The organism is Umezawaea sp., from assembly GCF_057122925.1.
Map to the genome: position 1 here is coordinate 57672 of NZ_DBNGPQ010000179.1, position 46641 is coordinate 104312.

Annotated in this window: 46 protein-coding genes, 1 pseudogene and 1 riboswitch; of the genes and pseudogenes, 30 read left to right on the forward strand and 17 right to left on the reverse strand. The window is 72.7% G+C overall.

The annotated features are described in order from the left end of the window. Positions 1-328 precede the first annotated feature (328 nt). Positions 329-1387, forward strand: coding sequence for a S1 family peptidase (locus tag AC156L_RS40145; RefSeq protein ID WP_330878234.1), 1059 nt, complete (start codon positions 329-331; stop codon positions 1385-1387). Positions 1388-1501: 114 nt separating this feature from the next. On the opposite strand, the gene thiE is transcribed toward AC156L_RS40145, so the two are convergent. After that, entirely contained in the window at positions 1502-2155 is a 654-nt protein-coding gene (gene thiE, locus AC156L_RS40150; protein ID WP_330878233.1) for a thiamine phosphate synthase, read from the reverse strand. 44 nt (positions 2156-2199) lie between these two features. Further along, a riboswitch (TPP riboswitch) is annotated at positions 2200-2311 on the forward strand. Positions 2312-2317: 6 nt separating this feature from the next. Between thiE and thiO the strand changes: the two genes are divergently transcribed. From thiO to AC156L_RS40170, 4 genes are all read left to right on the forward strand, one after another. Next, positions 2318-3319, forward strand: a complete 1002-nt coding sequence (thiO, locus tag AC156L_RS40155) for a glycine oxidase ThiO (protein WP_330878232.1) — start codon at positions 2318-2320, stop codon at positions 3317-3319. Then, on the forward strand, positions 3316-3516 hold the full coding sequence (gene thiS / locus AC156L_RS40160; protein WP_330878231.1) for a sulfur carrier protein ThiS: 201 nt from the start codon (positions 3316-3318) through the stop codon (positions 3514-3516). Before thiO ends, thiS begins: the two co-directional genes overlap by 4 nt. Position 3517: 1 nt before the next feature. Beyond that, positions 3518-4279, forward strand: coding sequence for a thiazole synthase (gene thiG / locus AC156L_RS40165; RefSeq protein WP_330878230.1), 762 nt, complete (start codon positions 3518-3520; stop codon positions 4277-4279). 80 nt (positions 4280-4359) lie between these two features. Continuing rightward, positions 4360-4803 (forward strand): MarR family winged helix-turn-helix transcriptional regulator, encoded by a 444-nt coding sequence (locus AC156L_RS40170; protein ID WP_330878229.1) that lies wholly within the window; start codon positions 4360-4362, stop codon positions 4801-4803. Here the strand turns inward: AC156L_RS40170 and AC156L_RS40175 are convergent. From AC156L_RS40175 to thiC, 3 genes are all read right to left on the reverse strand, one after another. Then, a complete protein-coding gene (locus AC156L_RS40175; protein WP_330878228.1) occupies positions 4800-5351 on the reverse strand; it encodes a VanZ family protein in 552 nt (183 codons plus the stop codon). The two genes, AC156L_RS40170 and AC156L_RS40175, sit on opposite strands and share 4 nt — an antisense overlap. A 99-nt stretch (positions 5352-5450) precedes the next feature. Then, the gene (thiD, locus tag AC156L_RS40180; protein ID WP_330878227.1) at positions 5451-6275 is read right to left on the reverse strand and encodes a bifunctional hydroxymethylpyrimidine kinase/phosphomethylpyrimidine kinase; all 825 of its coding nucleotides are present in this window, start codon (positions 6273-6275) and stop codon (positions 5451-5453) included. A gap of 1 nt (position 6276) precedes the next feature. Then, a complete protein-coding gene (gene thiC / locus AC156L_RS40185; protein WP_330878226.1) occupies positions 6277-7932 on the reverse strand; it encodes a phosphomethylpyrimidine synthase ThiC in 1656 nt (551 codons plus the stop codon). 215 nt (positions 7933-8147) lie between these two features. Here thiC and AC156L_RS40190 point away from each other — a divergent pair, with 215 nt between their 5' ends. Further along, entirely contained in the window at positions 8148-8879 is a 732-nt protein-coding gene (locus tag AC156L_RS40190; protein WP_330878225.1) for a hypothetical protein, read from the forward strand. On the opposite strand, the gene AC156L_RS40195 is transcribed toward AC156L_RS40190, so the two are convergent. Beyond that, complete coding sequence (locus AC156L_RS40195; protein ID WP_330878224.1) at positions 8863-9471, reverse strand: LysE family translocator; 609 nt, start codon at positions 9469-9471, stop codon at positions 8863-8865. The genes AC156L_RS40190 and AC156L_RS40195 overlap by 17 nt on opposite strands. A gap of 20 nt (positions 9472-9491) precedes the next feature. Here AC156L_RS40195 and AC156L_RS40200 point away from each other — a divergent pair, with 20 nt between their 5' ends. Then, a complete protein-coding gene (locus AC156L_RS40200) occupies positions 9492-9725 on the forward strand; it encodes a hypothetical protein (RefSeq protein ID WP_330878223.1) in 234 nt (77 codons plus the stop codon). Between the two features lie 418 nt (positions 9726-10143). On the opposite strand, the gene AC156L_RS40205 is transcribed toward AC156L_RS40200, so the two are convergent. Beyond that, on the reverse strand, positions 10144-10725 hold the full coding sequence (locus tag AC156L_RS40205; protein ID WP_330878222.1) for a peptide deformylase: 582 nt from the start codon (positions 10723-10725) through the stop codon (positions 10144-10146). Between the two features lie 149 nt (positions 10726-10874). Here AC156L_RS40205 and AC156L_RS40210 point away from each other — a divergent pair, with 149 nt between their 5' ends. Together AC156L_RS40210 and AC156L_RS40215 are read left to right on the forward strand one after the other, a co-directional pair. Then, positions 10875-11186 (forward strand): DUF3263 domain-containing protein, encoded by a 312-nt coding sequence (locus AC156L_RS40210; RefSeq protein WP_330878221.1) that lies wholly within the window; start codon positions 10875-10877, stop codon positions 11184-11186. Then, positions 11183-11818, forward strand: a complete 636-nt coding sequence (locus tag AC156L_RS40215) for a LytR C-terminal domain-containing protein (RefSeq protein ID WP_330878220.1) — start codon at positions 11183-11185, stop codon at positions 11816-11818. Before AC156L_RS40210 ends, AC156L_RS40215 begins: the two co-directional genes overlap by 4 nt. Before the next feature lie 4 nt (positions 11819-11822). On the opposite strand, the gene AC156L_RS40220 is transcribed toward AC156L_RS40215, so the two are convergent. From AC156L_RS40220 to moeA, 4 genes are all read right to left on the reverse strand, one after another. Then, a complete protein-coding gene (locus tag AC156L_RS40220) occupies positions 11823-14057 on the reverse strand; it encodes an AAA family ATPase (RefSeq protein ID WP_330878219.1) in 2235 nt (744 codons plus the stop codon). A 423-nt stretch (positions 14058-14480) separates the two neighbouring features. Continuing rightward, entirely contained in the window at positions 14481-15458 is a 978-nt protein-coding gene (gene pssA / locus AC156L_RS40225; protein ID WP_330878218.1) for a CDP-diacylglycerol--serine O-phosphatidyltransferase, read from the reverse strand. Between the two features lie 3 nt (positions 15459-15461). Further along, positions 15462-16172 carry a phosphatidylserine decarboxylase gene (locus AC156L_RS40230; protein WP_330878217.1) on the reverse strand — a complete coding sequence of 237 codons (711 nt, stop codon included), beginning with the start codon at positions 16170-16172 and terminating at the stop codon, positions 15462-15464. Positions 16173-16438: 266 nt separating this feature from the next. After that, positions 16439-17647 carry a molybdopterin molybdotransferase MoeA gene (moeA, locus tag AC156L_RS40235; protein WP_330878216.1) on the reverse strand — a complete coding sequence of 403 codons (1209 nt, stop codon included), beginning with the start codon at positions 17645-17647 and terminating at the stop codon, positions 16439-16441. A gap of 59 nt (positions 17648-17706) precedes the next feature. Here moeA and AC156L_RS40240 point away from each other — a divergent pair, with 59 nt between their 5' ends. From AC156L_RS40240 to groL, 4 genes are all read left to right on the forward strand, one after another. Further along, the gene (locus AC156L_RS40240) at positions 17707-18366 is read left to right on the forward strand and encodes an AIM24 family protein (RefSeq protein WP_330878215.1); all 660 of its coding nucleotides are present in this window, start codon (positions 17707-17709) and stop codon (positions 18364-18366) included. 81 nt (positions 18367-18447) lie between these two features. Beyond that, on the forward strand, positions 18448-18654 hold the full coding sequence (locus tag AC156L_RS40245; RefSeq protein ID WP_106185402.1) for a cold-shock protein: 207 nt from the start codon (positions 18448-18450) through the stop codon (positions 18652-18654). A gap of 30 nt (positions 18655-18684) precedes the next feature. Next, complete coding sequence (locus AC156L_RS40250; protein WP_330878214.1) at positions 18685-20016, forward strand: serine/threonine protein kinase; 1332 nt, start codon at positions 18685-18687, stop codon at positions 20014-20016. 217 nt (positions 20017-20233) lie between these two features. Beyond that, positions 20234-21853, forward strand: a complete 1620-nt coding sequence (gene groL, locus AC156L_RS40255; protein WP_259624382.1) for a chaperonin GroEL — start codon at positions 20234-20236, stop codon at positions 21851-21853. 79 nt (positions 21854-21932) lie between these two features. Here groL and AC156L_RS40260 read toward each other — a convergent pair whose 3' ends face one another. The 4 genes from AC156L_RS40260 to AC156L_RS40275 form a co-directional block, all read right to left on the reverse strand. Continuing rightward, entirely contained in the window at positions 21933-24485 is a 2553-nt protein-coding gene (locus tag AC156L_RS40260) for a CHAT domain-containing protein (protein ID WP_330878213.1), read from the reverse strand. Between the two features lie 114 nt (positions 24486-24599). Next, the gene (locus AC156L_RS40265; protein WP_414719990.1) at positions 24600-25022 is read right to left on the reverse strand and encodes a carboxypeptidase regulatory-like domain-containing protein; all 423 of its coding nucleotides are present in this window, start codon (positions 25020-25022) and stop codon (positions 24600-24602) included. A 59-nt stretch (positions 25023-25081) separates the two neighbouring features. Beyond that, on the reverse strand, positions 25082-25687 hold the full coding sequence (locus AC156L_RS40270) for an RNA polymerase sigma factor (RefSeq protein WP_330878211.1): 606 nt from the start codon (positions 25685-25687) through the stop codon (positions 25082-25084). A 160-nt stretch (positions 25688-25847) separates the two neighbouring features. Then, complete coding sequence (locus AC156L_RS40275; RefSeq protein WP_330878210.1) at positions 25848-25973, reverse strand: hypothetical protein; 126 nt, start codon at positions 25971-25973, stop codon at positions 25848-25850. 220 nt (positions 25974-26193) lie between these two features. Between AC156L_RS40275 and AC156L_RS40280 the strand changes: the two genes are divergently transcribed. The 5 genes from AC156L_RS40280 to AC156L_RS40300 all read left to right on the forward strand — a co-directional run bounded on the left by AC156L_RS40280 (position 26194) and on the right by AC156L_RS40300 (position 31357). After that, positions 26194-26853 (forward strand): copper homeostasis protein CutC, encoded by a 660-nt coding sequence (locus AC156L_RS40280; RefSeq protein ID WP_330878209.1) that lies wholly within the window; start codon positions 26194-26196, stop codon positions 26851-26853. Positions 26854-26959: 106 nt separating this feature from the next. After that, a complete protein-coding gene (locus AC156L_RS40285; RefSeq protein WP_330878208.1) occupies positions 26960-28243 on the forward strand; it encodes an extracellular solute-binding protein in 1284 nt (427 codons plus the stop codon). An 8-nt stretch (positions 28244-28251) separates the two neighbouring features. Next, on the forward strand, positions 28252-29133 hold the full coding sequence (locus AC156L_RS40290) for a carbohydrate ABC transporter permease (protein ID WP_330878251.1): 882 nt from the start codon (positions 28252-28254) through the stop codon (positions 29131-29133). Further along, positions 29130-29972 (forward strand): carbohydrate ABC transporter permease, encoded by an 843-nt coding sequence (locus AC156L_RS40295; RefSeq protein ID WP_330878207.1) that lies wholly within the window; start codon positions 29130-29132, stop codon positions 29970-29972. The genes AC156L_RS40290 and AC156L_RS40295 overlap by 4 nt, the downstream gene beginning before the upstream one ends. Continuing rightward, positions 29969-31357, forward strand: coding sequence for a beta-N-acetylhexosaminidase (locus AC156L_RS40300; RefSeq protein WP_330878206.1), 1389 nt, complete (start codon positions 29969-29971; stop codon positions 31355-31357). The genes AC156L_RS40295 and AC156L_RS40300 overlap by 4 nt, the downstream gene beginning before the upstream one ends. Here AC156L_RS40300 and AC156L_RS40305 read toward each other — a convergent pair whose 3' ends face one another. Further along, a complete protein-coding gene (locus AC156L_RS40305) occupies positions 31358-31624 on the reverse strand; it encodes a PspC domain-containing protein (protein WP_330878205.1) in 267 nt (88 codons plus the stop codon). 91 nt (positions 31625-31715) lie between these two features. On the opposite strand from AC156L_RS40305, the gene AC156L_RS40310 reads away from it, so the two are divergent. The 11 genes from AC156L_RS40310 (at position 31716) to AC156L_RS40360 (ending at position 43212) form a co-directional block, all read left to right on the forward strand. Further along, positions 31716-32573, forward strand: coding sequence for an AAA family ATPase (locus AC156L_RS40310; RefSeq protein WP_330878204.1), 858 nt, complete (start codon positions 31716-31718; stop codon positions 32571-32573). Between the two features lie 48 nt (positions 32574-32621). Then, positions 32622-32876 (forward strand): type II toxin-antitoxin system TacA family antitoxin, encoded by a 255-nt coding sequence (locus tag AC156L_RS40315; protein ID WP_330878203.1) that lies wholly within the window; start codon positions 32622-32624, stop codon positions 32874-32876. Positions 32877-33101: 225 nt separating this feature from the next. Continuing rightward, complete coding sequence (locus AC156L_RS40320) at positions 33102-34178, forward strand: vWA domain-containing protein (RefSeq protein WP_330878202.1); 1077 nt, start codon at positions 33102-33104, stop codon at positions 34176-34178. Beyond that, complete coding sequence (locus AC156L_RS40325) at positions 34171-35283, forward strand: XdhC family protein (protein ID WP_330878201.1); 1113 nt, start codon at positions 34171-34173, stop codon at positions 35281-35283. The genes AC156L_RS40320 and AC156L_RS40325 overlap by 8 nt, the downstream gene beginning before the upstream one ends. A 52-nt stretch (positions 35284-35335) precedes the next feature. After that, positions 35336-35869 (forward strand): (2Fe-2S)-binding protein, encoded by a 534-nt coding sequence (locus tag AC156L_RS40330; RefSeq protein ID WP_330878200.1) that lies wholly within the window; start codon positions 35336-35338, stop codon positions 35867-35869. Further along, the gene (locus tag AC156L_RS40335) at positions 35866-38301 is read left to right on the forward strand and encodes a xanthine dehydrogenase family protein molybdopterin-binding subunit (protein ID WP_330878199.1); all 2436 of its coding nucleotides are present in this window, start codon (positions 35866-35868) and stop codon (positions 38299-38301) included. Before AC156L_RS40330 ends, AC156L_RS40335 begins: the two co-directional genes overlap by 4 nt. Further along, positions 38298-39152, forward strand: coding sequence for an FAD binding domain-containing protein (locus AC156L_RS40340; protein ID WP_330878198.1), 855 nt, complete (start codon positions 38298-38300; stop codon positions 39150-39152). The genes AC156L_RS40335 and AC156L_RS40340 overlap by 4 nt, the downstream gene beginning before the upstream one ends. Continuing rightward, on the forward strand, positions 39149-39808 hold the full coding sequence (locus AC156L_RS40345; protein ID WP_484407791.1) for an SRPBCC family protein: 660 nt from the start codon (positions 39149-39151) through the stop codon (positions 39806-39808). Before AC156L_RS40340 ends, AC156L_RS40345 begins: the two co-directional genes overlap by 4 nt. A gap of 29 nt (positions 39809-39837) precedes the next feature. After that, positions 39838-40941, forward strand: a complete 1104-nt coding sequence (locus AC156L_RS40350) for a CapA family protein (RefSeq protein ID WP_330878196.1) — start codon at positions 39838-39840, stop codon at positions 40939-40941. 113 nt (positions 40942-41054) lie between these two features. Continuing rightward, complete coding sequence (locus AC156L_RS40355; protein ID WP_484407793.1) at positions 41055-42701, forward strand: hypothetical protein; 1647 nt, start codon at positions 41055-41057, stop codon at positions 42699-42701. Between the two features lie 25 nt (positions 42702-42726). Continuing rightward, the gene (locus tag AC156L_RS40360; RefSeq protein WP_330878194.1) at positions 42727-43212 is read left to right on the forward strand and encodes a GNAT family N-acetyltransferase; all 486 of its coding nucleotides are present in this window, start codon (positions 42727-42729) and stop codon (positions 43210-43212) included. Here AC156L_RS40360 and AC156L_RS40365 read toward each other — a convergent pair. Together AC156L_RS40365 and AC156L_RS40370 are read right to left on the reverse strand one after the other, a co-directional pair. Continuing rightward, a complete protein-coding gene (locus AC156L_RS40365; RefSeq protein ID WP_330878250.1) occupies positions 43196-44131 on the reverse strand; it encodes an o-succinylbenzoate synthase in 936 nt (311 codons plus the stop codon). The genes AC156L_RS40360 and AC156L_RS40365 overlap by 17 nt on opposite strands. 73 nt (positions 44132-44204) lie before the next feature. Further along, entirely contained in the window at positions 44205-45866 is a 1662-nt protein-coding gene (locus tag AC156L_RS40370; RefSeq protein ID WP_330878193.1) for a DNA repair helicase XPB, read from the reverse strand. A gap of 197 nt (positions 45867-46063) precedes the next feature. Between AC156L_RS40370 and AC156L_RS40375 the strand changes: the two are divergent. Beyond that, positions 46064-46641, forward strand: a pseudogene (locus tag AC156L_RS40375) (hypothetical protein); the annotation flags it as partial.

Consider the following 46641-nt stretch of genomic DNA (forward strand, 5'->3'; position numbering starts at 1 on the left):
AACCGTGGAGACCCCGCGCGAACGCGTCACTCCGAGGCTTTCCGAGGTCTGTTCTCGACCCTCATCCGATCGGGCTTGGCACCGAGGACGGGATGGAAGAAGTAGGAGGAGGGTGGGGCGACCCCTGCCGCCGCCCCACCACCCGTCCCCCTAAAGGCCCCCGTGAGCGGTCCCTGCAACCAGCTCACGGGTTCCCTGCACCCGAAGATGAGGGAGACGTCTAATGATCCGCACGAGTGCGGCCCGCCTGACCGGAGTTGCCCTGCTGGCAGCCGGCGCGGCGATTGCCCTCAGCGTACCGGCCATCGCCGGTCCCGCTGCGGTGAACGTGGCAAGTCCCGCCGACACGGAGAGCTACTCGCCCGAGTTGCTCCAAGCGGTCCAGCGGGACCTCGGCCTGAACGCCGACCAGGCACGCACCCGACTGGCCAACGACGCCAATTCGGGACAGCTCGAAACCAAGGTGAAGGACGCCCTGGGCGACCAGTTCGCGGGCGCCTGGATCGACTCGGTGTCGGGCAAGCTCACCGTCGGCACGACCGACTCCGCCAAGTCCGACACCGCCCGCGCCCTCGGCGCGGACGTCCGCGTGGTCCGGTTCTCGCAGCAGCAGCTCGCGGGCACCAAGGCCGCGCTCGACACGCTGTCGGCACCGGCCTCGATCACGAGCTGGCGCGTCGACGACGCGTCGAACACGGTGGTCGTCGAGGTCAACCGCGACAAGCGGGACGCGGCGGCCGAGGCCTTCCTGGCCACGGCCCGCGGCATCAGCCCCGCGGTCACCGTCGCGGAGACCACGGACACGCCCACGCCGCTCTACGACACGCGCGGCGGTGACGCGTACTACATCGGCGGCGGTCGCTGCTCGGTCGGCTTCGCGGTGTCCGGCGGCTTCGTGACCGCGGGCCACTGCGGTCGCGTTGGCAACGCCACCACCGGCTTCAACCGGGTCGCCCAGGGCACGTTCCGCGGCTCGTCGTTCCCCGGCAACGACTACGCCTGGGTCGCGACGAACAGCAACTGGACCTCCCGCCCGTGGGTCAACCGCTACAACGGCTCGAACGTCACCGTGACGGGCTCCACGTCCGCCGCCGTCGGCGCGTCGATCTGCCGCTCGGGTTCCACGACCGGCTGGCGCTGCGGCACGGTGCAGCAGAAGAACGCGACCGTGAACTACCCGCAGGGCACGGTGTCGGGCCTGACCAGGACCAACGCCTGCGCGGAGCCCGGTGACTCCGGCGGCTCGTGGGTCGCGGGCACCAACTTCAGCCAGGCCCAGGGCGTGACCTCCGGCGGTTCGGGCAACTGCTCCTCCGGCGGCACGACCTACTTCCAGCCGGTCGGCGAGATCCTGTCGGCCTACGGGTTGAGCCTCACCAGGGGCTGACCGCTCCCGACGTCGAACCGACTCCCTGCCCCCTCGACGTCGACCCCGCTGAAACGCCCCCCGCTCCGGCTCCCTGCGCCGGGACGGGGGGCGTTTCCACGTCGGCGCCCGCCCTCAGCCGAGCCGGGACCGCAGCGCTCGGGCCGCCGCCTCCGGGTCGTCGGCCGCCGTGATCGCCCGGACGACGACGATCCGCGTCGCGCCCGCGTCGAGCACCTCGCCCACGTTGGCCGGGTCGATCCCGCCGATCGCGAACCACGGGCGCTCCGGCAGGTCCGCGGCGGTCGCCCGCACGAGGTCCAGTCCCGGCGCCGGGCGGCCGGGCTTGGTCGGCGTCGGCCAGCACGGACCGGTGCAGAAGTAGTCGACGCCGGGTTCGACGGCCGCCGCCCGCACCTGCTCCGCGTCGTGCGTCGACCTCCCGATCGCCACGCCGTCGCCGAGCAGCCTCCGCGCCGCGCGGACCGGCAGGTCGTCCTGCCCGAGGTGCAGCACGTCCGCGTCGACCGCCGCCGCCACGTCCGCCCGGTCGTTGACCGACAGCAGGGCGCCGTGCCGCGCGCACGCCTCGGCGAGCACCTCCAGCGCGGCGATCTCCTGCTTGGCCTCCAGGCCCTTGTCGCGCAGCTGGACGACGTCCACGCCGCCCGCGAGCGCGGCGTCGGCGAAGGCGGCGAGGTCGCCCCGGTCGGTCCGCGCGTCGGTGCAGAGGTAGAGCTTCGCGGCGGCGAGCCGCTGCCTGATCTGGGGTCCGTCGAGTCCTGGCACGGTCAGGACGTTAACCGCGGCAACGATTCGTGCGCTACGGTGGAGGCGGTCCGCACGGGAGCCTGGGATGTACCGGGCTGAGAGGGAGCGTGGTGCGCTCCGACCGTCGAACCTGATCCGGGTCATGCCGGCGCAGGGAGCGTGAGTGCCTTGGTTCCACGGGTGTCCGTCCTCGGTGGCGGTGTCATCGGCCTGTCCGTCGCCTGGCGGGTGGCCGCGAGCGGTTGTGCCGTCACGGTCTTCGACGACGGGTGCCGCGCCGCGGGCTCGTGGGTCGCGGGCGGGATGCTGGCGCCGGTCACGGAGTCGTGGCCCGGCGAGGAGGACCTGCTGGAACTGGGCTCCCGGTCGTTGGCGCTGTGGCCGGAGTTCGCGCGCGAGCTGGGCGACGTGGGGCTGCGCACGGAGGGAACGCTCGCCGTGGCACTGGATTCCGCGGACGTGGGCGTGCTGGACGTGCTCGGCGAGCACCTCCGCGGCCTCGGTCGGGAGGCCGACCGGCTGACCGGCCGCGAGCTGCGCGCGCTGGAACCCGGTCTGGGGCCGAGGGTGCGCGGCGGGCTGTCCGTGCCGGGGGACCTCGCGCTGGACAACCGGGCGCTGCTGGCCGCGCTGCGCGGGGCGTGCGCCGCCGAAGGGGTCGAGGTCGAGCCGCGCCGAGCCTCGCTGTCCACTGTGGATGGCGATGTGGTGGTGATCGCGGCCGGCGCGTGGAGCGGCGACCTGCACCCCGCGCTGGCACCGGTGATCCGCCCGGTGAAGGGCGAGATCCTGCGGCTCGCCGCCCGGCGCGGAGCGCTGCCGCCACCGACGAGGACCGTGCGCGCGCACGTCGAGGGCCGCCCGGTCTACCTGGTGCCGAAGGAGAACGGCCTCGTCGTGGGCGCGACCCAGTACGAGGCGGGGTTCGACCCGGCCGTCACCGTCGGCGGGGTGCGCGACCTGCTGCGCGACGCGGAGGTCGTGCTGCCCGGCATCGCCGAGTACGAGCTGGTCGAGTCCGCCGCGGGGTTCCGCGCGGGCAGCCCGGACAACATGCCGGTGATCGGGTGGCTGGAACCCGGTGTGCTGGCCGCGACCGGCCACCACCGCAACGGGCTGCTGCTCGCCCCGGTGACCGCCGAGAAGGTGCTGGACCTGCTGCGCGAAGGAGGAACCCGGTGAAGGCTCGGGTCAACGGCGAACTGCGCGACCTGCCGGACGGGGCGACCGTCGGGGCTGTGCTGGAGCTGCTCGGCGCCCCCGAGAAGGGGGTCGCGGTCGCCGTGGACGGCGAGGTCGTGCCGCGGGCGGAGTGGCGGCGGACGGTCGTGCCCGAGGGCGGCACGGTCGAGGTGCTCACCGCTGTCCAGGGAGGATGACGTGGACGACCCGCTGATCATCGCAGGCCGGGAGTTCGGGTCCCGGCTCGTCATGGGGACCGGGGGCGCGGCGAACCTGTCCGTGCTGGAGCGCGCGCTCGTCGCGTCGGGCACCGAGCTGACCACCGTCGCGATGCGCCGGATGGACGCCGGTGGCGGCACCGGTGTGCTGGAGCTGCTGCGGCGGCTGGGGATCGCGACACTGCCCAACACCGCGGGCTGCCGGGGCGCGGCGGAGGCCGTGCTGACGGCCAGGCTCGCGCGGGAGGCGCTGGAGACGAACTGGGTGAAGCTGGAGGTCGTGGCGGACGAGAAGACCCTGCTGCCGGACCCGTTCGAGCTGCTGGCCGCCGCCGAGGCGTTGGTGGACGACGGTTTCGTGGTCCTGCCCTACACCAACGACGACCCCGTGCTGGCCCAGCGCCTCCAGGACGTCGGCTGCGCCACCGTCATGCCGCTCGGCTCGCCGATCGGGACGGGGCTGGGCATCCGCAACCCGCACAACATCGAGCTGATCGTGTCCCGCGCGACGGTGCCGGTCGTCCTGGACGCGGGTGTGGGCACCGCGTCGGACGCGGCCCTGGCGATGGAACTGGGGTGCTCGGCTGTGCTCTTGGCCACGGCCGTGACCAGGGCCCGCGACCCGGAGCGGATGGCGGCGGCCATGCGCGCGGGTGTGGAAGGCGGCAGGCTGGCCCGGTTGGCGGGTCGGATCCCGCAGCGGTTCTGGGCGCAGGCGTCCAGCCCGGCGGTCGACGGCTGATCACCCGCCGGGGTTGGTGGGCGGAAGCGGCATGATGGATGCTGAACGCTTCCACCACGCCGCACCGAGGAGGACATGCCGTGACGGCCCCGAAGGCCGATGAGGTCGAAGACGCCACCGCGCGCCTCTTCCTCACCATCGGCAGGTTGTCCAGACTGCTGCGCCGCACGGGCTCGCCCGGCCTGGGCCCCGGTGCGGTGTCCGCGCTCGCCACGCTGGCCCGCTGCGGTCCGATGCGGCTGGGCGACCTGGCTCAGAAGGAGGGCGTCGCCCCGCCCACGCTGTCGCGGATCGTCGCGGCGCTCGTGGAGGCCGGGTACGTGCGGCGCGAGCCCGACCCGCAGGACGGGCGGGCCTGGCTGGCCACCCCCACGCCCGAGGGCGAGGAGATGGTGTCCGGGGTCCGGTCGGCCAGGATGACGGAGCTGCGCCGCCGGATGGAGATGCTGTCGCCGGAGCACCAGGCCGCGCTGATCGCCGCGCTGGGTGCGCTGGAGGAGATCGTGGCGGAGGAGAACCGCTAGCCCGCCGAGGACCCGTGCCCGGCGACGGGAGCGGGGCCCCGGCCGCCGACCAGCCGGTTCACCAGCCAGGCCAGCGCCACGGCGCACGCCGCGCCGACCACGTTGTTGTAGAAGTCCTGCGCCTCGCACGAGCCCACGCTGGTGACGGTCTGGAACAGCTCCGCGAAGCCGCTGACCGCGGCGCTCGCCACCAGCACCGGCACCGGCCGCCGGGTCGCGAGGGTGCCGAAGAACGCGAACGGCGCGAGCATCAGGAAGTTCAGCCTGGCCATCGAGTCGGCCAGCGAGAAGTCGTTCAGCACGCAGGGGAAGTGGATCGGGTCGAACAGGGAGTACAGCGCCAGCTCCGGCCGCGCGAGCGTGACCGCGAGCGCCACGGCCAGGCCGCAGCCCGCCAGCACGGCGGGCACCCTCCGCCAGCCGCGCCACCCCGCCAGGACCAGGGCCGCCGCGCCCGCCGTGGCGCACCCGAGCACCAGCGCCAGGACGACCAGGGGCTGCTTGAGGATGATCTCGGCGAAGTGGGCGTCCTGCGAGTACCGGTGCACATCTGCTGAGACGCGCGGGGCCCGCTCCGGTTGGGCCGGACCCGTCCGCCGGAGCGGGCCCGGTCGCCGCGGCCGGGACGGGTCCCGGCCGCGGCGCCGTCAGGGCCGCTCCAGCCTCCACAGCGGTGACACGGGCCCGACCCCGGCACCCAGCGCGTACGACGCGGCCACCGAGCGGACCACGAAGTCCTTGCCGAACCGCACGGCCGTCGGCACGTCCTCGCCGCGCGCGAGCCGGGAGCTGATCGACGACGCGAGCGTGTCGCCGCTGCCGTGCGTGTGCTTGGTGTCGTAGCGGGGACCGGGCAGTTCGAGGAAGTCCTCGCCGTCGAACAGCAGGTCGAGGCACTCCGGGTCGGACCACATGTGCCCGCCCTTCACCAGCACCCACTGCGGCCCCAGGTCGAACAGGGCCTTCGCGGCGTCGCGCTGCTGGGCCCTGTTCTCCACGGCGATGCCGGTGATCAGCCGCACCTCGTCCAGGTTCGGCGTCACCAGCGTCGCCCTCGGGAACAGCAGCGTCCGCACCGCCTCCAGCGCCTGGTCGGTCAGCAGCTGGTCGCCGTGCATCGACGCGGCCACCGGGTCCACGACGAACGGGACGTCGCCCGAGCGTCCGATGTGGACCTGGTCGCACGCCTGCGCGACGGCCTCGATGATCCCGGCGCCTGCGAGCATCCCGGTCTTCGCCGCGCCCACCCCGATGTCGGTGACCACCGCGACGATCTGCGCGGCCACCACCTCCGGCGGGATCTCGACGAAGCCCGTGACGCCGAGCGAGTTCTGCACGGTGATCGCGGTGACCGCGGTCGTGCCGTGCACGCCGCAGGCGAACAGCGTCCGGAGGTCGGCCTGAAGCCCCGCACCACCGCCGGAGTCGGACCCGGCGATGGTGAGGACCCTCGGTGGAGTCTCGTTGTTCACGTCAGGAAGTCTCCACGACCGGCAGGTACACCTTGTTCCCGTGGTCGCCGAACTCGGCGGACTTCTCCTCCATGCCCGCCTCGATCGCCTCCACGGTGGACAGGCCGTGCTCCTCGGCGTACTTCCGCACGTCCTGGGTGATCTTCATGGAGCAGAACTTCGGCCCGCACATCGAGCAGAAGTGCGCCGTCTTCGCCGGGGCCGCTGGCAGCGTCTCGTCGTGGAACGAGCGGGCCGTGTCCGGGTCGAGCGACAGGTTGAACTGGTCCTCCCAGCGGAACTCGAACCGCGCCTTGGACAGGGCGTCGTCCCAGTCCTGCACGCCGGGGTGGCCCTTGGCCAGGTCGGCCGAGTGCGCCGCGATCTTGTACGTGATCACGCCCGTCTTGACGTCGTCCCGGTTCGGCAGGCCCAGGTGCTCCTTCGGCGTGACGTAGCAGAGCATCGCCGTGCCCAGCCAGCCGATCTGCGCCGCGCCGATGGCGGAGGTGATGTGGTCGTACGCGGGCGCGATGTCCGTGGCCAGCGGTCCGAGGGTGTAGAACGGCGCCTCGCCGCACCACTCCTCCTCCAGCCGCACGTTCTCCGCGATCTTGTGCATCGGCACGTGGCCGGGGCCCTCGATCATCACCTGCACGTCGTGCGCGCGGGCGACGTGCGTCAGCTCGCCGAGCGTGCGCAGCTCGGCGAACTGGGCCTCGTCGTTGGCGTCGGCGATCGAGCCCGGCCGCAGGCCGTCACCCAGGGAGAACGTGATGTCGTAGGCGCGCAGGATCTCGCACAGCTCCTCGAAGTGCGTGTAGAGGAAGCTCTCCCGGTGGTGCGCGAGGCACCAGGCGGCCATGATCGACCCGCCGCGCGACACGATGCCCGTCACGCGCTTCGCCGTCATCGGCACGTACCGCAGCAGCACGCCCGCGTGCACCGTCATGTAGTCGACGCCCTGCTCCGCCTGCTCGATCACGGTGTCGCGGTACAGCTCCCACGTGAGCTTCGCCGGATCGCTGTCGACCTTCTCCAGCGCCTGGTAGATGGGCACGGTGCCGACCGGCACCGGCGAGTTCCGCATGATCCACTCGCGGGTCTCGTGGATCCGCTTGCCGGTCGACAGGTCCATGATCGTGTCGGCGCCCCAGCGGGTGGCCCACACCATCTTGTCGACCTCGTCCTCGATCGACGACGACACGGCGGAGTTGCCGATGTTCGCGTTGATCTTGACCAGGAACTTCTTGCCGATGATCATCGGCTCGGCCTCGGGGTGCTTGCGGTTGAGCGGGATGACCGCCCTCCCGAGCGCCACCTCGGACCGGACGAACTCGGGGTCCAGGTTCTCGCGGACCGCGATGTACTCCACCTCGGGGGTCGTGATCCCGGCCTTGGCGTACGCCAGCTGGGTCACCGCCCCGTTCACCGGCTCGCGGGCGGCGATCCAGTCCGCCCTGAGCTTCGGAAGTCCACTGTGGACGTCGATGGTCGCGTTGGAGTCGGTATACGGACCAGAAGTGTCGTACAGGTCGACGTGCTCGCCGTTGGTCAGTTCCACCCTGCGGAAGGGGACCCGCACGCCGTCGCCCGCGTCGCGGTAGACCTTGCGGGAGCCCGAGATCGGGCCGGTGGTGACTGATGGTCGGACCGAGCGGTCGTCAAGTGCCGTCACGACATTTCCTCCCTACGCCGGCATTACCCGGTCAGGTTCGAGCGGTCGGTGGCACCGTGCCCCTCGGCACAACCACCCTCTCAGCCCGCTTCCGGCGCGAGCTCCCGCGTGTGTTGAGTTGTCCGACCGACCATAGCCAGGGTTTCGGTGCGCCGGCTACAACTGATCGGCATCAGCCGGCGCGCCGGCGCTCTTTTGCGCGTACCTTTCTCCGCGTGGCTGATCACCAGCCGTTCCCACCCGGCGCGCGGCGCGGTGAACGACCCGCGGCCGTTTCGGCGTGCCCGTCGTGCGGCGACCTGGCTGGGCGCGGGTACCCCGAGTGCCGGTTCTGCGTGGAACTGGTCGACCAGGTCTGGCTGCCGGACTGGCAGGCGCTGCTGGCGGCCGAGCAGCTCAGCGAGGGGGGTGCGGGCGAACGCGAACTGGCCGAACTGGTCCTGGAGGACGAGGTCGGGCGGTACTCGTGGACGTGCACCGACTGGGCGATGACCCTGGTCAGGTGCTCCGCCTGCGACGCCGAGCCCGCCACCGGGCCGGTGGACTGCCTCCGGTGCTCGATGGCCGAGGCCGCCCGGTGGTCGTGGGACCACTCGTCGTCGGGCCGCATCACGCCGTCCGAGCACGCGCTCCGGGTCGCCCGCGCCGTCCTGCGCGCCCCGCACCGCAGCCGCGACGTGGTCGCGGCCACCTGGCGGCTGCTGATCCCGTTCCTGCTGGTGGGGGAGCTGGCGACCGCCGGGCAGGTGCAGCGGCTGCGGGCGCAGGTCCTCGCGGGCCAGTACGAGGACCTGGCCGCGTGCGCCACCCACGAGCGGCTGGTGGGGCTGCCGGAGATCTACTGGCGGCGCGACGAGGACGCCAGGGGCGACCACCAGGTCCGGCTCGACCACCCGCGCGGACCCCGTGCGCCGTCACCGGTGGAGCAGGTCACCAGCGAGGCGTGAGGACCAGCCTGGCGCCGAGGACCACCAGGACGCCACCCGAGGCGGTCTCCAGGGTGCGGCGCACCCGCGGCCGGGACAGCCACGTGCGGAGGCGGTGCAGGACGCTGACCACCACCAGGTACCAGAGCGTGTCGACCAGCACCCAGACCAGGGCGAACAGCAGCAGCACGCCCTTGCCCGCCCCGTCGGCCGGGACGAACTGGGGCAGGAACGAGATCGCGAAGACGCCGAGCTTGGGGTTCGCCAGGTTGACGATCAGGCCCGAGCGGAACGCCCTGGTCGTCGGCTCCTCGGTGGTGGGCGGGGTGCGCCCGCCGGCCGACAGCAGGGCCTTCACGCCCAGGTGGACCAGGAAGACCGCGCCGATGATCCTGAGCGTGTGGAAGGCCACCTCGGAGGCCGTCAGCAGGACCGACACGCCGAGGGCCGCCGCCACGGCCCAGCAGGCCACGGCCACCTCCATGCCCGCGACCGTGGCCAGCGCGCCGCGGCGTCCGCGGACCGACTGCCGCAGCACCAGCGCCGTGCCGGGGCCGGGGGACAGCGCGATCAGGAACGACGCCGCGACGAGGGCGGCCAGGTTGTCCAGCACGTCCTCCATGGTGGCCGGGGGTGGCAAGTCGTTTTTCGAGCGCTGACCGCGTCGAGCGGGGTTCCGCGGGCTCCTGCTCGAAGTGCGTGCTCCGTGAGCACTTCGAGCGGTTCCAGCACTTCGAGCGGTTCGACGGGGGCGAGGCGCTGATCGCCGCCGGGCGGATGCGGGTGCCGGGGTGCGCGGCCATCTACGCCGCGAAGGCCGGCGGGTGGTGGGGCGGGGTCGGGTCGGGGTCGGGTTCAGGGGCGTAGGTGGTTGTGGGTGGCTGGTGCGCCCCCGCTGCGCGATTGTTTCGATGCCCGACCCCCGTTTGTCAAGGCGGGAAAGATGCCTTGACAAACGGGGGTCGGGCACGAAGGCGCTGGGGATCGGGGGCAGGGAGGGGAAGTGCCCTCCGCCGGTCGGGTCGTCCGCGTTGTCGGCGCTTTCGCTGCCGCTGGCTCGGGTTTCGTTGTGCCAACGTCAACGCCGCCGTTGCCGCCGCTGCCTCCGCGACGCCCCGGCTTGCGCCGTTTCCGCGTCGTGCCGCCGCTGCCGCGGCGCCCCGGCTTGTCGGCTGCCGCTGCCGCTGCCGTGACGCCCCGGCTTGCGCCGCTACCGCGTCGTGCCGCCGCCGCGACGCCCGGCTCGCGCTACCGCGTCGTGCCACCGCGCCGTGTGGTGGAAGGGCTAGTCCTCGTCGTCCGCGAACGGGTCTTCCGAAGTCGCCGGGTCCCACGAGAGGCCTGGGACGCCCCACCTGTTGGCGCGCAGCATGCGCTTCGACTCGCGCTTGTACCTGCCCACCAGGCGGTCCAGGTACAGGTAGCCGTCGAGGTGGTCGGTCTCGTGCTGGAGGCACCTGGCGAAGAAGCCCGTGCCCTCCGCCTCCACCGGGTTGCCGTGGCCGTCCTGGCCGGTGACCTTCGCCCAGTCCGCGCGGCCCGTCGGGTACGACTCGCCCGGCGCGGACAGGCAGCCCTCGAAGTCGTCGTCCGGGTCGGGCATGCCCTCCGGGACCGCACTCGTCTCCAGCACCGGGTTCACCACGACACCGCGGTGGCGGACGCCCTGGTCGTCCGGGCAGTCGTAGACGAACAGGCGCAGGTCCACGCCGATCTGGTTGGCCGCCAGGCCCACGCCGTGCGCCGCCGCCATGGTCTCGAACATGTCGTCGATGAGCGTGCGCAGCTCGTCGTCGAAGACCTCAACCGGCTTCGTCGGGTTGTGCAGAACCGGGTCACCGGCGATCCGGATGTGGTGTACAGCCATGTCGACGAGCTTAATCGGCGTGTCAGTTCGGACGCGCCGACTGCGGAAGCGACCCCGATCACGATCACGTGATGTAATTGACCCTTGGGAATCACACGGGACGGATGCCCGCATCCGCAGGTACCCCGGCCCGTGAGGCGAGGAGCCTGATGGACGCCGCAGGGGCACCGCCGCCGGCAGAGGGTCCTGCCGACGGCTTGAACGGCAGGGAGCGCGAGATCCTTGCCTTCGAACGCCAGTGGTGGAAGTACGCGGGCGCCAAGGAACAGGCCGTGAAAGAGCTGTTCGACATGTCCGCGACCCGGTACTACCAGTTGCTCAACGGCCTGATCGACAAGGAGGAGGCCTTCGCGGCCGATCCGATGCTCGTGAAACGTCTTCGCAAACTTCGCACGGTCCGGCTGCGCGCCCGTTCGGCGCGCCGCTTCGGTTTCGAGCCGAATGGTGTCGAGCACCGATGAGTTCTCCCGATTCCCCCAGCACGTCGCACCCGGCCCGCGCCGCGGGGTTCGCGCTGATCGGCGTTGCTCTGGTGGCGCTCGTGATCGGTGTCTTCACGCTGTTCAGCGGCGGAGGAGACGGCGACCGGACCGCGACGGGTCCGTCCAGCCAGCCGCCCACGAGCGGGACCGCGTCCGAGTCGCCCTCCGCGACACCGCCCGCCTCGACGGAGCAGCCCCCCGCGAGCACACCCGCGCCGACCACGACGACGGACACCCCGCCGCCCGCGACCAGCGCGCCCGCGCAGAGCGGCGCCGCGACGCCGCCGCCGGACGGCCAGCCGACCGTCGCGAAGCCGCCGGTGCGGGTCTACAACAACAGCACCATCTCCGGCCTCGCGGCGCAGGCGGCCGACGACGTCGAGCGGTCCGGATGGGACGTCGCCGACACCGGCAACTACTCCCAGGGCCAGATCCCGACGACGACCGTCTACTACCGCCCCGGCACGGACGAGGAGGAGTCGGCGAAAGCCCTCGCCACCGTCATGCAGGCGCGGGTGGAAGCCCGGTTCGACGGGATCCAGGGCGCGCACGACGGGATCATCGTGATCGTCACGAACGACTACAAGGGTTTGCAGTCCACGAAGAAGTAGGGCCTCACCGCTCGCGGGACTCGGCGTAGGCGGCCAGCGCGGCCAACTGCGCCGGGTCCAGCGACGGTCGCACGGCCTTGCGCGCGGTGGCCAGGTGCTCCGCCGTCACGACGGCCGCCTCCAGCGACTCGCGCATCGCGGTCAGCGCGGCCTCGCGGATCAGCGCCGCGCAGTCCGCCGCCGAGTAGCCGTCCAGCGACTCGGCCAGCTCGTCCAGGTCGACGTCGTCGGCCAGCGGGGTGTTGCGCGAGGTCGCGCGCAGGATCGCGCCGCGCGCCTCGCCGTCCGGCGGCGGCACGTAGACCATGCGCTCCAACCGGCCCGGCCGCAGCAGCGCGGGGTCCACCAGCTCCGGGCGGTTCGTCGCACCCAGCACGATGACGTCGCGCAACGGCTCCACGCCGTCGAGTTCGGTCAGCAGCGCGGCCACCACCCGGTCCGCCACCCCGGAGTCCGACGACTGGCCCCGCCGGGGCGCCAGCGCGTCCACCTCGTCCAGGAACACCATCGCGGGCGCCGCCTCGGCCGCGCGCCGGAACAGCTCCCGCACGGCCCGCTCGGACTCGCCGACGAACTTGTCCATCAGCTCGGCGCCCTTGACCGACAGCACGTTGAGCTTGCCGCTGCCCGCGAGCGCCCGGATCAGGAACGTCTTGCCGCAGCCGGGAGGCCCGTACAGCAGCAGGCCGCGCGGCGGCTCGACACCCAGGCGGGCGAAGGAATCGGGGTACTGCAACGGCCACAGCGCCGCCTCGGTCAGCGCCTGCTTGACCTCGGTCATGTCGCCGACGTCGTCCAGCGTCAGCCCGCCGGTTTGCAGCGTGTCCGAAGTGGACATCGAGACCGGGCGCACGGTGTCGAGCGCGCCGATCAGGTCCTGTTGCGCCACACGGGGTTCGTCGTGGTCGCGCTGCCGCAGCGCGGACCGCACGGCGGCGTCGCGGCGCAGCGCGACGAGGTCCGCGACGACGAAACCCGGTGTGCGGTCGGCGATGACGCCGAGGTCCACGTCGGACTCCATCGGCACGTCCCGCATCAGCATCCGCAGCAGCTCGGTGCGGCAGCGGCCGTCCGGCAGCGCCAGCGTCAGCTCGCGGTCCACCAGCTCCGGCACGCGCAGCCGAGGGTCGACGGCCTCGGGGTGCGCGGTCGTGACGACCAGCGCCAACCCCTTGGTGCGCACGGCGGAGCGGAGCACGTCCAGCACCACCGTGGCGACCGGCGGCGGGGACGAGGCGGGCAGCAGCGCGTCCACGTCGGTCAGCAGCAGCACGACCGGGCGGTCCTTCGCCGACGCGGCGGCCACGGCGTCGGTCAGCCGCTGCGCGGTCGCGTTCGACTCCAGCACCGCGATGCTCGGCGCGGCCAGCTCGACGACCTCGGCGTCCACGCTGTGCGCCACGGACCGCACCAGCGTGGCCTTCCCGACGCCCTCCGGACCGCTGACCAGCGCGGCCAGCCTCGGTGACGCACCGAGCCTCGCCAGCAGGTCCGGCCGCAGGAACGCCAGGTCCAGCCACTCGGCGAGCCGCTTCGCCGCGTCCCGCTGGCCGACCAGGTCGGTGACCGGCGGCACGAACGAGACCTCCGCGGGCGGCACGTAGGTCGACGTCGACGCGACCGCGCGACCCGTCACCGCGACCTGCACCAGCGCGTTCTCGGCGACGACCGGCCGCGCGTCGCCGGTCCGCGCGCCGTCCCGCCAACCGACCACGCTGGACGGCTGCACGGCCACCGGGCCCGACGGGTCGGTCGCGGTGATCGTGAGCAGCTCGTTGGTCCACGTCATGCCGATCGCGTTCGACAGCTTGCTGCGGGTCGAGCCGACGTCCGTGCCGGGCGGCGGCGCGAGGTCCTGCGGCAGCAGCGACACGGCGTCGCCGACCGTCAGCACCTTGCCGGTCAGCGCCATCCGCAGCGTCTCGGGCGTGAGCGACGTCGTGGCCAGCCGCGAGCCGGACACGGTCACCGACCGAGCCGCCGCCACGTCCACCGGCGCCACGACGATCTCGGAGCCCTCGACGACCCCCAGGTTCGACAGCGCCACGTCGTCCACGAGCACCACTCCTGGCGGCCCGTCGCCCGCGGCGGCGAGCGCCGCGCTCACCCGCGCACCGGTCAGCTTCACCGCGTCCCACGCGCGCAGGCCGAGGGCGTCGAGCACCTCGGGGTGCAGCCGGACGACACCGCGTCGTGTGTCCAGTGCGGACGGGGTCAGCCGAGCGGTCAGCGTGATCACGCCACGAGCCTAGTGCCGGTCGCCGCGCGGCGCGGGTCCTTCGGCGGGCGGAGGTCGTGAGGCGGCCCGGTGGTGTGCCCGTGGTCACGCGCCGAGAACGTCGACGCCCTGCCGGCGGGAACCGGTGGGCGAAGCGACCTGGCGCCCGCGGCGCCCCGTCGGATCGGGTCCAGCCGGTGCTCCCGCCGGTCCGACGACGGCACGCGCCGTGGCTGCCGGGCAGGCAGGGACCGGGTCAGCCGACCGGCGAGCCTCCTCGACGAGTTCGCGCGCCGTGCGGCAACCCCGCCCGCTCCGCCGCGGGCACCCACGACCGGTGCGCCGACCCCCGGCCGGGCCGACCCGAGGCCCCGAGTTCCTGACCGGTGTGAGGCGGAAGCGCGGGCCCCTCCGGGGAGGGACCCGCGCTTCCGGGTGTTCGCACTAGTCCTGGCCGGGGTCCTTCGGCGGCTGGTTGCGCCGCAGGCCCAGCTTGCGCCAGTTCCGGCGCCGGGGACCGGTGTCCACCGCGTACCTCGTCGGGTCGACGCCGTTGCGCCGGGGCAGCCGGGCCACCCGCAGCGCCGCACCGGCCACCCGGCCGCGCAGCGGCTGGTGCAGCCCGAGGCGGCGGTTGGCGACGCCGTGCGCCCGCCGGATCGCCCTGCGGTCCGCGGCGGGCACCTCCCACGCCTCGGGGTGCTTGGCCAGCCACAGGTAGCGCCGCACGGAGTACGGCAGGTGGCCCAGGTAGAAGACCATCGCCGCGATCAGCGCCGCCAGCGGGTAGGTGATGATCGCGGCCCCCAGCAGGGCCACCATCACCAGCAGCGGCGCCACCGCGCGCGGCGGCACCTTGATCGACTTCACCGACAGCGTGGGGATGCGGCTGACGAGCAGCAGCGCCACGGCGACCGTCCACACGACCACGACGGGCACCGAGGACCACCAGCCGGGGCGGCCGATCTGCTCCTCCAGGATCAGCGGCAGCAGCAGCAGCAGTCCGCCCGCGGGCGCGGGCACGCCGACGAAGAACTCCTTGGCGTACGGCGGCTGGTCGACGTCCAGCAGCGTGTTGAAGCGCGCCAGCCGGAGCACCATGCACACCGCGAAGACCAGCGCGACGACCCAGCCGCCCCGGTCGCCCTCGAACTGCCAGATGTAGATGACGAGCGCGGGCGCGACGCCGAACGAGATGGCGTCGGCCAGCGAGTCCAGTTCGGCGCCCATCTTGCTGGTGGCGTCCAGCATCCGCGCGATCCGGCCGTCGAGGCCGTCGAGCAGGGCCGCGGCGGCGATCGCGCCGACCGCCGCCCCCCACATGCCGACGATCGCGAACTGCACCGCCGACAGGCCCGCGCTCATCGCGAGCACGGTGATGGCGTTGGGGAGCAGCCGGATGCCCGGCGTGCTGGGTGCCAAGGATCAGTCCTCCGGGAGCTCGGCGAGCACGGTCTCGCCGCCGATGGTGCGCATGCCCGCCTCGACCAGCGGACGGCTGCCGCGCGGGACGTACAGGTCGACGCGCGAGCCGAACCTGATCAGGCCGTAGGTCTGACCGGCCTCGACCTTCTCGCCCTCGGCGACGTGGCACACGATGCGGCGGGCCACCAGGCCCGCGATCTGCACGACGACCAGGTCGTGGCCGCCGAGCGTGCGCAGCACCACGGTGTTGCGCTCGTTGACCTCGCTGGCCTTGTCCAGGTCCGCGGAGAGGAACTTGCCCGCGTGGTAGGACACCCGGCGCACCTCGCCCGCCGCGGGGATCCGCTGGACGTGCACGTCGAAGACGGACAGGAACACGCTGATCCGGATCATCGGCTCGGTGCCGAGACCCAGCTCGGCGGGCGGGGCCACCTCGACGACGTGCGAGACGGTGCCGTCGGCGGGCGCGACCGCGATGTTCGGCCGGGTCGGCAGGACCCGCTTGGGCTCACGGAAGAACCAGGCGACCCAGGCCGTGACGAGGAAACCGAGCACGCCTGCGCGCTTGGAGAACCGCCGGAGCAGGAAACTGGCGACCGCGGCGCCCGCGACGAACGGGCGGCCTGCGGGGTGCATGGGGGGCACGATGCCCCGAGCGAGTTCGATGAAGTGGGAAACGCCACCACTGTGCTGATCGCGGTCGGAGTTCATTTCGTGGGGAATCCGTTGCTCTTCCGTGGTCGGGCTGTGCTTGGGCCGGCCACACGCTACGCCAAGCGCCCAAAACGGTCGTCCGGCCCGCCCGCGCGTCCCCCGACTGAACGCGCGGACCGGCCGGACGGCCTGCTGGAGGGTGACCGCTGCGGTTGGGCGTGCCACTGGGGCCGCACGTCACGTTCCCGCACTGTAATGCGGGTCACACGCCGTGATCAACGGCGGCGGGTGAGCGTTCGGTCACAGCGGGCGCGGGCCGGGGGTCAGTCCAGGTAGCGGATCGTCACGAGGTCGCCCGCGGCCAGCTCGGTCACGTCCTGCGGCACCTCGATCAGGCAGTTCGCGACGGCCAGCGCCGACAGCAGGTGCGAGCCCGGCCCGCCGACCGGCGTCACGACCTCGCCGGAGTCCGCGTCGTACGCGCCCCGCCGGAACTGCGTGCGGCCGGGCGGCGAGGTGATCGCGGTGCTGATCCGGGCGCGGGCCGAGCGCCGCTCGACCACCGGGAAACCCATGGACGCCAGCAGCGCGGGCCGCACGAACACCTCGAACGACACCTGCGCGCTCACCGGGTTGCCGGGCAGCGTCGCGACCGCCACACCCCGGTAGCGGCCCGCGCCCTGCGGTCCGCCCGGCTGCATCGCGACCCTCAGGAACTCCACGCCCCGACCGGTGAAGGCGTCCTTGACCACCTCGTACGCGCCCGCGCTCACCCCGCCGGACGTCAGCACCAGGTCCACGTCCGCCAGGTGCGGCTCGATGGCCGCGTGGAACGCCGCCACGTCGTCCGGCACGAACCTCAGCAGCTCGGCCTCGCCGCCCGCCTCGCGCACCCCGGCCGCCAGCATCAGGCCGTTCGACTCGTGGATCTGACCCGGCAGCAGCGGTTGTCCCGGCCCGACCAGCTCGGAACCGGTCGACAGCACCAGCACCCTCGGCCGCCTGCGCACCGGCAGCTCGCCGAAGCCCAGCGCGCCCGCCAGCGCGAGCTGCGCCGGACCGAGCACGCGGCCCGCGCGCAGCACGGTGGCGCCGAGGGCCACGTCGTCGGCGGCCCGGCGGATGTTCGTGCCCTCCGCGACCGACGAGCGCAGCTCCACCCGGTCCGTGCCGCCGTCGGTGTGCTCGACCTGGACCACCGCGTCGGCCCCCGCGGGCACGGGCGCGCCGGTCATGATCCGGTGCGCCGTGCCCGCCTCCAGCGGTGCGACGTCGGTCTTCCCGGCCGGGATGTCCTGCGCGACGGGCAGCACCACGGGCACCGCCGCGACGTCCGCCGCGCGCACCGCGTACCCGTCCATGGCGGAGTTGTCGAAGGGGGGCAGCGGGATCGGCGCGACCAGGTCCTCCGCCAGCACCAGCCCGAGGCAGTCGGCGATGGGCGTCGCGCGGACCGGCATCAGCCCCACCAGCCCGGACACGGTGGCCTGGTGCTCGGCGACGCTCGTGAGTGGTTTCGGCACGACGACCATCCTGCCGGGCCCGTGTCAGACTGCTGCCACCGACACAGCGTTGAACTAGGGGGAGAACGGTGCAGGTCCGCACGCGTCACACACCCACCTTCGGGGTCGCGCGGCTGGTTCTGGCCCCCGGCGAGCCGGTGCTGGTGGAGCGGTCCTCGCTCGTCGCGAGCAGCTACGGGGTCGTCTACGAGCCGAAGCCGGGCCCGCCGCTCAAGGCCCAGGGCAAGGGCGTCACCGCGGCCGGGTGCACCGCCGGGCCCGAGGGCGGCTGGGTCGACGTGGCCCCGCCCCTGCCGGGCGACCTGCACGTGCTGGAGCTGGACGGCATCACGGGCTGGTGCGTCGCCAAGACGAGCTGGCTCGCGTCGGCGGGCACCGTCGGGATGGACCCGGTCGCCCCGCCCCTGCGCGCGCTCCAGGGCGGCGACGGCGGTTTCCTCACCTACGTCGTCGGCCACGGACCGGTCGTGCTCACCTGCTACGGCACCCTCGACATCGTGGTGCTCGCCCCCGGTGAGCTGGTCAGCATCGCGGGCGGCCACGTCGTCGGCTTCGGCGAGTCGCTCCAGTGCAGGCTGCGCGCGCTCGCGCCCGACGGCGCCCAGTCCATGCGCACCGGCGAGGGCCTGGCGTTCGACTTCGCGGGCCCCGGCGTGGTGCTGACCCAGACCCGCAGCCCGCAGCAGCTCGGCGGGTGGCTGCACGGCGCGATCGGCTCACGTTCATGACTCCGTAAGGAGGTACACGCCGACTGCTTGTTCTTCTAGCGTTGCGGTTTGCCTCGCGTTTTTTGCGCTTAGGAGGACGTCTTGGCGATCGGCACGGTCAAGTGGTTCAACTCGGAAAAGGGCTACGGCTTCATCGCGACAGACGGAGGCCCTGACGTGTTCGTGCACTACTCCGCCATCCAGATGGAGGGGTTCCGCACGCTCGCCGAGGGCGACCGGGTCGAATTCACGATCGAAGCAGGCAGGGACGGTCGCAGTCAGGCCTCGGAAGTGCGCCGCGCGTCGTGACCGCCGGGGGCGGACGTTAGGCTTCCCCGCGTGTCGGAGGACCTGAGCGGGCGACGGCTAGGCCATTACCGGATCGACGGCGTCCTCGGGCGGGGCGGCATGTCCGTGACCTACCGGGCCACGGACGTGAGACTCGGCCGGAAGGTGGCGCTGAAGGTCATCGGCGAACACCTGACCGCCGACGCCGAGTTCCGCGAGCGGTTCGTGGACGAGGCGCGCAACACCTCGGCGATCGACCACGCGAACATCGTGCCGCTCTACGACTTCGACGAGGTCGACGGGCTGCTCTACATCGCCATGCGGCTGGTCGACGGCTCGGACCTCGCCAGCCACATCAAGGACGGGCCGCTCTCGCCCGCGCGCACGCTGACGCTGCTCGGCCAGGTCGCCGAAGCGCTCGACATGCTGCACGGCAAGGGGCTCGTGCACCTGGACGTGAAACCGGCGAACGTGCTGGTCACGACCAAGGAGGCCGTGCGGGAGCACGTGTACCTCGCGGACTTCGGCCTGACCAGGCGCGGGGCCACCGGCCACCGCACCCGCACCGGCGACTTCCTCGGGTCGCCGACGTACGCGGCGCCGGAGCACCTGCGCGGCGAGCCGGTCGACGGCCGCACCGACGCCTACGCGCTCGCGTGCATGCTCTACGCGTGCCTGAGCGGCAGGCCGCCGTTCCAGGGCGGCGTGCAGGACGTCATCCAGGGCCACCTCGCCCAGGAGATCCCCCCGCTGACCTCGCTGGTGGTGCTGCCGCCCGCGATCGACGACGTGCTGCGCAAGGGCACCGCGAAGGACCCGAACCAGCGGTTCGCGAACTGCCAGGAGCTGATCAACGCGGCCCGTGGCGCGCTCTCGCAGGTCCAGCGGCCCGGCAACCCGCCGGAGCGCCGCCAGGGCTCGGCGGGCCAGCCCGGCGGCTCGCAGCCGCCGTCCGGCTCGATCCCGGTGCAGCAGCCGGTGGTGGGTCCGAACTCCGGGGGAGTACCGGTCCAGCAGTACCAGCCCCCGCAGCCCCAGTCCCAGCCCCAGCAGCAGGTCCGGCCGCCCGCGTACCCGCAGCAGCAGTCCTTCCAGCAGCACCCGAACCAGGAGCCGGTCCGGCTGCGCCCGCCCGCCCCGGTGGGCACCAGCGCGTTCGGCAGCACGTCCAGCAGTTCCCGGCCGACCTGGTTCGCGCCGGTGATCGTGGGTGTGATCGCTATCACCCTCGTCGTGATCGTGGTGATCCTGCTGTCGCCCAGCGACGAGCCGCCGAGCGACTCGCCGGGGTCCACGTCGACCACCCAGTCCATCCAGGTCGGCGAGACGCCGGGCAGCCGCAGGCCGCTGCCCACGAGTGTGCCGGTGAAGCCCACCTCCTGACCTGCACTTCTTGCACTCGACCCTGTCGAGTGCTAAAACCGAACTGGCACTCGGACCACCTGAGTGCCAGCACGCGGGCTAGGACGGTGAGGCTCGCTCCGGTTCTCCGGGGCAGGTCGTCCGTCGCGGGCACCATCCTGGCCAAGCACCGTGTTCCGCTGTGGGCGCACGCCCGCAGTGGCCCCATATCCTTTAAAAGGCGGAGGAACACACCGCAATGGCCAAGATGATCGCGTTCGACGAGGAAGCCCGGCGCGGCCTCGAGCGGGGCATGAACATCCTCGCGGATGCCGTCAAGGTGACGCTCGGCCCGAAGGGTCGCAACGTCGTTCTGGAGAAGAAGTGGGGCGCCCCCACGATCACGAACGACGGCGTCTCGATCGCCAAGGAGATCGAGCTCGAGGACCCCTGGGAGAAGATCGGGGCCGAGCTCGTCAAGGAAGTTGCGAAGAAGACCGACGACGTCGCGGGCGACGGCACCACCACCGCCACCGTGCTGGCCCAGGCGCTCGTGCGCGAGGGCCTGCGCAACGTGGCCGCCGGTGCGAACCCGCTCGGCCTGAAGCGCGGCATCGAGAAGGCCGTCGAGGCCATCACGGAGCAGCTGCTGAAGACCGCCACCACGATCGAGACCAAGGAGCAGATCGCCGCCACGGCGTCCATCTCCGCGGGCGACTCGACGATCGGTGAGCTCATCGCCGAGGCGATGGACAAGGTCGGCAAGGAAGGCGTCATCACGGTCGAGGAGAGCAACGCCCTCGGCCTTGAGCTCGAACTGACCGAGGGCATGCGCTTCGACAAGGGCTACTCCTCGGCCTACTTCGTCACCGACCCGGAGCGCCAGGAAGCCGTCCTCGAGGACGCCTACATCCTGCTCTACGGCTCGAAGATCTCCTCGGTGAAGGACCTGCTCCCGCTGCTGGAGAAGGTCATGCAGGGCGGCAAGCCGCTCCTCATCATCTCGGAGGACGTCGAGGGCGAGGCGCTGGCGACCCTGGTCGTCAACAAGATCCGCGGCACCTTCAAGTCCGTCGCCGTCAAGGCTCCGGGCTTCGGCGACCGCCGCAAGGCGATCCTCCAGGACATCGCCACCCTCACCGGTGGCCAGGTCATCACCGAGGACGTCGGCCTCAAGCTCGACACCGCCGACATCTCGCTGCTGGGCCGCGCCCGCAAGGTCGTCGTGACCAAGGACGAGACGACCATCGTCGAGGGTTCGGGTGACGCCGAGCAGATCCAGGGCCGCGTCAACCAGATCCGCGCCGAGATCGAGAAGTCCGACTCGGACTACGACCGCGAGAAGCTCCAGGAGCGCCTCGCGAAGCTGGCCGGTGGCGTCGCCGTCATCAAGGCCGGTGCCGCGACCGAGGTCGAGCTCAAGGAGCGCAAGCACCGCATCGAGGACGCGGTGCGCAACGCCAAGGCCGCCGTCGAAGAGGGCATCGTCGCCGGTGGTGGCGTCGCCCTCCTCCAGGCCGCCGAGGCCGTCTTCAAGAACCTCCAGCTCACCGGCGACGAGGCCACTGGCGCCAACATCGTCAAGGTGGCCGTCGAGGCTCCGCTGAAGCAGATCGCCGTCAACGCCGGTCTTGAGGGCGGCGTCGTCGTGGAGAAGGTCAAGGGCCTCCCGATCGGCCACGGCCTCAACGCCGCGACCGGTGTCTACGAGGACCTGCTCGCCGCCGGCGTGCCGGACCCGACCAAGGTGACGCGTTCCGCGCTCCAGAACGCCGCCTCCATCGCGGCGCTCTTCCTCACCACCGAGGCCGTCGTGGCCGACAAGCCGGAGAAGAACGCGGCCCCGGCCGCGCCCGACGCCGGCGGCATGGACTTCTGATCAGGTCCTAGCCCCACCGCACCACCGCACCACCTCGAAGGCCCCGAACCGGCTCCCGGTTCGGGGCCTTCGAACGTGATCAGGACCCGAAGCACACGAACGGCCGCCGCAGCGGGTCCGCCGCCACGGCTCGCGCGAGCGCCAGCGGGGCGGGCGCGCCCGCCGCGAGCCCGGCGTGGAACGCGGACACGGTCGCCGCCGCGGCCCGGTCGCCGACCTTGCTCACCGCGGCCACCACGGTGTGCGAGCCGCCCGCCAGCAGCGCTCCGGCGTACCCCAGCGCCTCGTCGCCCGGCTGGATGCGGCTCAGCGCCAGCTCGCACGACGCGAGCACGACCAGACCAGGGCAGCGCTCCAGCCGCGTCACCTCGTGGGCGAACAGCGGCCCGTCGAACAGTTCGAGGCGGGAGAACAGGGCGTTGTCCGCGGTGTGGGTGCCGTGCGCGGCGATGTGGGCGGAGCCCGCCCCGTCCAACGCCTCCAGCACGGCGTCCGCGGTCGCCTCCCCGCCCTCCAGCACCACCGCGTCCGGGTAGACCGCGCGCAGCTCCTCGACCTCGGTCGACCCCTCGGGCAGGTCGGGGCCGCCCACCAGCACCATCCGTCCGCCCCGGACCGCCTCCGCGGCGCTCACCCAGGCCGTGGCCGACGGCGAGACCACGACCGACCGGCCCCGCAGCGACGGCAGGACTCCCCAGGGGACGGCGTAGAGGCCACCGGTGGGGACGACCACCAGGTCCCGGCTCCCCAGCACCGGCAGGAGCGGCTGGACCAGCACGGCGTCCACCGCGGCGGCCCGGCGCGCGGCCGAGGCGGCCACGGTCTCCGCCAGCGCGCCCGCGAGGTGGTCGGGCGCGAGCACGTCCAGGTCGGCGTGCAGCTGCCGGGTTGCCTCCAGGACGTCGGCGGCCGGACCGAGGGCGTGCAGGGTGGCCCCGCCGTCCACCAGGGCCACCGCCGACAGGGCCCCGGCGTCGCAGACGAAGCTCACCATCGCCCGCGCCCCGAGCCGCGACGTCACGTCGGGGACCTTGGCGACCGGCCGGGGCCGACCCCAGGGGCTGGTGTGCCAGCCGAGCCGGGTGACCTCCTGCTGCACCGAGTCGAGCCGGTCCTCCAGCTCGCGGACCGGTCGCCCCTCCAGCCGCGCCTGCTGGAGGCTCCGGCCCAGCGACCGCGACTCCGCCATCCGCCGCCGGAGGACCGGGTCGTCGATGGCGGGCAGCGGTTCGTACCGGTACACCTGCGCCCTGGTCCGCTCCAGCCACTCGAAGGTCTCCGTCGGCGACGGCGGCACCGTGGCCAGCACCAGCCCCACCGCCAGCTCGCCCAGCTCGCGGCCGTGCACCGCGGTGCCGCAGACCAGGTCCAGGCCGCCCACCCGGTCGCGGACCCGCCCCAGTTCGGCCAGTCCCAGCTGCGCCTGCACCAGCGCCGACCCCGGATCGCCCGAGGCGACGGCCACCTCCGCCCGGCACAGCCGCAGCAGCATCACGTGGTCGATCGGCGCGGTGGGCGTGAGCGCGGGGACGCGGGCCGCGAGGTGGTCGACGGGCAGTCCGCGCCGCACGGCCGTCCTGACCGCCGCCATCGTGGCGACCGCCGCCTCGTCCACCAGGCCGACGTCGAGCAGCCGGTCGGCCAGCCGCTCGAACCGCTTCGGCGCCACCTCGGAGCGGGCCGCTTCCGCCCGCAGCCTCGTCAGCGCGGCCACCTCGGCCCACGACCCGCTCCCGCGCCGGGCGAACCGCCTCCTGGCCTGGCCCGCGAACTCCACCGCGGCCTCGTGGTCGCCCAGCAGCAGCGCGGCGGCGGCACGGGCCAGCTCCGCCTCGGCGAGGTCCTGCCCGACCCTGCGCCTCCGCAGCAGGGCGAGGGCTTCGTCGAGGTACCGGGCGGCCTCCGCGGCCAGACCGGCGGTCAGCATCGCGCGCGCCTGGTCGATCCTCAGCCGGGGCACCAGGTCGGGGGCCAGCGTCCGCAGGGCGCGGTCCGCGTCCTCGTAGTGCCGCAGCGCGGTGGGCACGTCCCCGGTCAGCAGCGCGATGTCGCCGAGGTTGCTGCACGCCTTGGCCTTGATCAGCGGGAGGCCGTCGGCCTCGGCCAGCGCGATGGCTCGCCGGACGTCCGCGGCGGCCTCCTCCGGCCGCCCGAACCCGATCGAGGTGAGGCCGCGGTTCAGCAGCGCCGTGCACAGCGCGGCGGCGTCCACACCGGCGGCTTCCATCCGGGCCACCGACTCGTCGTAGAGCGCGAGGGCCTCGGCGGTCCGGCCCGCGCGGTGCAGGATCAGCGCCCGCTGGTCCTGGACGATGGCGCGCAGGCCGCTGCCGTCCGGCAGCGCGGCCGTCAGGTCGTGGGCGGTACCGAGGTGCGCCAGGCCGTCCGGGACGGAGCCCGTCTCGGCTTCCGCGTAGGCCAGCGTGATGAGGATCCGAACGCGCAGAGCGACCACGTCGGGGTCCCCCGACCCGATCGGCAGCTCTCGCAGAGCGGCTCTGAGCAGCTTCGCCGCGTCAGCGGGGCGGCCCGCTGACGCCGCCCGGTAGCCCTGCCCGCGCAGAGCCGTGGCGGACTCGACACCCGCACGGGACGTCGCGGCGGTGACGTCCGCGTCGTGGAGGAGGGGCACCTGTCAATCGCAGCACGCGGAACGCGGTCGGTGGGGTTGCGGTCGGCTGGTCCTCCTGGTCCGAACGGGTCACGTTCGGATGGTCCAGCACCGCTCCGCGCAGGGTGGCGGCGGCTACAACATGATCGTGGGTGTCACCACCGTGCGCCCGCGTTCACCTCGGGCGTTGACCAGGTGCACGACGATCTGCGTGGTGCCGGTGGGCACGTCGGACAGCACGAACCGGCCCCCGTCGTCGGCCGTCGTCGTGGACGACTCGTGCTCGGCCACCCTGACCTCCACCGTGTGCTCGCCCGCGGGCACCAACCAGCCGTCTATCCGGTGTCTGGCCCCGGTCGAGGTGAAGTTGACCATCAGCGTCAGGTTGTCCACCGTGAACGTGATGGTTCCGGGCTGCCCGCCGCGGACGCCCGCGAGCGAGCCCGCACGCTCCCACCTGGCCACCTCGACGTCGAGGTCCTCCAAGGCGATGGCGAACTGGACGCGCTCCACGAGATCCGCGGGCGGCGGGTCGAGCTCGTAGACCAGTCGGGTCAGCTCCGAGAGGACGGCGGTGTCCTCGAAGCCCCTGGGGTCATCGCGCGGGTCGATGTCGTTCACCGCGATCCTCCTTCCGCATCGAGATGTGTGCGCAGCGTCGTCAGGCACCGCCCCCTGGTGGGGCCGATACTGCCGCGCGGGATGGCCAGCGCCTCGGCGACCGTGCGGTACTCGGCCCGTCCCGCCAGGACGGTGAGCCGCAGCAGCTCCTGGCACCTTTGCGACAAACGCCCGAACGCCCGCCACAACCGGATGTCCCGGTCGTCGACGAGCGCGGCGTCCTCAGGCAGCCCGTGGGTGCTCTCCAGGTGGTCGGCGAGCTCGTCGGTGAGCCCGGTCTCCCGCTTGGCGGGCGTCCACGTGCGCCGCGCCTCCCGGCGGGTGGCGACGACGAGCCACCCCACCAGTGCGCGCGGTTCGTGCAGGCGGTCGATGTGGCGCAGGAACGCCAGCCACACCGTCTGCACCACGTCCTCGGCCGTCGCGCGGTCGAGTCCGTGCCCCCTGGCGACGTGCCACACCAGCGGGGTGAGCTCGGCGACGAGGACGTCCAGCGCCCTCCGATCGCCCGTGCGGGCGGCGATCACGCAGGCGGCGTGTCTGTCCGTGCCCGCCAAACCTTCCCACGGCGGGTGTTCGCCGGTCGTGCGCAGCTCACCCACGTCCTCACCTCCCGGTGTAGTCGGTCTACCCGCTCCGATGATCGCCGAAGCGGCCCGCGGCGCCTCCCCCGAAACGCCGCGGGCCGCTCCTCTGCGGCGGTCTCCCCGATCGACACCCCTCGAAGTCGACCGACTCACCACCCGTTCCCCCCGTGGTTCGTCAGTCGGTCGGCACCGGGTCGTCGTGCGTCTGGTGCTGGCCGTTCGGGTTCACCGGCGTCGAGGGGGCCGGTGACAACTGGTTCTCGGGCTTCTCGGGCGTGTCGCCAGGCGGATTGGCGGTCATCCGAGTCCTCCTCGCTCAGGTCGTTGAGGGTCTGTCACCAGCACAAGAGCGTGGTCGGCCTGAGTAGATACACCCATCCGGAATTGATTTGGCTCACTCCCCGCACCGAATCGGTTCCGCTGCGCACACGGCCGACGGTCGGTGCCGCCGGGCGGGTGACGGGCCGGAGCGCACGGGTGATCGAGGTGGGAAGGGGCTTCGAGGCCTTATGGTCCAGACCATGCTGGAAGTCATCGCTCTGGACGCGGCGGACGCCGAAGCCGCGCAAGCCGGTGGAGCACACCGGTTGGAACTGGTAGCCGACATGGCATCGGACGGGCTCACCCCACCCCCGTCGGTGCTCACGAGCGTGCTCGCCGCGACGGACCTGCCGGTCCGGGTCATGCTCCGCGACGCAGGGGGCTTCGGGCCCGGCAGCGTCGACGGGCTGCGCCGGGACGCGGCGGCGCTGCGGGAACTGGGTGCGACCGAGTTCGTGCTCGGGTTCCTCACCGACGCGGGGGAGGTCGACGTGCGGACGTGCGAGGCCGTGCTCGCGGAGCTGGACGGGTGCCGGTGGACGTTCCACCGCGCCCTGGACAACTCGGCCGACCCGCTGGCCGCGTGGTCGGTCGTCGCCGGGCTCGGCTGCGACACCGTGCTCGCGAGCGGCAGCCCCGAGGGCGTCGAGGACGGCCTGCCGGTGCTGCACGAGCTGATCGCGCGGCAGGGGACCGGCGGGCCGCGGGTGCTGGTGGGCGGTGGTCTGCGGGCCGAGCAGGTGGCGCCGCTCAAGGCGGCGGGGGCCACCGGGTTCCACGTCGGCAGCGCCGTCCGGCCGTCCGGCTGGGGCGGTCCGGTGTCGGCCGAGGCGGTGCGCACCTGGGCGGATCTGGTCTAGACCCTTGCCGAAACGGACACGCCGCTCCTAACATCGCCGAATCGCGTTGCTCACCGCGAAATGATCGTTGCACATGGTGCAATAAGTCTCGCTGAGGGGATCTGAGATGCGGTTCGTGTTGTTGGCTGCGGCGTGTTCCGTGGTGCTGGCCGGGTGCGCGCCGGTGACGTCGTCGGGACCGACCACCCAGAGCGGTGACCAGCAGACCGGCCAGCTCCGGGTGTGGCTGTTCGACGAGGTGAACCGCGGCCCCAAGGAGGAGGTCGTGAAGCAGGCGGTCAGCGAGTTCCAGGCCGCCAACTCCGGCGTCACCGTGGACGTGCAGTACATCCAGGTGTCCACCCGCGCCGAGCGCTTCAAGGCCGCCTTCAGCGACCCGAAGAGCGCGCCGGACGTCGCCGAGTTCGGCAACACCGACCTCGCGGGCTACGTCGCCTCCGGCGGGTTCGCCGACATCAGCGCTGAGATGTCGGCCTGGGCTGACGGCAAGGACTTCCTGCCCGCCGTCCTCGACACCGCCAAGGTCGAGGGCAAGACCTACGGGCTGCCCTGGTACGTCGGCGTCCGCGCCCTCTACTACCGCACGGACGTGTTCACCGAGCTGGGGATCCAGCCGCCGAAGACCCTCGACGAGATCGCGCCCCTGGCCCGCAGGATCCGCGCCGCCAAGCCCGACATGCTCGGCATCTCCGCGGGCGGCAAGTACACGTTCGGGATGCTGCCCTTCGTCTGGGCCAACGGGGGCGACATCGCCACCGTGAACGGCGCCAAGTACACGGCGAAGATCGACAGCGCCGAGGCGAAGAAGGGCGTCGCCAAGTACACCGAGCTGCTCGCCGACGACATCTGCCCGCCGTCGCAGTGCGCGGCCAACGGCGGCGACGCGAGCGTCGAGGCGTTCCGGGCAGGCAAGGCCGCGATGGTCATCGGCGGTGACTTCAACCGCAAGTCCGTCGACGCCAGCACCGCCGCGGGCAAGTACGCGGTCGTCCCGCTGCCCGGCACCACCGAGGGCTCCATCGCCCCCGCGTTCGCGGGCGGCAACCTGCTCGGCGTCATGAAGGGCACCGAGCGCAGGACCCTCGCGACCAAGTTCCTCCAGCTCCTCGGCGGCAAGCAGTACCAGCAGAAGATGTTCCAGGCCATGGGCAACCTGCCCACGTTCGCCGACGTGCAGGCCGAGGTCGCGAAGAACGACGCCTTCGAGCAGCCGTTCATCAAGACCCTCGAAGCGGGCACCAGGTTCGTGCCGGTCACGCCGACGTGGGCCAAGATCGACGCGCAGGCCGTCCTGCCGACGATGCTCCAGCAGATCGCGGCCGAGGGCCAGGACGTCGACACCGCCACCAAGACGGCCGCCGAGTCCATGAACGCGGCCTTCACCTCGTGACGCAGCGCATGGCCAGGGGTGACGGGCGGACCGCGTTCGCCTACCTCACCCCGGCACTGCTGGTCCTCGGCGGCCTGATGGCCTACCCGATCTACCAGCTGGTGCTCATCTCGCTGTTCGACTACGGCCAGGAGCAGGTCAGCGGCGGCGCGCCGCTGGAGTTCCTCGGGCTCGGCAACTACACGAGGCTGCTGGGGGACCAGCAGTTCTGGACCGTGCTGTGGCAGACCGTCGGCTTCGCCGCGACCTGCGTCATCGGCACCCTGGTGGTCGGGGCGGCGCTCGCCGTCCTGGCCACCAGGGTCCGGCCGTGGGCCAGGATGCTGCTGTTCCTCGCCGCGCTCGGCGCCTGGGCGACCCCGGCCGTCGCGGGCTCGACGATCTGGCTGTTCCTGTTCGACGCCAACTTCGGCCTGGTCAACGAGGTGCTGGGCAGCACCGGCTTCTCGTGGACGTTCGACCGCTGGATCGCCTTCGGCCTCGTCGCCGCCCAGGTGGTCTGGTGCTCGTTCCCGTTCGTCATGGTGACCCTCTACGCGGGCATCAAGGCCATCCCGCAGGAGGTCATCGAGGCCGCGGCGCTCGACGGCGCGTCCACCGCCCGCACCGCGCGCAGCGTCATGCTGCCCCTGCTGCGCCCGCTGATCCTCGTCGTCACGATCCAGTCGATCATCTGGGACTTCAAGGTGTTCACCCAGATCTACGTGATGACCGGGGGCGGCGGCATCGCGGGCCGCAACCTCGTGCTCAACGTCTACGCCTACCAGCAGGCGTTCGCCGCGTCCGAGTACGGCCTCGGCGCCACCATCGGCGTCGTCATGACCGCCCTGCTCCTGCTGATCACCATCGGCTACCTGCGGGCGCTGCGGAAGTCGGGAGAAGAGCTGTGAAACACCCCGGCCGCCTGGTCGCCGAACTCGCCACCGTCGTCATCGCCGCGGTGGTCGCGTTCCCGCTGTACTGGATGGTCCTCACCGCGCTGAAGCCCGCCGACGAGGTCATCTCGGCCGACCCCCGGCCGTGGACCCTCGCTCCCACGCTGGATAACTTCACCCGCGCGCTGACCGTGCAGAGCTTCGGCCGGTACTTCGTGAACAGCCTGGTCGTCGCGCTGGTCGTGGTGGTGCTGAGCCTGCTGATGTCGTTCCTCGCCGCGACGGCGCTGACGCGCTTCCGGTTCCGGGGCCGCACGACGATGCTGGTCATGCTGCTGGTGGTGCAGATGGTGCCGGTGGAGGCGCTGACCGTGCCGCTGTTCTTCATGATGCGCTCGCTCGGCGACACGGTGCCCGCGTTCGGGTTGAACCACCTCGGGTCGCTGGTGCTGGTGCACCTCGCGTTCAGCATGCCGTTCGCCATCTGGATGCTGCGCGGGTTCGTCGCCGCCGTGCCGGTGGAGCTGGAGGAGGCCGCGACGCTGGACGGCGCCAGCCGGTTCCGGTTCCTGTGGCAGGTGCTGTTCCCGCTGGTGGCGCCCGGTCTGGTGGCGACGAGCGTGCTCGCGTTCATCCACGCCTGGAACGACTTCCTGTTCGCCAAGACGTTCATCATCTCGGCCGCGGAGAACCAGACGCTGCCGCTGGCGCTCCAGGTGTTCATCAAACCCGACCAGAACGACTGGGGAGCGATCATGGCCGGTTCGACGCTGATGACCATTCCGGTGCTGGTGTTCTTCGTGCTGGTGCAGCGCAGGCTCGTGTCCGGTCTCGCCGGGGCGGTGAAGGGGTGACGCTCCTGCCTCGCCCGGTCCGGGTCACGCCCGGCACCGGCACCACCCAGCGCGTCGTGCCCGTGGTGTCGTTCGTCGACGGGCCACCGGAGTCCTACCGGATCGCGATCACCACCGAGGGCGTCGCGGTCGAGGCGGCGGACGCGGCAGGCGCGTTCTACGCGTCGCAGACCCTCCGCCAGCTCCTCGGGCCGGAGGCGTTCCGGGCCGCCCGGATCCACGACGACCCGCCGGTGCTGCCGGTGTGCGTGGTGGAGGACCGGCCCCGGTTCCCGTGGCGCGGCTGCATGATCGACGTGGCCCGGCACTTCCTGCCGAAGCACGACCTGCTGCGGTACGTGGACCTGATCGCGGCGCACAAGCTGAACGTGCTGCACCTGCACCTGACCGACGACCAGGGCTGGCGCTTCGAGGTGAAGCGGTACCCGAGGCTGACCGAGGTGGGGTCGTGGCGGCCGGAGTCGCGCTACGGCGACCGGCGGGCGAAGCTGTCGACGGGCAGGCCGCACGGCGGCTTCTACACCCAGGACGACCTGCGCGAGGTCGTGGCGTACGCGGCGGAGCGGCACGTGACCGTGGTGCCGGAGGTCGACGTGCCCGGTCACAGCCAGGCGGCCGTCGCGGCGTACCCGGAGCTGGGCGTCGGCCCGGTGCCTGGCGTGTGGACGGACTGGGGGATCAACGAGAACGTGCTGAACCTGGAGGAGTCCACCGCGGACTTCTACCGGGGGGTGTTCGACGAGCTGGTGGACGTCTTCCCCAGCGAGGTGATCGGGCTGGGCGGCGACGAGGTGCCGGGCGCGACGCGGGCGCACGGCGGGTTCATCCGGGCCATCGCCGAGCACCTGGCGACGCACGGGCGGCGCGCGTTCGGCTGGGACGAGATCGCCGAGGTCGGGCCGCTGCCGGACGGCGCGGTGCTGGCGTCGTGGCGCGGCGAGGACGCGGGCGTGGCCGCGGTGCGCGGTGGCCACGACGTGGTGATGTGCCCCGAGCGGCACGTGTACCTGGACTACCGGCAGTCCGACTCGCCGGACGAGCCGATCCCGGTCGGCACGGTGCTGTCGCTGGAGGACGTGTACCGGTACGAGCCGGTGCCGTCGGTGCTCACCGGCGAGGAGCCCGGCCGGGTCCTGGGCGCGCAGGCGAACCTGTGGACCGAGCACCTGGACTCGTCCCGGCGGCTGGACTACGCGGCCTTCCCGAGGCTGGCCGCGTTCGCCGAGGTCGTGTGGAGCGGGGGCGAGCGCGACGAGGCGGAGTTCCTCGACCGGCTCGCCACCCACCACCTGCCCCGGCTGGACGCGCTGGGGGTGGAGTACCGGCCCCTGTCCGGTCCCCACCCGTGGCAGACGATGCCGGGCGTCCCTGGCTTCCCACGGTGATCAGAAGGTCTGCGGGGTGTCCTGCGGCTGGTAGAGGTCGGGGGTACTGGTCTCCTCCGGGATGAGCACCCAGCAGGCGACGTAGAGGACGGCCCCGGTGCCGAAGCCGAGGAGGGTGGCGGCGACGAGGCCGATGCGCAGCAGGGCCGCGTCGACGCCGAGCGCCTTCGCCGCGCCGCCGCACACCCCGCCGAGCATCCTGTCGCCGCGGCTGCGGCGGAGCTTCTTGACCCGGTCGGTGGTCCCGTTGAGCACGTTGTTCGTCATGGGAACCACGATGCCGCCCCGGAGCTGCGGAAACATCGGGGGCGGACCCTGACGTCCCCCGGATCCCGACCCCCGGCCTTACCCTCAGGCGATGACGCCCGAGGAGCTCGCCGCCGACCTGGACCGCGTCGGCTACCTGCCGGACGCGGGGGTGGCGACGGCCGCGTTCCTCGCGCTGCGGATGCACCGGCCGCTGTTCTGCGAGGGCGAGCCGGGCACCGGGAAGACGTCGTTGGCCCTCGCGCTCGCCCAGGCCCTGTCGCTGCCGCTGATCAGGCTCCAGTGCCACGAGGGCATCGACGCGTCGCAGGCGCTCTACGACTGGGACTTCCCCCGGCAGCTGCTCCACCTGCGCGCGCTGGAGGCGGCGTCCGACGGCGCCCTCGACCCCGACGCCGCCGAGGCCTCGCTGTACACCCGCCGGTTCCTGCTGGCCAGGCCCCTGCTGCGGGCGTTGGAGGAGGCTCCGTGCGTGCTGCTGGTCGACGAGGTCGACCGCGCCGACGACGAGTTCGAGGCCTTCCTGCTGGAGGTGCTCGACACCAGCGCCGTCACCATCCCCGAGCTGGGCGAGATCCGCGCCCTCGTGCCGCCGCTCGTCGTCCTCACGTCCAACCGCACCCGCGAGGTCCACGACGCGCTCAAGCGCCGCTGCCTCTACCACTGGGTCGAACACCCCGACCTGGCCCGCGAGGTGGCGATCATCCGGCGCCGCCTGCCGGGGGTGTCCGAGCGGCTGGCCGAACAGGTCGCCGCGGCCGTCGGGAAGCTGCGCGAGCTGGACCTGCTCAAGCCGCCGGGGGTCGCCGAGTCGCTGGACTGGGCACGGGCGTTGCAGGCGCTGGGCCGGACCGAACTGGACGCCGAGACGGCCGCCGTGACGCTCGGCGCGGTGCTCAAGTACCGCGAGGACGCGACCCGCGCGGTGGCGTCGGGGGTGCTGGGCTGATCCGCTCCGTACGAACACCGTGCGACGGGCGATGTGTCCGTGGTGGTGATGAGCGGGGGTGGCACGTCGACCGAGGAAGCACGCCTCGACTTCAGGCTCGACCCGGAGGTCAAGGCCCGCATCGAGCGGGCGGCCAAGCTGTCCGGCGAGTCCGTCAGCACGTTCGTCGTGCACGCGGCCACCGCCGCGGCGGACGGCGTCCTGGCGCGCGCGGAAGCCACCGTGATGCCCGCCGAGCAGTTCGACGCACTCAGGACCTGCACGGCCAGGGCGTCGGTGGAGACCTGCCCCGCGACGCCCTGACCAGGCTGGTCCAAGCGGCCGAAGTCGCGTCCGGCGGGCTGATCGTCGTCGACGCGATCGACGACACGGTCGCGAAGTTCGACCGGAGGTACGACTTCCAGCCGGTGAGGGACAACCCGCGCACGCTGGTGATCGAGGTCGCGACGGTGCGGGCCGCCCTCGGCTGACCGGCCAGTTGAGATTCTTCGGATGATCCTCCGACCGCCGGAGGCGCACAATCGAAGGATGACGGTGCTCACCGGGTACGTCGGGTTCGCCCGTGCGTTGCGGCAAGCGGGCGTGGCCTGCGGCCCGGAGCGCGTGCGGGCGTACGTGGCGGCGGTCGAGCACCTGGACCCCGGTAGCCGGGACGACCTGTACTGGGCCGGGCGGTTGACGTTGTGCGGGGAGCCCGACGACCTGCCGCGGTACGACGCGGCGTTCGGCGCGTGGTTCGGTGGCGAGCCGCCTCGCCGGGCCCAGCGGCGGAAGCCGCGGGCGACCCAGTTGGCCTCGCTCAGCGGCGGTGCGGAGCAGGACGGCAGGGGTGGCAGGCTCGCGACCGCCGCCAGTGACGCCGAAGTCCTGCGGCACAAGGACATCGCGGGCCTCACGCCCGCGGAGAAGGCGCACCTGCGTGAGCTGATCGCGACCCTCAAGCCCGTGCCGCCGCGACGACGGGCGGTGCGGGCCAAGAGGGCCCGAACCGGTCGGCTCGACCCGAGCCGGACGCTGCGGGCGATGCTCGCGTCCGGCGGGGAACCGGTGAGGCCGAAGCACCGGCGCAAGGGGACCCGGCCGCGCCGGGTCGTGCTCCTGGTCGACGTGTCCGGGTCGATGTCGCCGTACGCCGACGCGCTGCTGCGGTTCGCGCACGTCGTCGCGCGGGCGATGCCGACCGAGGTGTGCACGCTCGGCACCCGGCTGACCAGGATCAGCCGTCAGCTCGGGCACCGCGACGCCGAGGTGGCGCTCACCAGCGCGACCCGCGCCGTCCCCGACTACGAGGGCGGCACCCGGCTCGGCGAGGTGCTCAAGGTCTTCCTGGACCGCTGGGGGCAGCGCGGCGTCGCGAGGCGCGCCGTCGTCGTGCTCTTCTCCGACGGCTGGGAACGCGGTGACCCGGCCCTGCTGGGCGAGCAGCTCGCACGGCTGCGGCGGCTCGCGCACGCGGTCGTCTGGGTCAACCCGCACGCCGGCAAGGCCGGGTACGCCCCGACCCAGTCCGGCATCATCGCGGCCCTGCCGCACGTGGACCGCCTGCTGGCGGGCCACAGCCTCGACGCCCTGCGCCACCTGCTCAAGGAGATCAACCGTGCGTGATGTGCTCGACGAACTGGCCCGCCGCGTGGCCGACGGGGAGACCGTGGGGGTCGGCACGGTCGTCGCCACCTTCAGCTCCGCGCCGCGGTCGCCGGGTGCGGCGATGCTGGTCGGCCCGGACGGCGAGGTCACCGGCAGCGTGTCCGGCGGCTGCGTCGAAGGGGCGGTGTACGACCTCGCCCAGCAGGTCGTCGCCGAGGACCTGCCGGTGCTCCAGCGCTACGGCGTGAGCGACGACGACGCGTTCGCGGTGGGTCTGACCTGCGGCGGGATCATCGACGTGTACGTGGAGCCGATCAGCGCCGAGACGTTCCCGGAGCTGGCGGAGATCCACGAGGCCGTGCGCGCCGAGGTGCCGGTGGCCATCGCGACGGTCATCGAGCACCCCGACGCCGACCGGCTGGGCCGTCGCGTGGTGATCTGGCCGGACCGCGTGTCCGGCACGCTCGGGTCGTCGCGCGCGACGGACGCGGTCGTGGACGACGCGCGGGGGATGCTGGCGACCGGCCGCAGCGGGTCGCTGCACTACGGGCCGGACGGCCAGCGGCGCGGCGAGGGCATGACGGTGTTCGTGAACTCGTTCGAGCCGCCGCCGCGGATGCTGGTGTTCGGCGCGATCGACTTCGCCTCCGCGATGGCCAGGCTCGGCTCGTTCCTCGGCTACCGGGTCACGGTGTGCGACGCGCGGCCGGTGTTCGCGACCGCGAGCCGGTTCCCGGAGGCCGACGAGGTCGTCGTGGACTGGCCCCACCGGTACCTCGTGGCGCAGGCCGAGGCCGGGCGGGTGGACGAGCGGACCGTGGTCGCGGTGCTGACGCACGACCCGAAGTTCGACGTGCCGCTGCTGGAGGTCGCGCTGAGGCTGAAGCTCGCCTACGTCGGAGCGATGGGGTCGCGGCGCACCCACGACGACCGGGTGCGGCGGCTGCGGGAGGCGGGCATGACCGAGGGCGAGCTGGCCGGGATGGCGTCGCCGATCGGGCTCGACCTGGGCGCGCGCACGCCGGAGGAGACCGCGGTGTCGATCGCGGCCGAGATCATCGCGCTGCGGTGGGGCGGCCGGGGGGAGAGGTTGACGATTCTCGACGGCGCGATCCACAGGTAGCGGCGTTAGGGTGATGTGACAACGGTCACCCACCACTGACCTGGAGGGTTTCATGCGCATCACCGTCAACGTCGACGGCGTGAGCTACACCGACGAGGTGGAGCCGCGAACGCTGCTGGTCCACCACCTCCGAGAACGACTGGGCAAAACCGGAACCGTCGTCGGCTGCGACACGAGCAACTGCGGCGCCTGCACCGTCCACCTCGACGGCCACAGCGTGAAGTCGTGCTCCGTGCTCGCGGTGCAGGCGAACGGCCGCGAGGTCACCACCATCGAGGGCCTGGCGCGGGACGGGCGGCTGCACCCCGTGCAGCGGGCGTTCCACGAGAACCACGCGCTCCAGTGCGGGTTCTGCACGCCCGGCATGATCATGCAGTCGCTCGACCTGCTCGCGGACCACCCCGACCCGGACGAGGAGGCGGTCCGCAAGGGGCTGGAGGGCAACCTCTGCCGGTGCACCGGCTACCAGAACATCGTGAAGGCCGTGCGGGACGCGGCCCACCACATGCGTCCGGGCGCGGGCCCGGAGGCCGAGCAGGTCACCGAGGAGACCCGGTCGCCGTCGCACGCCGGAGGCGGGGAATGACCGCGACCGCCGAACCGGAGATCGGGAGGGCCAGGCTGCGCAAGGAGGACGCGCGGCTGATCACCGGCGACACCCGCTGGACCGACAACATCCAGATGGCCGGGATGCTGCACATGGCCGTGCTCCGCAGCCCCATGGCCCACGCGAAGATCACCAGCATCGACGTCAGCGCCGCCGCGGCGATGCCCGGTGTGCTGCTGGTGCTGACCGGCGACGACGTGGCCGAGGAGCAGGGCAGCCTGCCGTGCGCGTGGCCCATCACCGAGGACATGCTGGCCCCGCCTGCCCCGTCGCTGGCCGTGGGCGAGGTCAACTTCGCCGGTGAGGGCGTCGCCGTCGTCATCGCCCGCAGCGACCACGAGGCGCACGACGCGCTGGCCGCGATCGACGTCGAGTACGACGAGCTGCCGGTGGTGCTGGACATGAAGGCCGCCCTCGCCGACGGCGCGGACCTCGTGCACCCGGACCTCGGCACCAACAAGAGCGCGACGTGGGTGTTCGACTCCGCCGAGGCGGGGACGGGCTCCGACGTCGACCGGGCCATCGCCGACGCGGAGGTGGTGGTCACCAGGACGTTCCGCCAGCAGCGGCTCATCCCCGCGTTCATGGAACCCCGGTCGGTCGTGGTCGACCCCGGCGGCGGGTCCATCACCATGTGGTCGGCGACCCAGGTCCCGCACATCCTGCGGTGGATGCTCTCCGCCGTGCTCGGCATCCCCGAGCACAAGGTGCGGGTCATCGCCCCGGACGTCGGCGGCGGGTTCGGCGGCAAGCTCCAGGTCACGCCCGAGGAGGTGCTGACCCTGCTCGTCGCCCGCCGCCTCGGCAAGCCGGTCAAGTGGACCGAGTCGCGCACCGAGTCGATGCTGTCCGCCCACCACGGCCGCGACCAGGTGCAGGAGCTGACGATCACCGCGCGCCGCGACGGCACGGTCACCGGCCTCAAGGTCGACCTGCTCGCCGACATGGGCGCGTACCTGCGGCTGGTCACGCCGGGCGTGCCGATCCTGGGCGCGTTCATGTTCAACGCCATCTACAAGTTCCCGGCGTACCGGTTCACCTGCGTCAACGTGTTCACCAACAAGGTCCCGACGGACGCCTACCGCGGCGCCGGGAGGCCAGAGGCCACGTTCGCGATCGAGCGGATGATGGACGAGCTTGCCGTCGAACTGGGCATGGAACCGATGGAGCTGCGTCGGAAGAACTGGATCGAGCACGAGGAGTTCCCGTTCACCACGGTCTGCGGGCTCACCTACGACTCGGGCAACTACGAGGCCGCGACCGACCGGGCGATGGAGCTGTTCGGGTACGACGAGCTGCGGCGCGAGCAGGCCGCCCGCCGCGAGAGCGGTGACCCGGTGCAGCTCGGCATCGGCATCTCGACGTTCACCGAGATGTGCGGCCTCGCGCCGTCGCGGGTGCTCGGCTCGCTGCGCTACGGCGCGGGCGGCTGGGAGCACGCGGCGATCCGGATGCTGCCCACCGGCAAGGTCGAGCTGATCACCGGCACCTCGCCGCACGGGCAGGGCCACGAGACGGCGTGGAGCCAGATCGTCGCCGACCGGCTCGGCGTGCCGTTCGAGGACGTCGAGGTGCTGCACGGCGACACGCAGTCCTCGCACAAGGGCATGGACAGCTACGGCTCGCGGTCGCTGGCCGTCGGCGGCACGGCGATCGTGCTGGCGGCGGACAAGGTGCTCGCCAAGGCCCGCACGCTGGCCGCGCACCTGATGGAGTGCTCGGAGTCCGATGTGGACTTCTCGTCCGGGCGGTTCTCGGTGCGGGGCACGGGAACCAGCACCGCGCTGACCGACGTCGTGCTCGCGGCGCACGTGGCGCACAACCTGCCGGACGGCATGGAGCCGGGGATGGACGCCGAGTCCACCTTCGACCCGACGAACTTCTCGTTCCCGCACGGCACCCACCTGTGCGCGACGGAGGTCGACACCGAGACCGGTGCCGTGAAGATCCGCTCGTACGTCTGCGTCGACGACATCGGCGAGGTGGTGAACCCGCTGATCGTCGAGGGCCAGGTGCACGGCGGGCTGGCGCAGGGCATCGCGCAGGCGCTGTTCGAGGAGGCCGTGCACGACGAGTCGGGCACCCTCACGACGGCGACGCTGGCCGACTACCTGGTGCCGACGGCGGCCGACCTGCCGCACTTCACCACCGACCGGACCGTGACGCCCGCTGACTCGAACCCGTTGGGGGTCAAGGGGGTCGGTGAGGCGGGCACGATCGCGTCGACCCCGGCCGTGGTGAACGCGGTGATCGACGCCGTGCGCCACCTGGGCGTCGAGGACATCGAGATGCCGTGCACGCCGATGCGCGTGTGGAAAGCGGTGCACCGGGGCAGGGAACGGGGAGTGCCGACGACACCGGTCGCCGCGGGCGGCCTCGGCTCCATCGACGCGCAGGGAGGTGCGGAGTGATCCCCGCGGAGTTCGAGTACGTGGCGCCGACCAGCGTGGAGGAGGCCGTCAGGGCGCTCACCGAGGCCGGTGAGGACGCCAAGGTCCTGGCGGGCGGCCAGAGCCTGATCCCGGTGCTGCGCATGAGGTTGGCCGCGCCGAACGTGGTCGTGGACCTGTCCAACCTGAGCGAGCTGACCGGCGTCCGCGACGACGGCGACTCGCTGCTCATCGGGGCGATGACCACGCACTACGAGGTCCAGCGCGACCACCTGGTGCACGACCACGCCCGGCTGCTCGCGCTGGCGACCGACGAGGTCGCGGACCCGCAGGTGCGGCACCGCGGCACGTTCGGCGGCGCGCTGGCGCACGCGGACCCGGCGGGCGACCTGCCCGCCCCCGCGCTGGCGATGGACGCGACGATGGTCATCGTCGGGCCGGGCGGCCGTCGGGAGGTGCCGGCGTCGGAGTTCTTCGTCGACTACTTCACCACCGTGCTGGAGCCGAACGACGTCCTCGTCGACATCCGCGTGCCGAAGCTGACCGGCTGGAGCGCGCACTACGAGAAGTTCAACCGGGTCGCGCAGGCGTGGTCGATCGTGGCCGTGGCCGCGGCGGTCCGGGTGGTCGACGGGACCATCGCCGAGGCCAGGGTGGCGCTCACCAACATGGGGCCGACCCCGGTGCGCGCCCACGGCGTGGAGGAGGCCCTGGTCGGGCAGCCCGCCACCGCCGGGTCGATCACCGCGGCGGCCGCCCGCGCGGCGGAGGGCACGAACCCGACGACCGACGGCAACGCCGACGCCGAGTTCCGCTCGCACCTCGCGCGGGTGCTGACCGGACGGGCCCTCACCACCGCGGTGGGCGCATGAGGCTGGAGCACGAGTTCGCGGTCCCGGCCCCGGTCGAGACCGTGTGGGCCGCGCTCCTCGACCCGGAGAGGGTGGCGCCGTGCATGCCCGGCGCCACCCTGGCCGAGGTCGACGGGCCGCGGTTCACCGGCACCGTGAAGGTGAAACTGGGCCCGATCACCCTGATGTACAAGGGATCGGGCGAATTCCTGGAGACCGACGAGGAGACCCGCACGGCCGTGATCAAGGCGTCCGGCAAGGACGTCCGGGGCAACGGCACGGCGGCGGCCGCGGTCACGGCGACGCTGGTCGAGGCCGATGGCGGCACGCGGGCGCACGTCGTGACGGACCTCAGCATCACCGGCAGGCCCGCGCAGTTCGGCAGGGGCCTGATCGCCGAGGTCGGCGGCAAGATCATCGACCAGTTCGCGACTTGCCTGGCGAGTAGGCTCGGATCGGAGGAGGCTGGCGGGGACGACACCCCCACCACCGACGCCCCCGAGGGACCCGCCGTGACCCAGCAGCACCTCAGAGCCGTTCCTGACCAGGCCGAGGAAGCAGAGGCGATCGACCTGATCGGCACCGCGGGCGTACCCGTGGTCAAGCGGGTCCTCCCGCTGGCGCTCGGGCTCGCCGTGCTCGTCCTGGTGATCTCCCGGCTCCGGCGGCACCGCTGAGGAACCGGCCGGGGAGGGCACCGGCGGCGGTGGCCGCCCTCGCCGTCCTGGCCGCGGTCACCGCCTGCACGGCCACCGGGGGCGACCCGGTGGCCGTGCGGGCGCCCGCCCCGACCACCGGGTCCTCCGCCGCACGGCCTGCCCCCACCCCGCCGCCGCGGTCGTTCACGCTGGCCGCGGGCGGCGACATCCTCATCCACCCCGCGCTCACCGACCAGGCCAGGGCCGACGGCGGCGGCACCCCCGACTTCCGGCCGCTGCTGGAGGGGATGCGCGAGGCCGTGGCCGCCGACCTGTCGATCTGCCACCTCGAAACGCCGCTGTCCGCGCCGGGAGCCCCGACGTTCGGCTACCCGGCGTTCAGCGCACCCCCGGAGATCGCGGCGGCGCTGGTGGACCTCGGGTACGACAGCTGCTCGACCGCGTCCAACCACACGCTGGACCGCGACGTGCCGGGCGTGCGGACCACGCTGGACGTCCTGGACTCGGTCGGCCTCAAGCACACCGGGTCGGCGCGCAGCCCCGAGGAGGCCGCGACCCCGCTGATCCTGGACGCGAACGGCGTGAAGGTCGCCCAGGTGTCCTTCACCTACGGCTACAACGGGATCCCGCTCCCCGAGCCGTGGATCGCGAACACGCTCGACCCGCGGCGGGTCGTCGACGCCGCCCGCGCCGCGAAGGCCGCGGGCGCCGAGGTCGTGGTCGCCAGCCTGCACTGGGGAGCCGAGTACGAGGCCGACCCGACGCCGGAGCAGCGCGCGGCGGCCACGACGATCCTGGCCGACCCGGCGGTCGACCTGATCATCGGCACGCACGTGCACACCGTGCAGCCGATCGAGCGGATCGGCGAGAAGTGGGTCGTGTACGGCATGGGCAACGAGGTCGCGAAGCACGAGGAGCCCCGCGGCACCACGGAGGAGGGCCTGATCGCCCGCTTCCGGTTCGTCGAGGGGCCGCAGGGCTGGCGGGTCGACGAGGCGAGGTACCGCCCCACCCTGGTCGAGCTGGGACCGCCGATCCGGGTCGTCGACCTGTCGTCGGCCCCGCCGTCACCCCGCCGCGCGGAGGCCCTGGCGCGCACCGACGAGGTCGTCGGCCGCCTCGGTGCCGCCGCCGCGGGGCTCGGCAGGTAGTTCCCCCGCCGTTGAAGGGGCTCGGGAGGTAGTTCCCCCGCCGTTGAACCGGAACGGCCGCGCGTCCGTGCCCCTGCTGCACACCGGAACCACGCACCGGAGGTCGGCCGCTCATGACCGGGAACGACGCGAACCTCTTCGCCGCCAGGACGACGCTGCTCCGCCTGCCGTCGCGGAGCACGACCGCGGGCGGTGTGCCCGTCGTGGGCTCCACGCCGGAGCGGGCCCTCGCCGCCGTCATGCCGCTGCCCCGGCGGTCCTCCGACCGCCCGCTGCGCGTGGACGTCGTCGGCGGCGGCCCGGTCGGTCTCACGTTCGCGTGCACGCTGCGCGCGATGATGGGCGACCAGGTCGTGATCCGCGTCCACGACCCCCGCTGGCGCACCCGCAACGGCCGCGTCCTGTGGCGCGAGCGCGCGGAGGGCAACACCCGCCGCGAGCAGGTCGTGACGCTCCAGAGCAACGTGTGGTCCAACCTCCCGGAGAAGGTGAAGAGGCGCCTGTTCACCGAGGGCCGCTTCGGCGAGATGTGGCCGCTGGGCCCGGACTCCCCGGCCGAGCGCGGCCGTCCCCGCAACCTCAAGATCCGCTGGATCGAGGACTGCCTGCTGGACGTGGCGCAGGACGTGTACGGCGTCGAGCTGCGCGCCGAGGCCTACGAGGTCCCCGAGAAGTGGGACGGCACGCACGTCGTGGCGATCTGCGACGGCGCCAGGTCCAAGACCCGCGAGAGCCTCGAGGACCACTTCGGCACGCCCGACCGCGACTTCTACTCGATCAACGGCACCCCGCTGGAGGAGACCGTCCTCGGCATCCGGGTCAGCTCCCACCTGCCCGACGAGTACACGGTCCCGCTGACGGTCAGCCAGAACCGCTTCCTCTTCAACTCCCTCGGCGGCGGCTTCATCAACATGCGCCTCACCGCCGAGGAGGCCTCCGAGATCGTCGCGATCGGCGAGAACGGCCCGGTCGAGTGCATCGAGCGCTACTCGTGCACCATGCGCCCGCTGGGCGACCGGTTCGTCTGCGACCGCCACCGGGCCACGTTCAAGCCCTCGATCGACCCCCTGTCCTTCCTGTGGCCCCGCATCCAGGACGGCATCCGCTTCTTCGGCGCCTCACCCTCGGACTTCCTCAGCCTGACGTCGTTCACGCTGGGGATGCGGCAGCAGTCCCGCTTCACCGCCCAGCTCGCCCCGAACACCTGGGGCTTCCTGCTCGGCGACGCCGCGAACTCGCTGCACTTCTGGCCGGGCCGCGGCCTGAACACCGGCGTCAAGAGCGCCCAGTCGCTCGCCGCCACCCTCCGGCGGCGCTGGCAGGGCCGCGACTTCCGCTCGTCCGACTTCTCGTCGCACGAGGGCACCATGCAGCAGCTCCAGTACCGCGAGAAGTCCCGCGCGTGGACCACGATGGTCATGCCGGACGAGAACGGGGTGCCGCGCGGCATCGAGGACCGCGTCCGAGCGGGTCTGGAGGGCCCGTTCGACCGCCAGGCCCTGGTCCACGAGCTGTTCACCCGCGTCCGCGACGTCAAGGACCGCCTCGCTCCGCGCATGGGCCACCTGCCGAACGACCAGTGGTACCTCGACAGGATCAACGGCCTGCACGTCAAGACGCTCAAGGTGATGGTCGAGACCGGCCAGTGGATCACCCGCGAGATCGGCGGGGACGAGGTCTCGGTGAACGTCGAGTTCCCCGAACCGTCCCGCCGCGACCTCCCGCTCACCCACCTCCGCGCCTCCTCCCTGGCGGGGTAGGGCCATCGGTCCCCGCGGTGGCGCGATGAGCCTCCAGCCCGAACCGATCACCACGCAGCGGCTCGTGCTGGAGCCGCTGCGGGTGGAGCACGCCGAGGAGGTGGCGGCCCTGCTGGACGACGTGCGCCTGCACGAGTTCACCGGCGGCGAGCCGCCGACCCCGGACCAGCTGCGGGACAGGTACGCCCGGCAGGTCGCGGGGATCGGGCGGGGGTGGTTCAACTGGATCGTGCGGCACGACGGCGTGGTCGTGGGGACGGTGCAGGCGACGCTGGAGGCCGGGGTCGCCGAGGTGGCCTGGGTGGTCGGGACCGCGCACCAGGGTCGCGGGTACGCGGGCGAGGCGGCCGTCGGGATGGCCCGGTGGCTGCTGGCCCACGGGGTGCGAGGGCTGGTGGCGCACGTGCACCCGGAGCACCGCGCGTCCGCCGCGGTGGCGCGGCGGGTGGGGCTGGTCGCGTCCGACGTCGTGGTCGACGGCGAGGTGCGGTGGGTCAGCGCAGGGCGGTGACGCGGGCCAGGCGGTCGAGCCAGCGGGCCGTGGTGGGGGCGTCGGCGGCGCAGCGCTCGTGGACGTCGGGCAGCGGGGCCCTCGTCGGGACCGGCAGGTGGCCGTCCACCGGGCGCAGGGGGCTGGAGGTGACGTCGCCCTCCATGAGCGACAGGGTCGCGAGGCCGCACGCGTGGTCGAGGGACGGCAGGGCCGCCGCCAGGGCCAGGCCGGCCGCCAGACCGACGGAGGTCTCGACGGCCGAGGAGACGACGCACGGCAGGCCGGACGCCTCGGCGACCTTCAACGCCCGCCGCACGCCGCCCAGCGGCGCCACCTTGATCACGGCGATGTCGGCCGCGCCCGCCACGGCCACCTTCAGCGGGTCCTCGGCGCGGCGGATCGACTCGTCCGCGGCGATCGGCACGTCCACCCGGCGGCGGACCAGCGCCAGCTCCTCGATGGTGCGGCACGGCTGCTCGACGTACTCCAGGCCGCCCGCGGCCCGCTCCAGCGCCGAGATCGCCGCCACGGCCGCGTCCACGTCCCACGCCGCGTTCGCGTCGACCCTGATCCTGCCGCCGGGACCGAGCGCGTCGCGGACGGCGGCCACCCGGTCCAGGTCGGACGACAGCACCGCCCCCGGATCGGCCACCTTCACCTTCGCCGTGGTGCAGCCCGACGCCGCCACGATCTCGTGCGCGCGCTCCGGGGACACGACGGGAACCGTGCAGTTGACCGGGATCGACGTGCGCAGCGGCGCGGGCCAGTGCAGGCCCGCCGCCTCCTCCGCGCACTCCAGCCACGGCACGCACTCGGCGTCGGAGTAGTCGAGGAACGGGCAGAACTCGCCCCACCCGGCGGGCCCCTCGAACAGCACGCCCTCGCGCACGGTGATGCCCCGGAAGCGGTTGCGCATCGGGATCGCGTACACCCGGATCGAGGAGACGTCCACGACCCCATCCTGTCAAACCCGCCGCCGGCCGGCCCGGTGGCCGGACGGCGGCGGCGCGTCAGCCGACCTCGGGCAGCTTCGGGCCCAGCAGGTCGTCGGCGTCGACGATCTTGTACGCGTAGCCCTGCTCCGCGAGGAAGCGCTGGCGGTGGGCGGCGTAGTCGGTGTCCAGGGTGTCCCGCGAGACCACCGAGTAGAAGTGCGCCTGGCGGCCGTCACCCTTGGGGCGCAACAACCTCCCGAGCCGCTGGGCCTCCTCCTGCCGCGACCCGAAGGTGCCCGACACCTGCACGGCCACCGACGCCTCCGGCAGGTCGATGGAGAAGTTCGCGACCTTCGACACGACCAGGACGCGGATCTCGCCCTTGCGGAACGCGTCGAACAGCTCCTCGCGCTCCTTGTTCTTCGTGGACCCCTGGATGATCGGCGCGTCGAGCGCGGCGCCCAGGTCGTCGAGCTGGTCCAGGTACGCGCCGATGACGAGCGTCGGCTCGTCGGGGTGCTTGTCCAGGATCGCCTGGACGACGGGCATCTTCGTGTGGGCCGTGGAGCAGAGCTTGTACCGCTCCTCCGGTTCCGCCGTCGCGTACAGGAGCCGCTCGTTGTCGGTCAGCGTGACCCGCACCTCGGTGCACTCCGCGGGCGCGATCCAGCCCTGCGCCTCGATGTCGCGCCACGGCACGTCGTACCGCTTCGGACCGATGAGCGAGAACACGTCGCCCTCCTGGCCGTCCTCGCGCACCAGCGTCGCCGTCAGACCGAGGCGGCGCCGGGACTGGAGGTCCGCCGTCATGCGGAAGACGGGCGCGGGCAGCAGGTGCACCTCGTCGTAGACGATGAGGCCCCAGTCGCGCGAGTCGAACAGCTCCAGGTGCTTGTACTCGCCCTTGGACTTGCGGGTGACCACCTGGTAGGTGGCGATGGTGACCGGGCGGATCTCCTTGCGCTCGCCCGAGTACTCGCCGATCTCCTCCTCGGTCAACGACGTGCGCGCGATCAGCTCGCGCTTCCACTGCCTGCCCGCGACGGTGTTCGTCACGAGGATCAGCGTGGTCGCCTGCGCCTCGGCCATCGCCGCGGCACCGACCAGCGTCTTGCCCGCGCCGCAGGGCAGGACGACGACGCCGGAGCCGCCGGCCCAGAACGCCTGCGCGGCCAGCCGCTGGTAGTCGCGCAGCTTCCAGCCGTCCTCGGCCAGCGCGATCGGGTGCGCCTCGCCGTCGACGTAACCGGCCAGGTCCTCCGCGGGCCAGCCGATCTTCAGCAGCGCCTGCTTCAGCCTCCCGCGCTCGCTCGGGTGCACGACGATCGTGTCCTGGTCGATGCGCTCCCCGAGCATCGGCGCTATCTTCTTGTGCCGCAGCACTTCTTCGAGGACCGCTCGGTCCACCGTGCTGAGCACCAGGCCGTGGACCGGGTTGTTCGCGAGTTGCAGCCTGCCGAACCTGCTCATCGTGTCGACCACGTCGACGAGCAGCGGTTGGGGCACGGGGTAGCGCGAGAACCGCACCAGCGCGTCGACGACCTGCTCCGCGTCGTGTCCGGCGGCGCGGGCGTTCCACAGTGCGAGGGGGGTGACCCGGTAGGTGTGCACGTGCTCGGGCGCGCGCTCCAACTCCGCGAACGGGGCGATGGAGGTGCGAGCCTCGTCAGCGAGCGGGTGGTCGACCTCCAGCAGCAAGGTCTTGTCTGACTGGACGATCAACGGTCCGTCGGTCACGGGTGCCTGCTCCTGTCGATTGGCGTTCTGCCATTGTCACAACAACGCGCAAGTCGCAGGCAGTCCCGTGGCTCGTCGTGGCCGTGAGGCGACGCCCCGCACTCGGCGACGGTTTGGTAAAACTCTCCAAAACCAGCAATCGGGTGCCTACGTTCTGCTAGGTCCGGACACCCAAGGGACCTCCAGCAAAGGTGATCATGAGCAACGAGTCGACTCCCGACCCCAAGGCCGACGACGCGCCGAAGACCGCGCAACCGGCATCGGAAGCCGCCGCCACGCCCGCGCCCGCTCCGGACGAGGCGCCCGCTGCCAAGCCCGCCGCGAAGCGCGCACCCCGGCCCAGGAAGACCCCCGCCAAGCCCGCGACCGCGAGCACCGACGCCGCCGCCCCTGAGGCCGCGGCGGACGCGGCCCCGGCCAAGACCCCCGTCAAACGCGCCCCGAGGCCCAGGAAGACCGCGGTGAAGCCCGCCGTCGACCCGACCCCGGACGCCGCCGTCGACCCGACGGCGGCCCCCGCGGCCCCGATCGCCCCGGTGATCTCGGCCACCTCCGAGCCGGTGACCGAACCGGTCCCCGCTGCCGCCAAGCCCAAGCGGGCTCCTCGCAAGAAGGCCCCCACCGCGGCGGCGGCAGCGGCCGCCGCTCCGGTCACGGCGGCGGTGCCCGAGCCGGTCACCGAGCCCGTGCCGGTCCCCACGGCCGCCGAGACCGCCCCACCGGCCACGACCGAGGCCCCGACCCCGGTCGAGCCCGTCACGGCCGACGCCCCCGC

What these genes read in the sequence shown, in the direction of transcription:
- AC156L_RS40215 (WP_330878220.1), top strand. Translation starts at nt 11,183, where the DNA reads ATGAGTTCTCCCGATTCCCCCAGCACGTCGCACCCGGCCCGCGCCGCG.
- AC156L_RS40305 (WP_330878205.1), bottom strand. Translation starts at nt 31,624, where the DNA reads ATGACGAACAACGTGCTCAACGGGACCACCGACCGGGTCAAGAAGCTC.
- AC156L_RS40320 (WP_330878202.1), top strand. Translation starts at nt 33,102, where the DNA reads ATGACGGTGCTCACCGGGTACGTCGGGTTCGCCCGTGCGTTGCGGCAA.
- AC156L_RS40355 (WP_484407793.1), top strand. Translation starts at nt 41,055, where the DNA reads ATGACCGGGAACGACGCGAACCTCTTCGCCGCCAGGACGACGCTGCTC.
- AC156L_RS40210 (WP_330878221.1), top strand. Translation starts at nt 10,875, where the DNA reads ATGGACGCCGCAGGGGCACCGCCGCCGGCAGAGGGTCCTGCCGACGGC.
- AC156L_RS40360 (WP_330878194.1), top strand. Translation starts at nt 42,727, where the DNA reads ATGAGCCTCCAGCCCGAACCGATCACCACGCAGCGGCTCGTGCTGGAG.
- AC156L_RS40275 (WP_330878210.1), bottom strand. Translation starts at nt 25,973, where the DNA reads ATGACCGCCAATCCGCCTGGCGACACGCCCGAGAAGCCCGAGAACCAG.
- AC156L_RS40230 (WP_330878217.1), bottom strand. Translation starts at nt 16,172, where the DNA reads ATGAACTCCGACCGCGATCAGCACAGTGGTGGCGTTTCCCACTTCATC.
- AC156L_RS40330 (WP_330878200.1), top strand. Translation starts at nt 35,336, where the DNA reads ATGCGCATCACCGTCAACGTCGACGGCGTGAGCTACACCGACGAGGTG.
- AC156L_RS40280 (WP_330878209.1), top strand. Translation starts at nt 26,194, where the DNA reads ATGCTGGAAGTCATCGCTCTGGACGCGGCGGACGCCGAAGCCGCGCAA.
- AC156L_RS40315 (WP_330878203.1), top strand. Translation starts at nt 32,622, where the DNA reads ATGAGCGGGGGTGGCACGTCGACCGAGGAAGCACGCCTCGACTTCAGG.
- AC156L_RS40310 (WP_330878204.1), top strand. Translation starts at nt 31,716, where the DNA reads ATGACGCCCGAGGAGCTCGCCGCCGACCTGGACCGCGTCGGCTACCTG.
- moeA (WP_330878216.1), bottom strand. Translation starts at nt 17,647, where the DNA reads ATGGTCGTCGTGCCGAAACCACTCACGAGCGTCGCCGAGCACCAGGCC.
- AC156L_RS40335 (WP_330878199.1), top strand. Translation starts at nt 35,866, where the DNA reads ATGACCGCGACCGCCGAACCGGAGATCGGGAGGGCCAGGCTGCGCAAG.
- AC156L_RS40345 (WP_484407791.1), top strand. Translation starts at nt 39,149, where the DNA reads ATGAGGCTGGAGCACGAGTTCGCGGTCCCGGCCCCGGTCGAGACCGTG.
- AC156L_RS40290 (WP_330878251.1), top strand. Translation starts at nt 28,252, where the DNA reads ATGGCCAGGGGTGACGGGCGGACCGCGTTCGCCTACCTCACCCCGGCA.
- AC156L_RS40285 (WP_330878208.1), top strand. Translation starts at nt 26,960, where the DNA reads ATGCGGTTCGTGTTGTTGGCTGCGGCGTGTTCCGTGGTGCTGGCCGGG.
- AC156L_RS40205 (WP_330878222.1), bottom strand. Translation starts at nt 10,725, where the DNA reads ATGGCTGTACACCACATCCGGATCGCCGGTGACCCGGTTCTGCACAAC.
- groL (WP_259624382.1), top strand. Translation starts at nt 20,234, where the DNA reads ATGGCCAAGATGATCGCGTTCGACGAGGAAGCCCGGCGCGGCCTCGAG.